40 protein-coding genes and 1 pseudogene (1 of these 41 running past the window's edge) are annotated in these 43,687 nt (G+C 56.2%); 22 read left to right on the top strand and 19 right to left on the bottom strand.

All coding sequences use genetic code 11. The features are described from left to right. Positions 1-532, bottom strand: partial view of a virulence factor SrfB gene (locus C3451_RS15510; RefSeq protein WP_045622553.1) — the 5' portion only. 2,450 nt of this gene lie to the left of the window's left edge; 532 of the gene's 2,982 nt are visible here — the first part of the coding sequence; its start codon is at positions 530-532; its stop codon lies off the left edge, out of view. A 4-nt stretch (positions 533-536) separates the two neighbouring features. Further along, positions 537-1,874, bottom strand: a complete 1,338-nt coding sequence (locus tag C3451_RS15515; protein ID WP_045622551.1) for an SrfA family protein — start codon at positions 1,872-1,874, stop codon at positions 537-539. 282 nt (positions 1,875-2,156) lie between these two features. Between C3451_RS15515 and C3451_RS15520 the strand changes: the two genes are divergently transcribed. Continuing rightward, positions 2,157-3,755 (top strand): ABC transporter substrate-binding protein, encoded by a 1,599-nt coding sequence (locus C3451_RS15520; RefSeq protein ID WP_045622550.1) that lies wholly within the window; start codon positions 2,157-2,159, stop codon positions 3,753-3,755. A 100-nt stretch (positions 3,756-3,855) separates the two neighbouring features. Then, positions 3,856-4,089 carry a YdcY family protein gene (locus tag C3451_RS15525; protein ID WP_022648243.1) on the top strand — a complete coding sequence of 78 codons (234 nt, stop codon included), beginning with the start codon at positions 3,856-3,858 and terminating at the stop codon, positions 4,087-4,089. Between the two features lie 3 nt (positions 4,090-4,092). Here C3451_RS15525 and C3451_RS15530 read toward each other — a convergent pair whose 3' ends face one another. Together C3451_RS15530 and C3451_RS15535 are read right to left on the bottom strand one after the other, a co-directional pair. Beyond that, positions 4,093-4,542 carry a DMT family transporter gene (locus C3451_RS15530; protein WP_022648242.1) on the bottom strand — a complete coding sequence of 150 codons (450 nt, stop codon included), beginning with the start codon at positions 4,540-4,542 and terminating at the stop codon, positions 4,093-4,095. After that, positions 4,539-5,057 carry a GNAT family N-acetyltransferase gene (locus C3451_RS15535; protein WP_023306282.1) on the bottom strand — a complete coding sequence of 173 codons (519 nt, stop codon included), beginning with the start codon at positions 5,055-5,057 and terminating at the stop codon, positions 4,539-4,541. Before C3451_RS15535 ends, C3451_RS15530 begins: the two co-directional genes overlap by 4 nt. Positions 5,058-5,205: 148 nt before the next feature. Here C3451_RS15535 and C3451_RS15540 point away from each other — a divergent pair, with 148 nt between their 5' ends. The 3 genes from C3451_RS15540 (at position 5,206) to C3451_RS15550 (ending at position 7,807) form a co-directional block, all read left to right on the top strand. Further along, complete coding sequence (locus C3451_RS15540) at positions 5,206-5,781, top strand: helix-turn-helix domain-containing protein (RefSeq protein WP_017382277.1); 576 nt, start codon at positions 5,206-5,208, stop codon at positions 5,779-5,781. 66 nt (positions 5,782-5,847) lie between these two features. After that, positions 5,848-6,882: an NADP-dependent oxidoreductase gene (locus tag C3451_RS15545; RefSeq protein WP_022648239.1), complete on the top strand. Its 1,035-nt coding sequence runs from the start codon at positions 5,848-5,850 to the stop codon at positions 6,880-6,882. A gap of 256 nt (positions 6,883-7,138) precedes the next feature. Continuing rightward, positions 7,139-7,807 (top strand): GntR family transcriptional regulator, encoded by a 669-nt coding sequence (locus tag C3451_RS15550; protein WP_022648238.1) that lies wholly within the window; start codon positions 7,139-7,141, stop codon positions 7,805-7,807. A gap of 132 nt (positions 7,808-7,939) precedes the next feature. On the opposite strand, the gene pqqU is transcribed toward C3451_RS15550, so the two are convergent. Beyond that, the gene (gene pqqU / locus C3451_RS15555; RefSeq protein ID WP_045622548.1) at positions 7,940-10,057 is read right to left on the bottom strand and encodes a TonB-dependent receptor PqqU; all 2,118 of its coding nucleotides are present in this window, start codon (positions 10,055-10,057) and stop codon (positions 7,940-7,942) included. A 247-nt stretch (positions 10,058-10,304) separates the two neighbouring features. On the opposite strand from pqqU, the gene C3451_RS15560 reads away from it, so the two are divergent. Next, complete coding sequence (locus tag C3451_RS15560; protein WP_023300197.1) at positions 10,305-11,366, top strand: YncE family protein; 1,062 nt, start codon at positions 10,305-10,307, stop codon at positions 11,364-11,366. Positions 11,367-11,458: 92 nt separating this feature from the next. On the opposite strand, the gene ansP is transcribed toward C3451_RS15560, so the two are convergent. Continuing rightward, the gene (ansP, locus tag C3451_RS15565; RefSeq protein WP_045622544.1) at positions 11,459-12,955 is read right to left on the bottom strand and encodes an L-asparagine permease; all 1,497 of its coding nucleotides are present in this window, start codon (positions 12,953-12,955) and stop codon (positions 11,459-11,461) included. Between the two features lie 327 nt (positions 12,956-13,282). Then, the gene (locus C3451_RS15570) at positions 13,283-14,173 is read right to left on the bottom strand and encodes a LysR family transcriptional regulator (RefSeq protein WP_022648234.1); all 891 of its coding nucleotides are present in this window, start codon (positions 14,171-14,173) and stop codon (positions 13,283-13,285) included. A gap of 112 nt (positions 14,174-14,285) precedes the next feature. Between C3451_RS15570 and C3451_RS15575 the strand changes: the two genes are divergently transcribed. The 12 genes and pseudogenes from C3451_RS15575 to C3451_RS15640 all read left to right on the top strand — a co-directional run bounded on the left by C3451_RS15575 (position 14,286) and on the right by C3451_RS15640 (position 25,266). Continuing rightward, positions 14,286-14,684 (top strand): cupin domain-containing protein, encoded by a 399-nt coding sequence (locus tag C3451_RS15575; protein ID WP_032624190.1) that lies wholly within the window; start codon positions 14,286-14,288, stop codon positions 14,682-14,684. Positions 14,685-14,792: 108 nt separating this feature from the next. Beyond that, positions 14,793-15,794, top strand: a complete 1,002-nt coding sequence (locus tag C3451_RS15580) for an MsnO8 family LLM class oxidoreductase (protein ID WP_045622543.1) — start codon at positions 14,793-14,795, stop codon at positions 15,792-15,794. Then, complete coding sequence (locus C3451_RS15585; protein WP_045622541.1) at positions 15,791-16,912, top strand: amidohydrolase; 1,122 nt, start codon at positions 15,791-15,793, stop codon at positions 16,910-16,912. Before C3451_RS15580 ends, C3451_RS15585 begins: the two co-directional genes overlap by 4 nt. Before the next feature lie 16 nt (positions 16,913-16,928). Then, positions 16,929-19,192 (top strand): annotated as a pseudogene (locus tag C3451_RS24565) (NtaA/DmoA family FMN-dependent monooxygenase). A gap of 9 nt (positions 19,193-19,201) precedes the next feature. Beyond that, complete coding sequence (locus C3451_RS15600; RefSeq protein ID WP_045622537.1) at positions 19,202-19,711, top strand: GNAT family N-acetyltransferase; 510 nt, start codon at positions 19,202-19,204, stop codon at positions 19,709-19,711. 9 nt (positions 19,712-19,720) lie between these two features. Continuing rightward, positions 19,721-20,647 carry an amino acid ABC transporter permease gene (locus tag C3451_RS15605; protein ID WP_023300190.1) on the top strand — a complete coding sequence of 309 codons (927 nt, stop codon included), beginning with the start codon at positions 19,721-19,723 and terminating at the stop codon, positions 20,645-20,647. Continuing rightward, complete coding sequence (locus C3451_RS15610) at positions 20,631-21,404, top strand: amino acid ABC transporter ATP-binding protein (RefSeq protein ID WP_022648226.1); 774 nt, start codon at positions 20,631-20,633, stop codon at positions 21,402-21,404. The genes C3451_RS15605 and C3451_RS15610 overlap by 17 nt, the downstream gene beginning before the upstream one ends. A 9-nt stretch (positions 21,405-21,413) precedes the next feature. After that, positions 21,414-22,301: a transporter substrate-binding domain-containing protein gene (locus C3451_RS15615; protein WP_022648225.1), complete on the top strand. Its 888-nt coding sequence runs from the start codon at positions 21,414-21,416 to the stop codon at positions 22,299-22,301. 166 nt (positions 22,302-22,467) lie between these two features. Continuing rightward, a complete protein-coding gene (locus C3451_RS15625; protein WP_045622535.1) occupies positions 22,468-23,085 on the top strand; it encodes a glutathione S-transferase family protein in 618 nt (205 codons plus the stop codon). A gap of 37 nt (positions 23,086-23,122) precedes the next feature. Then, positions 23,123-23,353, top strand: a complete 231-nt coding sequence (gene pptA, locus C3451_RS15630; protein ID WP_022648223.1) for a tautomerase PptA — start codon at positions 23,123-23,125, stop codon at positions 23,351-23,353. 185 nt (positions 23,354-23,538) lie between these two features. Next, on the top strand, positions 23,539-24,540 hold the full coding sequence (locus tag C3451_RS15635) for a Kdo(2)-lipid IV(A) acyltransferase (protein WP_045622533.1): 1,002 nt from the start codon (positions 23,539-23,541) through the stop codon (positions 24,538-24,540). A 90-nt stretch (positions 24,541-24,630) separates the two neighbouring features. Next, positions 24,631-25,266 (top strand): helix-turn-helix domain-containing protein, encoded by a 636-nt coding sequence (locus C3451_RS15640; RefSeq protein ID WP_022648221.1) that lies wholly within the window; start codon positions 24,631-24,633, stop codon positions 25,264-25,266. Between the two features lie 140 nt (positions 25,267-25,406). Here the strand turns inward: C3451_RS15640 and C3451_RS15645 are convergent, their stop codons facing one another. After that, positions 25,407-25,883, bottom strand: coding sequence for a GNAT family N-acetyltransferase (locus tag C3451_RS15645; protein ID WP_022648220.1), 477 nt, complete (start codon positions 25,881-25,883; stop codon positions 25,407-25,409). 85 nt (positions 25,884-25,968) lie between these two features. Here C3451_RS15645 and C3451_RS15650 point away from each other — a divergent pair, with 85 nt between their 5' ends. Beyond that, positions 25,969-26,904 carry a LysR family transcriptional regulator gene (locus C3451_RS15650; protein ID WP_045622531.1) on the top strand — a complete coding sequence of 312 codons (936 nt, stop codon included), beginning with the start codon at positions 25,969-25,971 and terminating at the stop codon, positions 26,902-26,904. Here the strand turns inward: C3451_RS15650 and C3451_RS15655 are convergent. Beyond that, positions 26,899-27,201, bottom strand: a complete 303-nt coding sequence (locus C3451_RS15655) for a helix-turn-helix domain-containing protein (RefSeq protein WP_022648218.1) — start codon at positions 27,199-27,201, stop codon at positions 26,899-26,901. The two genes, C3451_RS15650 and C3451_RS15655, sit on opposite strands and share 6 nt — an antisense overlap. A 161-nt stretch (positions 27,202-27,362) precedes the next feature. Here C3451_RS15655 and fusA point away from each other — a divergent pair, with 161 nt between their 5' ends. Next, a complete protein-coding gene (gene fusA, locus C3451_RS15660) occupies positions 27,363-29,465 on the top strand; it encodes an elongation factor G (protein WP_023300184.1) in 2,103 nt (700 codons plus the stop codon). 67 nt (positions 29,466-29,532) lie between these two features. Here the strand turns inward: fusA and C3451_RS15665 are convergent, their stop codons facing one another. From C3451_RS15665 to C3451_RS15675, 3 genes are all read right to left on the bottom strand, one after another. After that, complete coding sequence (locus C3451_RS15665; protein WP_045622529.1) at positions 29,533-29,958, bottom strand: DUF3828 domain-containing protein; 426 nt, start codon at positions 29,956-29,958, stop codon at positions 29,533-29,535. A 3-nt stretch (positions 29,959-29,961) separates the two neighbouring features. Then, on the bottom strand, positions 29,962-30,174 hold the full coding sequence (locus tag C3451_RS15670) for a hypothetical protein (protein ID WP_223862043.1): 213 nt from the start codon (positions 30,172-30,174) through the stop codon (positions 29,962-29,964). A 125-nt stretch (positions 30,175-30,299) separates the two neighbouring features. Further along, the gene (locus tag C3451_RS15675) at positions 30,300-30,872 is read right to left on the bottom strand and encodes a flavin reductase family protein (protein WP_045622528.1); all 573 of its coding nucleotides are present in this window, start codon (positions 30,870-30,872) and stop codon (positions 30,300-30,302) included. A gap of 105 nt (positions 30,873-30,977) precedes the next feature. Here C3451_RS15675 and nhoA point away from each other — a divergent pair, with 105 nt between their 5' ends. After that, positions 30,978-31,823: an N-hydroxyarylamine O-acetyltransferase gene (gene nhoA, locus C3451_RS15680; RefSeq protein ID WP_045622526.1), complete on the top strand. Its 846-nt coding sequence runs from the start codon at positions 30,978-30,980 to the stop codon at positions 31,821-31,823. 78 nt (positions 31,824-31,901) lie between these two features. Here the strand turns inward: nhoA and narI are convergent, their stop codons facing one another. From narI to C3451_RS15710, 6 genes are all read right to left on the bottom strand, one after another. Next, positions 31,902-32,582 carry a respiratory nitrate reductase subunit gamma gene (gene narI / locus C3451_RS15685; RefSeq protein ID WP_023306265.1) on the bottom strand — a complete coding sequence of 227 codons (681 nt, stop codon included), beginning with the start codon at positions 32,580-32,582 and terminating at the stop codon, positions 31,902-31,904. Further along, positions 32,579-33,274, bottom strand: coding sequence for a nitrate reductase molybdenum cofactor assembly chaperone (gene narW, locus C3451_RS15690; protein WP_022651230.1), 696 nt, complete (start codon positions 33,272-33,274; stop codon positions 32,579-32,581). Before narW ends, narI begins: the two co-directional genes overlap by 4 nt. Continuing rightward, on the bottom strand, positions 33,274-34,818 hold the full coding sequence (narH, locus tag C3451_RS15695; protein ID WP_003857031.1) for a nitrate reductase subunit beta: 1,545 nt from the start codon (positions 34,816-34,818) through the stop codon (positions 33,274-33,276). The genes narW and narH overlap by 1 nt, the downstream gene beginning before the upstream one ends. Further along, on the bottom strand, positions 34,815-38,555 hold the full coding sequence (locus C3451_RS15700; RefSeq protein ID WP_045622524.1) for a nitrate reductase subunit alpha: 3,741 nt from the start codon (positions 38,553-38,555) through the stop codon (positions 34,815-34,817). The genes narH and C3451_RS15700 overlap by 4 nt, the downstream gene beginning before the upstream one ends. A gap of 67 nt (positions 38,556-38,622) precedes the next feature. Then, on the bottom strand, positions 38,623-40,008 hold the full coding sequence (locus C3451_RS15705) for a NarK family nitrate/nitrite MFS transporter (RefSeq protein WP_023300179.1): 1,386 nt from the start codon (positions 40,006-40,008) through the stop codon (positions 38,623-38,625). A 210-nt stretch (positions 40,009-40,218) separates the two neighbouring features. Beyond that, positions 40,219-40,794, bottom strand: coding sequence for a TetR family transcriptional regulator (locus tag C3451_RS15710; protein WP_022648209.1), 576 nt, complete (start codon positions 40,792-40,794; stop codon positions 40,219-40,221). Between the two features lie 116 nt (positions 40,795-40,910). Between C3451_RS15710 and C3451_RS15715 the strand changes: the two genes are divergently transcribed. Then, entirely contained in the window at positions 40,911-42,401 is a 1,491-nt protein-coding gene (locus C3451_RS15715) for an MFS transporter (RefSeq protein WP_063139076.1), read from the top strand. Positions 42,402-42,444: 43 nt separating this feature from the next. On the opposite strand, the gene ompC is transcribed toward C3451_RS15715, so the two are convergent. Next, on the bottom strand, positions 42,445-43,518 hold the full coding sequence (gene ompC, locus C3451_RS15720) for a porin OmpC (RefSeq protein ID WP_063139077.1): 1,074 nt from the start codon (positions 43,516-43,518) through the stop codon (positions 42,445-42,447). Between the last annotated feature and the right edge of the window lie 169 nt (positions 43,519-43,687).

Raw genomic sequence — 43,687 nt, forward strand, 5'->3', positions numbered from 1 at the left:
AGGTCTGGTCGAGGAAACTCTCAACCTCACTGTCGCGCCAGGCGAGGGCGAAACGCGTGCCGTTAAGAATGTCGTTTTCAACCGGCGACAGGGCAGACGTCGCATGCTCCGCAATCTGGCTGTCGAGCGCGACGGTGACCCGGTGCGTATTGCCAGCCGCGTCGGGCGTGGACAGCTTCCGTACCTGGACGCGCGCCCAGTTATCCGGGCCATCAACAAACGTCCGCGGCGGGTTAAAGCGCAGGAAAGGGAGCGGCAGCCAGACACCGTCCAGCACGGTCAGGGAGTCATGCAGTGGAATGGTGCTTTCAGGCTTGACCACTTCCGGCTTCCCGCCATCGGTGGCAGGCAGCGTGTACCGGCCGTTGACCAGGTCAAAATCCAGGCGCAGCAGCGGGCCATTTGCCGTTTTACGCACGAAACGCCCGTTGCTGGCGGTGTCCTGCGGAGTCAGGCCAAAATCGAGAAACTGTACGCCGCTGTTAGCAATCAACGTCACGCTCTGTTTATAGTCGCAAAGATTAACCAGCATAGGATCAGACACCTGCTTTCTTGAACGTCAGAGGAACGACGGTGTTGGCATCGTAACGTGCGGTGCATTCCGCCACGTCGCTGGCACCTGCCTTACAGGTCACTTCCGGCATCGGATAGCGTGAACCGTCGGTGCAACGAGCGTTTCCGCGCGTTTTGATCAACAGCTCGCCGTTGCTGTGTAATCCGGAAAAGACGTCTACCCGGCAGACAATGTTGTCGCCATGCACGACCCGGGCGAAACCTTTATTGTTCTGGATCTGGTAGCGCAGAGACGGCGGTTTGCCGGTGAGCGGATCCTGCACATCGAGAAACGCGCGCCAGGTGCCGTTCAGGAAGCGCGTTAACCCCGCTTTGACCTGGTTTGCCTCCATCACCATCGCATCTTTCGGTATCGCGGTAATGACCACCGGTTCGGCTGCCGGGGCAGGCGTCTTCACCTTCGGCTCTACCACTTCTGCCTGGTGCAGCGGGAGTTTCAGCTCAAGCGGCTCAACCGTCTTCACGGGGGCCGGAGCAATGGCGACAGGTGCTGGCGCTGGTGAGGTAACTGGCGCTGCGGTCGGGGTCTGTTTTGGCCAGAGCAGCGGCGTGGCAATGGCTGCAATAATGACGGCGGCAACCGGCAGCAACCACAGGGGGGAGCGACGTTTTTTCTGCACCACCGCTGGTGCGGGCTCTGACGGCACGGGGTTCATGCGCACCGGCTCTGGCGTATACAGCTCATCTTCGGTGATACGGACGGTAGCTACAGGCGTGATAAGCGGCGCGTCGGCCTGCTCGAAGGTCACCACCGGGGCCGGTTCTGGCTCAGGTTCAGGTTCAGGTTCGTTAATCATCACGGGTTCAGGTTCAGGGACCAACGATTCGCGCAGGCAGTCCAGCACGTCGTCGCGCGCGTTTTCGTTAAGATTGACGAAACCCCAGAAGCAGATCACCGGTTTGCCATCCACCAGGAAAACAAAGTTTTCACCGGGAAACTGGAAAGCTTTAGAGAGCAGAGATCCAAACAGTTGCTGCGCCGTTTTCGGTGACTGAAGGCATTTTTTACTTAGCGACTCCATGCTGGCGAGCGTGTTTTCCAGATAGCGCAGGGCGCGAAAACGATCGTCTTCATCCGCCGCCTTCCAGCTGGAGACGGTTCCCTCAACCGGGGAGTACCAGTCAACGCGATCGCCGCCGTCATTGACCTGAGGAATGGCCAGGCAATCGACGATAGCCTGCTGTTTGCGCAACCGAAGCGCTTCGCGGATTTGCAGCGCTGATTCAAAAACGGCCTGTCCGCCGCCGCCAACGGCCTGAAAATCATCCAGATTACCGCTGCGTAAAAGTGTTTTTGCCACGATTTGGTCCTGTAGACTTCTTCACGCCATTACTTTAGCGAATCAGGTAAGCAAGCAAACGGCGGAGGAGACGACAAAAGGGACGATTTCTTGCGGCATTGATCGTAACGGTTGTGCTTGACGAATAATGGACCTTAAGGCAAATCGGTTTCTGCGGGCTGATGCTAAAACCAGCGAAATGTACGGCTTTAGAATAACCTGATAGTGATTCGTTATTTGTCAGGCCAAAACGTCTGTGCTGTTATTACTGTTCACTATAATAAAACCGAAAGGGTAATAACCATGTTTACAGGGAAAACCGTGCTCGCCCTCGCGCTGAGCGCGCTGCTACCGGCAAGCGCCGCATGGGCGGCAAACAAAGACACCATTATCTACTGCTCTGAGGCGTCGCCGGAGTCGTTTAACCCGCAGATCGCCAGCTCTGGCCCCTCGTTTGTTGCCAGCTCGCAAACGCTCTATAACCGTCTGATTAACTTCGACCCGGTAAAAAACACGCCGGTGCCTTCTCTTGCGGAGTCGTGGACCATTTCGCCAGACGGCAAAACATACACGTTTACCCTGCGTAAAGGGGTGAAATTCAACAGCAATAAATACTTCAAACCGACCCGTGATTTTAACGCTGATGACGTTATTTTCTCCGTTATGCGTCAGAAAGACCCTAAGCATCCCTATCACAATGTTTCCCAGGGTAATTACGAATACTTTAATGACGTGGGCCTCGACAAGCTCATTCAGGATGTGAAAAAGATCGACGATTATCACATTCAGTTCACGCTGAGCGAACCCAACGCGGCTTTCCTGGCCGACTGGGGAATGGACTTCGCCTCGATCCTCTCTGCCGAGTACGCGGACGCGATGCTGAAAAAGGGCACGCCTGAAAATGTGGACACCTGGCCAATCGGCACCGGGCCGTATGTGCTTCAGCAGTACAAGGTGGATTCGCTTATCCGCTACGTCGCCAACCCGAACTACTGGGAGGGAGAGGTGCCGACCAAACACCTGATCTTCTCCATCACGCCAAACGTTGAGACGCGTCTGGCGAAGCTGCAAACGAACGAGTGTCAGATCATTCCTGCGCCGTCGCCGGTGCAGTTTGAAGCGATCAAGAAAAACAAAGACCTGACCCTGCACTCGGTGGATGCGCTGAACGTGGGGTACCTGGCGTTCAACACGGAGAAAAAACCGTTTGATAACGTGCTGGTGCGCCAGGCTCTGAATTACGCAACGGACAAAAAGGCCATTGTGAACGCGGTCTTTATGGGGTCTGGTACGGTCGCTAAATCGCCGATCCCGCCGAACATGCTCGGCTTTAACAAAGATCTGAAGGATTACGGCTACGATCCGGAAAAAGCGAAAGCGCTGCTGAAGCAGGCGGGTCTGGAGAAAGGCGCGGAAGTGACCCTCTGGTCCATGCCGGTTCAGCGTCCGTACAACCCGAACTCCCGACGCATTGCAGAGATGATCCAGGCTGACTGGGCGAAAGTGGGCGTGAAGGCGAAAATCGTCTCATATGAGTGGGGGGAATATCTCTCCGGCATGCGCAAAGGCGAGCATGATTCCGCGCTGTTCGGCTGGATGTCTGATAACGGCGATCCGGACAACTTCGCCGATGTGCTGCTGGGTTGTAACAGCATCAAAACCGGATCTAACGCCGCGCGCTGGTGTGATAAGGGGTATGATGAGCTGGTGCAAAAGGCCAAACTGACCAGCAACCCGGACGAACGTGCGAAGCTGTATGGCCAGGCACAGGAGATTTTCTACCAGCAGGCACCTTGGATTGCGTTAGCTAACGGTAAAACGTTCTACGCGACCCGCAGCAATGTGACCGGGTACAGCGTAAGCCTGATGGGCAGCGATTTCTCGAAAGCGAAGCTGAACTGATCGTATTTTGCCGGGTGGCGGCTATGCCTTACCCGGCCTACGGGTGTCAAATGTAGGCCCGGTAAGCGTAGCGCCACCGGGCACGTGAAAAGGAGTGACAATGTCACATTTAAATGATGTTATCGCCCGCGTCGATGCCACCATCGAAGAGAGCGTAATTACTCACATGAACGAACTGCTGATCGAATTAAGCGATGATGCAGAGCTCAGCCGTGAAGATCGCTATACCCAGCAGCAGCGCCTGCGCACCGCGATTGCGCATCATGGTAAGCAGCATAAAGAAGAGGCGGAGGCACGCCATGCCCACCTCACCCAGGGCGGGACTATCCTGTAAGGGTTAAAACTGGCGCCGCGCCACCAGCCAGGCACCGACCACCAGCATCACTGCGCCGCAGACCGGGCCAACCAGCGCGCGCAGGGGAACGCCGTTGCTCTTAAGGATGTCCATCACCAGGCCGCCAATCAGCTGGCTTGCCACCAGGACGGCAATGGTCGTTGCCGCGCCCACATTCTGATAGCCGCTAATACTGGCAAAGACAAAAAAAGACCCCAGCAGGCCGGGGATCAACGTCCACCAGCGCACCGTTGACGCCAGTTCGTTAAACCCCGCCAGGCCATTTTTCACCAGCAAAATGCTGACAAACAGCACAATCCCCACCAGCGAGTTCAGCAGCATGGCGATAAGAATGGTGGAGGAAGATTGCGTAATGCGCACCATCAGGGTGTTTTGCACCACCAGCCCAATCCCGGCGGCTACCAGAAACGCTAACGTCAACGATTGATTCATGGCAGAGCATCCGGATCGCTGCGCTCATCAAGCTGGAGCTGCATAAAGGTTAAGTCCAGCCAGCGACCGAATTTGGTTCCCACCTGCGGCATATTGCCGGTGGTAATAAAGCCAAGGGTTTCGTGCAGATGAATTGACGCCTGGTTCTGCGCCTCAATACCGGCAACCATCACGTGTTTACCGATCTGGCGGGCTTCCTTGATTAACTCCGTCATCAGCAGCCGGCCAATGCCTTTGCCCTGATGTTCGGGATGAACGTACACCGAGTGCTCCACCGTGTGGCGAAATCCGTCGAACGCTCTCCAGTCGCCAAATGAGGCGTATCCCGTCACCACTCCGTCTTCTTCACTGACCAGCACTGGATAACCCGACAGAGTACGCGCCTCAAACCATGCGATACGGTTATCGGTGTCGACAGTTTTATCATTCCAGATGGCGGCGGTGTGCAGCACCGCATGGTTATAAATTTCACCGATAGCGGCACAATCTTCTTTGCAGGCATGACGAACAATCATGGGTAACCTCTGGCTGTGTTGTTCACTATAGTAGTACGATTTACTCACAATATTACACAGTTCTTGTATTGCATCGCTACGACAAAATCCCTATGTTTTTGTCACAAAACTGCCCCGAAAAACCATCCGTACACTATAGTATGACGTCATGAATACAATGACAGACAATATGAATCAACGCATTAGCGCCCGCATACGCCTTGAACGCGAGTCGCGGGGCTGGTCATTAAGCGAACTGGCCGAACGGGCAGGTATCTCACGCGCCATGATCCACAAGATTGAACGGGGAGACAGTAGCCCAACGGCGACGCTGCTTGCGCGGTTATCCGGTGCCTTCGGTATTAGCATGTCTACGCTTATTGCGCGCGCGGAAATGCAGGAGGGCAAACTGTTACGTCTGGCGAATCAGCCCGTCTGGCGCGATCCGCAAACCCACTATTTGCGTCGCCATGTGTCGCCGCGCAGCGATATGCCTATCGACCTCGTCCAGGTGGAGCTACCCGCAGGCAGCGATGTGCCGATGCCCGCCTCCTCTTATGCGCTGGCACGACAGCTGATTTGGTTGCAGGCAGGTGAACTGGTCTTTCTGGAGGGGGATACTCGCCATGAAATGAAGGCCGGAGATTGTCTGGAACTCGGGCCGCCGAACGACTGCCGGTTTATCAACGAAACGGATGAATCGTGTCTTTATCTGGTCGTGCGGCTTAATCAGTCCGGCTCATAATGCACAGGCGATCCGCAGGATAACGTGCCAGACTTGAATGACATTTTCAGCAGTAAGGAGCGATGAATGAGTCAATCTACTACGCAAAACCGACGCTGGGTACTGGCTTCCCGTCCACACGGCGCGCCGGTTGCCGATAATTTCCGCCTGGAAGAGCAGCCGATCCCCGCGCCCGCAGAGGGGCAGGTGTTATTACGCACCGTATGGCTCTCGCTTGATCCGTACATGCGAGGCCGTATGAGCGATGCGCCATCCTATTCACCTCCGGTCGAGATTGGCGCGGTGATGGTGGGCGGCACGGTAAGCCGCGTCGAGACCTCCCGTCATCCGGATTATAAAGAGGGTGAATGGGTTCTGGGTTACAGCGGCTGGCAGGAGTATGAACTATCCGACGGGCAGGGGCTGGTGAAGTTGGGTGAAAACCCGTCGCATCCTTCATGGGCACTCGGCGTGCTAGGGATGCCGGGCTTCACCGCGTATATGGGGCTGCTCGATATCGGCCAGCCTCAGGCAGGGGAAACCCTTGTCGTGGCGGCGGCCACGGGGCCGGTCGGCGCAACGGTGGGGCAGATCGGTAAAATCAAAGGATGCCGGGTCATCGGCGTGGCTGGCGGGGAGGAGAAATGCCGTCATGCGGTCGACGTGCTCGGTTTCGATGCCTGTCTGGATCACCATGCGGATGATTTTGACGAACAACTGGCTAAAGCCTGCCCGCAGGGCATTGATGTGTATTACGAAAACGTCGGCGGTAAAGTCTTTGACGCCGTGCTGCCGCTCTTGAATACCTCCGCGCGCGTGCCGGTTTGCGGACTGGTCAGCGGCTACAATGCGACCAACCTGCCGGAGGGTCCGGACCGCTTACCGCTACTGATGGGGACCATCCTGAAAAAACGCATCCGTATGCAGGGTTTTATTATCGCGCAGGACTATGGTCATCGTATTGACGAGTTCCAGCAGGAAATGGGCCGCTGGGTGCAGGAAGGCAAAATTCACTATCGCGAGCAGGTTACGGAAGGGCTGGACGCGGCGCCGGACGCCCTGATTGGCCTGCTTGAGGGGAAAAACTTCGGCAAGGTTGTGATCCGCGTGGCGGCCGACTAAACAGAGCATCGGTTATGGCGGGCAGTGTCCGCCATAATTATTTGTGAAGATACGATATATTGTCTTTAATTAATCCATAAGCTTTGCGCGCCTCGGCCCAGCTGAGCCAGAAGTGAAAAATGCAATATTATTTGAGCGATTTTAATATTACGCGCGCCCCTCATACCAGGCATGACGATACAGGATATATCTAACCGGCGATGTTTTTTTAAACAGACGCTGAAAATGGCATTTTGTTTGGCTACGGGAATTAAACATGCTTGATTTGGAACATATGGAAAAAGCACAAAGAATCAGTCTGACTTTGCAAGTAGAGAACAGTTTAAAGGGAGCATTAATTACGGGCTCATTAAAACCTGGGGCTCGACTCGTTACAAAAGAGATTGCGGATAAATTGGGCACCAGTATCACACCGGTGCGCGAAGCCCTGCTGCGCCTGGTGTCGGCGGGGGCATTACAGGCCACGCCAGCGCAGGCGTTTTTGGTGCCAGAAGTGACGCTGGAACGCTATAACGAAATTAACGCCATCAGAAAGCAGCTTGAACCGATGGCCGTTGCGGCGGCGTGCCAGAATATGACCGAGACCAAACTGGATGCGTTACGCGCGCTGTCAGATAACTTCAGTGCCGCCATGCATCAGGGCGATGTACAGAAAGCGATCCATGCCAACCGCGTGTTCCGGTTCACGCTCTATCAGTATGCCGAGATGCCGACCCTTCACTCGCTGATTGAGCAGCTCTGGGTACGGATTGGTCCGTGCATTCACTATCTGCATGAAGAGTTAAGCGAGGTTCCCGCAGCGACCTATCATTATGACGATCTGCTTTCTGCGCTTGAGCAAAGGGATGTGACGGCCAGCCGGGAAGCGATCGACAAAGCCATTGATGAAGCCAATATTCTTCTGCAACGGCAATACTACAGTTAAGGATCCCTCTGGCGCACTTATTTGTTTATTTGTATCAAACGTCCTTGATTATATTCCCGGCGCATCAGGCAACCGGGAATGATGTTATTTTGCTTATTTTTTTACCGGCAACGTGCGCTGCCGGAGAATGGTTTACTCAAAACGATAAGAGACCGACAGGCCCACGCCATAGTTACGACCAGGGGCAGGTTCGTAATAGCGGTTGTAGCCAGCGTTAACAATCTCTGAACCGGCGTACTCTTTATCGAACAGGTTATCGACGCGACCAAAGACGTCCATTCCCCATTTGCCGTAGTTGAGTTTATAGCCGGTATTCAGGCCCACAACGGTATAAGAGGGCGCTTTAGCGGTGTTGGTATCGTTGGCCATGACATCGCTCATGTAGCGGGCATCTGCCCCCGCGTACCAGCCTTCCTCAGGCTCCCAGCCAAACGACACATATCCCATGTTACGGGCGATCCCCGGCATCCGGTTGCCGCTACAGTCTGCATTGCTACAGACGTTGGTGCGGTAGGTGGCATCAAGATAGGTCCACGCCATCTTCAGCTTCCAGTTCTCGGCAAACTGCTGGTCGAGCGCAATTTCCACACCCTGACGGCGCGTTTTCCCCGCGTTTTTATAAGTCGTGCGACCATCCTTGCTTTCGTCCACCACGATCTCATTGTCGGTATCCGTGCGGAACAGCGCCGCCGTCAGGATGCCATTGCCGATGCGGGTTTTGCTGCCAATCTCATAGGTGTTGTTGGTGGACGGTTGCAGGTTCATATTGAGGCCACCTTTGCCATCAGAACGGTAGGAAAGTTCGTTGATGGTCGGCGTCTCAAATCCCCGTCCTGCCGCAGCATACAGGTTCCATGCGTCGGTCACGGCGTATTTCACCGCACCTGCCGGGAGCCATTTGTGGTAGCTGGCGTCGCCGCTGTCATCACCGTTTTGCGGGGTAATGTAACGATCGTTGGAGTCAAACCAGACGGAGCTATAACGTACGCCCGCCTCTAAGGACAGTTTTTGCGTTAGCTGCCACTGGGTTTGCAGGTAGGGATCCAGGTTCCACATCAGATTGCGTTCGTCACGGCGTTTATTACCCTTCACGCCATAATCCGGCACGCCGTTGTCCATCACGAAGTTCTCATACCCGCGACGATTTTCACTCATATTTTCGTAGTTCAGCCCGGTGGTGAATGTCACCGGAACCAGCAGCTCACCGCGGTGGGTCCAGCGCGTATCAATACCCTGATAGTGACGCTGCATATCAATCACACCGCCCGAATGCGCAGGATTCTCGCGCTGAGTGGACGCCGGAATGGACTGGTACTGAGTCATTTCACGCTCACCGGCATACATCATCACGCTGAGGTCGTCCTGTTCGCTCAGCTGACGGTCGTAGCGGATCCCGGCCTGGGTCTGCTTAATGGTCTTACGCGTGTTGTACTGATCGCCACGTGGTGACTGGCGCGGGTTGTTCTGCCACTCCTGATAGCTCAGTCCGCCCGGATCGTTGGCTTTCATGTCCACGCTGTTAAAAATCAGCGTCAGCTTGCTGACATCATCAATACGCACGCCCAGTTTCGCGTTGGCGAGGTTTTTGCGCGCGCCGCTGTGGTCGCGATAGCCATGGGTGGTGAAACGGGTAGTGGATACGGCGTAATCCACATCGCCCGCCTGAGTACCATCACCCACCGCCCCGGTGGCCTTCATACCGTAACGCCAGGTGCCGTAGCTGCCGTAATAGCTGCTGGCTTCAATGGTGGCTGGCTGTTGTCCGGTCTGGGTGTTGATGTTGATCACGCCGCCGGAGGCATTACCGTACAGGGCAGAGAAGGGGCCGCGCAGCACGTCGACGCTCTCTATGCTGTTGAGGTCAATGTTTGATGTCTGCCCCTGGCCGTCGGGCATGGTTGCCGGAATGCCGTCCACGTACATACGGATCCCGCGTACGCCGAAGGTTGAGCGCGCGCCGAATCCGCGAACGGAAAGTTGCAGATCCTGAGCATAGTTCTGGCGGTTCTGGATTTGCAGGCCAGGTACGCTCCCAAGGGATTCAGAAAGGTTGATGCGCGGTGTGGCATGTCGCATATCCTCGCCGCTCACCACGCTGACTGCGGCCGGGGTGTCCAGTTCTGAGACGGTTTGCGGCGTGGCGCTGACGATCAGGGTCTGTTCATCCGCGGCCATCGCACTCAGCGGGCCAAAAATGACGGGAACGAACAACAGGGGTAGTGAGGCCTTATGGGCAGTAATAATTTTCATGGAGTAAGCCGGTTAAGAAAAAATTCGAACCAAATCAACTGGAACCTGTGTATATATGTTAAATCCTTTGTAAATGTTATGAAAACTATAACCGCACATTTCGTGAATGTAAGGTTTTGCAGGAAAGAAATACTCCACATTCAACTCATTAATGATTACTATTCTCATTAAAATAACGGCAAAGCGATGACTTTGCCCGCCGGAAGCGATGTCAGCGGTAAATCTCCTCATTTAAAAAGGAATTGTTATGTCTTTACGTCATCTGTGCTCGCCGCGCCTGCGTGGGTCTCTGCTGTTGGGCTCTTTACTGTTTGCCGGTACGTTCCAGGTTCATGCCGCTGAAGAGATGCTGCGCAAAGCGGTCGGCAAGGGCGCGTATGAAATGGCCGTCAGCCAGCAGGAAAACGCGCTGTGGGTTGCGACGTCACAAAGCCGCAAAACCGATAAGGGCGGCGTGGTCTATCGTCTGGATCCGGTCACGCTGGAAGTGACGCAGGCGATTCATAACGATCTCAAGCCGTTTGGCGCCACGATCGATAACGCCACCCAGACGCTGTGGTTCGGTAACACCGTCAACAGTGCCGTGACGGCGATTGACGCCAAAACGAGCGAGGTGAAAGGGCGCCTGGTGCTGGACGATCGCAAACGTAGCGACACGGTGAAGCCGCTTCAGCCGCGCCAGCTGGTGGCCGATGACGCGACCAATACGGTATACATTACCGGCATCGGCAAGGAGAGCGTGATCTGGGTTGTTGATGGCGCAACGCTGAAGCTGAAGGACACCATCACGAACACCGGCACGTTCAGCACCGGACTGGCGCTGGATGCGAAGGCAAAACGCCTGTATACCACCAATGCGGACGGTGAGCTGGTGACCATTGATACCGCGACCAACAAAATCCTCAGCCGTAAGAAAGTACAGGAAGACGGAAAAGAGCACTTCTACCTGAACCTGAGCCTGGACACTGCCGGCCAGCGTGCGTTTGTGACGGATTCAAAACAGCCTGAAGTGCTGGTGGTGAATTTGAAAGATGGCAGCGTAATGCAGAAAATCGCCGCGCCAGAATCGCTGGCCGTACTGTTTAACCCGGCGCGTAACGAAGCCTATGTGACGCACCGCGAGGCGGGCAAGGTGAGCGTGATTGACGCCAAAACTTACAAAGTGACCAAAACCTTCGATACGCCGGTTTACCCGAACAGCCTGGCGCTGTCTGCGGACGGTAAAACGCTGTACGTGACGGTGAAACAGAAGTCTACCCGTCAGCAGGAAGCCACTCAGCCTGACGATGTGATTCGTATCGCGCTTTAAGGTGAGAATTGCCCGGTGGCGCTGCGCTTACCGGGCCTGGAAAACAATGAAATGCAGGCCGGGTAAGGCGTAGCCGCCACCCGGCTTTTTTATTAACGCGACGTCTCTTCCACCAGCGGACCATCCTGTTTGTCATCTCCAGGATGAACCGGGGCGGTACTGTGGATTTCATTCACGCGTTTACGCACGCCAAACCAGCCAGCAATCAACAGCACCGCCAGCAGCGGGATTGTGGCGATGGTGTAAGTACCGTTCGGGTAGTCGAAGGCCATCAGCACCAGCACACTCAACAAGAACAGCAGGGTAAGCCAGGAGGTCACCGGCGCGCCCGGCAGCTTGAAGCTGACGTCAGCCGCTTTCCCTTCTTTAATTGCTTTGCGCAGACGCATCTGACACACCACGATAAAGGCCCAGGAGGCGATGATGCCCAGCGCAGCGACGTTCAGCACGATCTCAAACACCTGAGACGGCACGAGATAGTTCAGGAACACGCCAAAGATATACACCACCAGCGTAGCCAGAATACCCGCGTAAGGCACCTGCTGCTTGCTCATCTTCGACATAAACTTCGGCGCAGAGCCCCCCATCGACATGGAGCGCAGGATACGGCCCGTCGAATAGAGCCCGGAGTTCAGGCTGGAGAGCGCGGCAGTCAGTACCACGATGTTCATGATGCTGCCCACGTACGGCACGCCCAACTTAGAGAAGAAGGTCACAAACGGGCTTTGCCCCGCCTGGTATGCATTCCACGGCAGCAGCAGTACCAGCAATACCACGGAGCCCACATAGAACAGACCGATACGCCAGATCACGCTGTTGATGGCTTTAGGCACCATCGTCTGCGGATTTTTACATTCACCTGCCGCCGTACCGACCAGTTCGATGGAGGCAAAGGCGAACACCACACCCTGCACTAGAACCAGCGCTGGCAGCAGGCCGTGCGGGAAGAAACCACCGTTATCGGTAATCAGGTGGAAGCCGGTGGCGTTGCCGTCCAGCGGTTTACCGGTGCCGAGGAATACGGTCCCGACCACCAGGAAGATCACAATGGCCAGCACCTTCACCAGCGCGAACCAGAACTCCATCTCGGCGAACCATTTCACGCCAATCATGTTCATGGTCCCGACGATTGCCAGCGCCCCGAGGGCGAACACCCACTGCGGCACATCGCCAAACGCGCCCCAGTAGTGCATGTACAGCGCAACGGCGGTGATATCGACGATACCGGTCATTGCCCAGTTAACGAAGTACATCCAGCCCGCGACATACGCGGCTTTTTCACCGAGAAATTCACGGGCGTAAGAGACAAAGCTGCCGCTGGAAGGGCGGTGGAGCACCAGCTCGCCGAGGGCGCGAAGAATGAAGAAAGAGAAGATCCCGCACACCAGATAGACCAGGGCGAGCGCGGGGCCAGCCATTTGCAGACGTGCGCCTGCACCTAAAAAAAGACCTGTACCGATAGCGCCGCCGATGGCGATCATCTGCACCTGACGGTTGCCCATCGCCTTGTGATAGCCCTCTTCATGAGAGTTCAACCAGCGACGTTTAGCAGCATGATGATCGGCTGCGCTTTTATTGCTTGTTTTCATTGAGTTACCTGTTTGCCTGTCTGAACCATTAACGTGATAGTCCTGCCTGGCAGAAGCCGAAACAAACGATTGCTTCTGCGCAGACACATGCTGCCTTTCCAGTCATTCTGTGTATGGATAAGGCAAAACATGGCGAGGCATCCTACCCGCAATTGATAAGCGACGCAAAATATAACCGTGCCGAAAGTGATGCTCGTCGAAGGAAATCGTGTTGTCAGAGCAGACTGCGATCACAACGCGCTGAATCGTGACGTTTTTTTAGGCAAAAAGGTCGGCGAATGCTGATTTAATCATCAGGTTTACTTAATAGTTACCTATAGGTAGAACTTATGGATGCCGCAGAGCTGCGATAAGTAATGAAAACGCGGAAGTGTGCTGGCGGCGGCTCGGATAATAGAGATGATAACCGGCAAAAGCCGGACACCAGGCTTCAAGCACACGCACTAACCGGCCCTCAGCAAGGGCGTCCTGAACCGCATCTTCCGGGACGTACGCCAGCCCCAGACCGTTTTCGGCGGCATCAATGCGTTGCGGCAGGCTGTTGAGGATCAACTGGCCGTCAACCCGCACGCGCAGCTCACGTCCGTCCCGTTCAAATTCCCAGGCATATAATCCGCCGCGTGTGGGCAGGCGCATATTAATGCAGCGGTGCTGATCAAGCTGCTCCGGCGTTTCCGGTACCCCGAAACGATGCAAATAGTCTGCCGACCCGACGACCGCCATGCGCATGTCCGGGGCAATACGTATCGCAATCATATCTTTCGCCACCTGCTCACCCAGACGCACCCCCGCGTCAAAGCGGCCATCGACAATATCTGTCAGCCCATCGTCCACCGTGACTTCAACGTTGATGTCAGGATACTGCGCCATAAAGGGTTTAAGCACAGGCCACAGCACGGCAGACATGGCGTGCTCCCCGGCGGTTAGGCGAATATTCCCGGCAGGTCTGTCGCGGGTATCACGCAGCGCGGTAAGTTCCTGCTCGATCTCCAGCAGATGGGGGCTTAAGCGCATGAAGAGTTGCTCGCCGGCCTCGGTAGGGGCCACGCTGCGGGTGGTGCGGGTTAACAGACGGACTTCCAGCCTCGCTTCCAGATTGCGCATTGCGTGACTGAGCGCCGACTGAGATACCCCAAGCTGCGCCGCGGCGCGGGTAAAGCTGCGCTCCCGGGCGACAACCATAAAGGAGAGCAGATCGTTGAAGTTGTCTTTTAACATGGCGGCTTATCCTATTTATGAATTGAACTCATAGTTCCTTTCTGATTATGCACTCTAATGCTCCCCATGGCTTTACGCTACTGTTAACGCAATAGCAAACGAGGAGTAGATCATGAAAATTATCCGTAGCGGTTCGCTACCTTCCGTTCATGGGCCAGAGGCCTGGTTTACCGGCAGCGTGCGCATTGACGCACCTTTCCAGGCGACTGAACCGGCAAAAGTCGGCGGCGCGACCGTCACCTTTGAACCCGGCGCACGTACCGCCTGGCATACGCATCCTCTTGGACAAACGCTGATCGTGACGCAGGGGCGCGGCTGGTTACAGGAGTGGGGGAAAGAGGCGGAACCGCTGAATCAGGGTGATATCGCCTGGATCCCACCCGGCGTGAAGCACTGGCACGGTGCAAGCGTGCAGACGGCCATGACCCATATCGCCATCGCAGAAGCGGTCGACGGGAGTCCGGTGGCATGGCTGGAGAAGGTCACCGACGAGCAGTATCCGAACGAGTAGCGGTAAGCTATAGCTGATTTCCGGCAATCCAAATGTAAATTAATTGTTTCTCAGAGGTGAAATCCGCCTTTAATAATGACGACATGTTAAGTCAAACGAGAACCCAACATGTCATGGCGAATCAGCATTCTGGATAAAAGCCCCGTCGCAGAACACGAAACAGCCGCCGATGCGCTGGCGCGAACCTTAGCACTGGCGCAACAGGCAGAAACGCTGGGTTATCACCGCTTCTGGATTGCCGAACACCACAATACCCCGCAGCTTGCCAGCCCCTCGCCGGAGCTGCTGATTGCCTGGATCCTCGGGCAAACAAAACGTATTCGCGTGGGCTCAGGCGGCGTCATGCTGCAACATTACAGCCCCTATAAAGTCGCCGAAAATTTTAACGTACTGGCCGCCATTGCGCCGGGCCGGGTTGATCTGGGCGTTGGCAAAGCGCCCGGCGGTCTGCCGCTCTCTACCCGCGCCTTGCAGTACGGCCTAAATCCGCAGGAAAAAGGCAGCTTTACTGAACAACTGACGCAGCTTGATCGCTGGATCCGCCCTGAAAATCAGTCAGCGGAGGAGGACGTTCGCGCCACGCCGCTGCCGCCGGTGCCTGCCCGGGGATTTCTGCTGGGCGCCAGTACCGAAAGCGCGCTACTGGCGGCCTCCCTCGACTGGCATTTTGTCTTTGCCGCCCATCTGAACGGTGATCCTGAGCTGCTGCGCGAGGTCGTCACAGCGTGGCGTCAACACAGCGTCCGGGAGGTGATTGTGGCCGTGCAGGTCATTGTCGCCCCAACCCAGGCTGAGGCCGATGCGCTGGCGCAGAAGGTTGAAGTGTGGGGCGTGGAGCTGGTAAACGGACAGCGCGTCACCGTGGCCAGCGAAGAACAGGCCTACGCCTTTGCGCGGCAGGCGGGGAGTGACCCGGTGCGCATCGCGCGTCGGGCGCAGTCTCTGCTGGCCGGAACGGCGGATTCGGTGCTTGAACAGCTCAACGCGCTGCATCAGCTGTGGGGAATTGACGAATTTATCATCGACACGCCGGTCGCTGATGGCGCAACGCGCGTGCAGTCACTGCGACTGCTGGCCGAGGCGCGATTTAACAGGGAGGTGACCGTATGAGCTTTAGGGAACAACTGATTGCCTGGCGCCGTGAGCTGCACCAGAACCCTGAACTCTCTGGTCAGGAGGTCGAAACAACGGCGCGCCTGCGCGAGTGGCTGACGGCAGCCGGGATTGCCCCGCTGCCTTACGATCTCCAGACCGGGCTGGTTGCGGAGATCGGCACGGGCAACGCACTGGTTGCGCTGCGCGCCGATATCGACGCGTTACCCATCGACGAGCGCAGCGGGGTGCCGTTTAGCTCCCGGCGCGCCGGGGTGATGCATGCCTGCGGACACGACATTCACACCAGCGTGATCCTCGGCGCCGCGCTAAAGCTGAAAGAGCGGGAAGCCTCGCTCAACGGTCGCGTGCGGATCCTGTTCCAGCCAGCGGAAGAGAATTTCGGCGGAGCGAAAAGCATGGTGCGGGCCGGGGCGTTACGCGACGTACGCGCGATTTTCGGGATGCATAACGAGCCGTCACTGCCGGTCGGCGAGTTTGCCACGCGCGGCGGCCCGTTCTATGCCAACGTTGATCGCTTCGTTATTCACGTGACCGGCAAAGGCGCGCATGCCGCACGTCCCCATGAAGGCAACGACGCCATCGTGCTGGCAAGCCAGCTGGTAACCGCGCTGCAAAGCGTAGCCAGCCGTAACGTCAACACGCTGGATTCGGTTGTTCTGAGCGTGACGCGCATCGCCGGGGGGAATACCTGGAACGTGCTGCCGGAAAGCGTTGAGCTGGAGGGCACGCTGCGCACGCACCGCACGGAAGTGCAGCAGAACGTGAAAGCGCGCGTCGGTGAAATCGCCGCCGGATTTGCCAGCGCCTTTAGCGCGCAAATCAACATCACCTGGTACGCCGGGCCCACCGCGCTGGTGAACGATGAGCACTGGGCCGGGTTTGCCACCTCGGTCGCGCGCGAAGCGGGATATGAAACCCGGCATGCGGAACTGCACATGGGCGGGGAGGATTTCGCGGTCTATCTGCAAAACATACCCGGCGCGTTTGTCAGCATTGGCAGCAACAGTCCGTTTGGGTTACATCACCCGGCATTTAACCCGGACGAAGCATTAATCGAACCCGCTGCCCGCTATTTTGCTCAGCTCGCGGAAAAAGCCCTGCAACACGTTTAATTAATTTGAGGTGAATATGTCTGCACATCGTCAATTGCGGCTGGGGACCATTTTGCATGGTGCATCCGGAAATATGTCTGCCTGGCGCCATCCGGCGGCGGTCGCGGATGCCAGCATTAATTTTGATTTCGTTAAAGAAACGGCTTTAAAAGCAGAAGAGGGCAAGCTCGACTTTATATTTGTGGCCGACGGCCTTTATATTAACGAGAAATCCATTCCGCATTTTTTAAACCGCTTTGAGCCGCTGACGCTGTTGTCCGCGCTGGCGAGTATCACCTCGCGCCTGGGGCTGGTCGGCACGTTATCCACCTCGTACAGCGAGCCTTTCACTGTTGCACGCCAGTTCGCCAGCCTTGATCACCTGAGCAACGGACGCGCGGGCTGGAACGTGGTGACGTCGCCGCTGGAAGGGTCAGCGAAGAACTTCTCCCGCGAAAAACACCCGGAGCATGCGCTGCGCTACCGCATTGCCGATGAGTATCTCGACGTGGTGAAAGGGCTGTGGGACTCCTGGGAAGGGGATGCCTTTATCCGCAATAAAGAGAGCGGACAGTTCTTTGATGCGTCGAAACTGCATACTCTGGATCACCACGGTGATTTCTTCCGGGTTTCTGGCCCGCTGAATATTGGCCGCACCCCGCAGGGACGTCCGATTGTCTTTCAGGCTGGTGCGTCCGACGACGGTAAAAAGCTGGCGGCAAAACATGCTGACGCGATTTTTACCCACCATGACACGCTGGAAGAAGCCCAGGCTTTTTACCGCGATGTTAAACAGCAGCTGGAAAGTCACGGCCGCCGCGCAGGGGATTTACATATATTCCAGGGCGTCAGCGTGATTGTTGGAAACGACGCCGATGACGTAGAAAACCAGTATCAAACCACGGCGGCACTGGTCTCCATTAATGATGCGCTGAATTACCTTGGACGTTATTTCGAGCATCACGACTTCAGCCAGTATTCTCTCGACGCGCCGTTCCCGGATATTGGCGATTTGGGCAAAAACAGCTTCCGCAGCACCACCGATGAAATCAAGCGTAACGCCCGTGAGCGCAACTTAACTCTGCGTCAGGTCGCGCTGGAAGCCGCATCGCCGCGCCCGCGTTTTTCCGGCACACCGGAGCAGGTGGCCGATGGTTTACAGGCCTGGTTCGAGGAGAAGGCGGCGGATGGCTTCATCATTCAGGGCGGTACGCCGGACACCTTCCCGCGCTTTGTCGACCAGGTGGTGCCCGTTTTACAGGCGCGCGGCCTGTTCCGCACCGACTATCCCGGCACCACGCTGCGCGAAAGTCTGGGCTTAGACGAGCCCAAAAATCAGTTCACACAACAATAAAAGAGAAAAACGCTATGCAGAAATCATCGCTTATTCTGGCGCTTGCGCTGGCTTTTACCCCTGCCGTCTGGGCAGAGAACGTCAATATTAACGGCACCGGCGTGAGCATTGAGGCCAATAAAACGCCGATCAATACCGCCAAAAACAGCGATGCGATCGCGCAACTGCCGAAAGACTATCGCTTTGCCGTGCCGGGGAAATTTACCGTGGCGGTGGCGGGACTGAATCAACCGCCGCTGACGGTCTTTTCCGACGACAACAAGACCCTGCTGGGAAGTGAGGTCGACATTGCGCGTCTGGTGGCGGACAGCCTTGGGCTGGAGCTGAACGTGGTTCCCACCTCCTGGGAGGACTGGCCGCTGGGGGTGGCCTCCGGGAAATACGATGCGGCTATCAGCAACATCACCGTCACCAAAGCGCGCAAAGAGAAGTTCGACTTCGCCACCTATCGCAAGGATTCACTTGGCTTCTACGTGAAATCCACCAGTCCCATCAACTCGCTTGTGAAGGCAGAGGATATCGCCGGGCTGCGTATCATCGTGGGTTCCGGCACCAACCAGGAAGCCATTCTGCTGGCATGGAACGAAGAGAACCTCAAAAAAGGGCTTAAACCCTTTACGCCGATCTACACCAAAGACGACGCGGCCCAAACGCTGGCGCTTCAGTCCGGACGCGCGGACGCCTACTTTGGCCCGAACGTGATCGGCGCCTGGAAAGCGGCGCTCAACGGTAAAACCAAACTTGTCGGCAGCGTCGACGGCGGCTGGCCGAAGGCGGCGCATATCGCGGTGACGCTGAAAAAAGGCAGCGGCCTGGTCGAACCGGTACAAACCGCGCTGAACGGCGCGATCAAGAACGGAGATTACGAAAAGGTGCTGAACCGCTGGGGGGAAGGCGTGGAGCGTATCTCCAGTTCCGAAGTTAACCCGGCGGGTCTGGGCGATTAAGGAGGCGCTATGCGCGAACAATTTCGTGACGTTTCGCCGGAAGATGCCGATCTTCAGCCCATTATCGAGGGGCTTTTCGGTGAGTACGCCGCTCGTTACGGCGACTACTTTTCAAAGGATGCGGAAGTCGAGCTGACAGAGTGGTACCTGGCGCCGCAGGGGCTGTTTATCGTCCTGGAGCGCGAGGGTGAGATCGTCGCCACCGGGGCGTACAAGCCCTTCGACGAACATACCGCAGAGATCAAACGTATCTGGACGAATAAAACGCTGCGCCAGCAGGGACTGGCCGCGCGCGTGGTACAGGAGCTGGAGCGCCGGGCGGTGCTGGCGGGCTACAGCCACATCTACCTGACTACGGGGTTTCGTCAGCCGGAGGCGGTGCGGCTCTATCTCAGTCAGGGGTATCAGCCGCAGTTCGATCTCAACCGCGACCCGGAAGAGTATAGCCAGCCGCCGTTCGACGGTCGGCTGCGTTTCACCAAGACGCTGATCCGCGAAGCGCTCAGCAAAACCGCATAAGGAGCGACGATGAGCAACGTTGAAACCATAAAAGTGGTCCCGGCACGTTATCCGCTGCGCGCTGCTGGCGCCGTGGTGGCGCTGTTTGTGCTGGCGGTCGTGATCCAGTCCGTGGCCTTTAATCCGCGCTGGGAATGGGCGGTATTTGCCCGCTGGTTCTTTGACCCGGTGATCCTCGAAGGCGTCGGACAGACGCTGCTGCTGACGTTGATAAGCACCGTATTGAGCGTGGTGATTGGCGGCATGCTGGCGCTGGCTCGGCTCTCGTCATCATGGCTGTTGAACAGCCTGGCGTGGGGTTACATCTGGCTGTTCCGATCGCTGCCGCTGATCGTGGTACTGATTATCCTCTATAACTTCTCCTATCTCTACGACACGCTCTCTCTCGGCGTGCCTTTTACCGGCATTACCTGGGGCAGCTTTGAAACCATCAACGTTCTCGGGCAGTTTTCTACCGCCATCGTGGGGCTGACGCTGGTGCAGAGCGCCTATACTGCGGAGATCATTCGCGGGGGCTTCCTTGGGGTCGACCACGGTCAGTATGAGGCGGCCGCTGCGCTGGGTCTGCCGGCGTGGCGTCGCACCGTGCGCATAATTCTCCCCCAGGCGCTGCGCACCATCCTGCCGTCCGGGTTTAACGAAATCATCAGCCTCGCCAAAGGGACGGCGATGGTTTACGTGCTGGCGATGCCGGAACTGTTCTACACGATCCAGATGATCTACAACCGCACCCAGGAGGTGATCCCGCTGTTGATGGTGGGGGCCGTCTGGTATCTGGTGATCACCACCGTACTGTCTGCCATCCAGCATGTTATTGAGCGTGGACTCGCCCGCAGCGAGCGCCGCTCCGCCGTAAACCAGAGCCGGGCGACCAGCCGCGCGCGTTCCGTCACCACTTCGTCAGCACAGGAGCCCGTTCATGCAAGCCTCTCCTGAAGGACACATTTCCATAACCGGCGTCAGTAAGTTTTTTGGCCGACATAAAGCGCTCGATAACGTCACGCTTGAGATCCCACCGGGCTCCGTGACGGTGATCCTCGGACCCTCTGGATCGGGAAAATCGACGCTGCTGCGCACTATTAACCATCTGGAGCGCGTAGACGAAGGCTTTATCCAGATTGACGGGGATTACATCGGCTATCGCCGTCAGGGTGACAAACTCTACGAGCTCAAAGAGAAAGAGATCCTCAAACAGCGCGTCAACGTTGGGTATGTGTTTCAGAACTTCAATCTTTTTCCGCATCTTACGGTGCTGGAAAACCTGGTTGAAGCACCCATCGCGCATAAAAAGTTCAGTAAAAAAGAGGCTATTGAAAACGCCTACAGCCTTCTGGATGTGGTAGGTCTGCGCGATAAAGCCGATGCCTGGTCGCGTCACCTCTCCGGCGGCCAACAGCAGCGCATCGCCATTGCCCGCGCGCTGGCGCTGCGCCCGCGCGTGATGCTGTTTGATGAGCCAACTTCGGCGCTGGATCCGGAACTGGTTGGCGAAGTGCTGGACGTGATTAAAAAGCTCGCCCGCTCCGGCACTACGCTGGTGGTGGTCACCCATGAGATCGGCTTTGCCCGGGAAGTGGCGGACCAGGTGGTATTTATGGTCGACGGTAAAATTGTGGAGCAGGGCAGCAGCGACGACGTGTTAAACCGACCGTCGCATCCGCGAACGCGCCAGTTCCTCTCAAAAGTGCTGTAAGGAGCGCAGATGAAATATGGACTCCTGGCGGGGCTGGTCTTCACGACAGCGAGCCACGCCAGCATTGATTTAAAGGCCAACGAACAGCCGCTGCCAGTGACGGTTGATCAACAGGCAGTGGCGAAAATCCCGGCGAACTATAAATTTGTTGAGCCGGGTACCCTCACGGTGGCGATTTCAGCCCTGAATTCTCCGCCGCTGGCGCTGCTGGCCAGTGATAACCGCACCCGTATTGGCAGCGACCCGGATATCGCCCGGTTGCTGGCGGGCAGTCTGGGGCTGAAGCTGAAGCTGGTGCCAACGGCGTGGGAAGACTGGCCGCTGGGGATCACTTCCGGGCGCTATGACGTGGCGTTGGTGAATATCGCCGTCACCGAGCAACGTAAGGAGAAGTTCGATTTTGCAACCTATCGCGTCGATTCCCTGGCCTTCTCGGTGAAATCCACCAGCAACGTACAGTCGATCACCAGTGCGAAAGATCTGGCCGGTAAAAAGGTGATTGTCGGGTCAGGCACCAATCAGGAACGTATTCTGCTGGGCTGGAACGAAGAGAATAAAAAGGCCGGGCGCGAGCCTGCGTTGCCGGTTTATCTGACCGACGACGCCTCAGGCAATCTCTATATTCAGTCCGGCAGGGCGGATGTCTTCTTTGGACCGCAGTCCGTTTCGGCCTACAAAGCCGCGTTAACCGGCAAAACCCGCGTCGTGGGATTAGGCCCGAAGAAAGCCTATGTCGCCACCACAACCAAAAAAGGCAATGGGCTGGTGTATGCGTTGCAGGCTGCGCTGGACGGTGCGATTAAGCGCGGGGATTATCAAAAGGTGCTGGCGCGCTGGGGGGAAGCGGGCGAAGCGGTGACGTCTTCAGACGTTAATCCACCCGGGATAACCTACTAATGGTGCTCTATACCCTAAATAATTCGAGTTGCAGGAAGGCGGCAAGGGAACGAATCCCCGGGAGCGTACATAAGTACGTGACTGGGGTGAGTGAATGCAGCCAACGCACCTGCAACTTGAAGTATGACGGGTATACACTTAGGGTTTTCATCCCTGAGGAGGCAACATGATCAAACTCTATGGCGTACCCGGCTGGGGATCGGCAATCAGTGAGGTGATGCTGACTCTGGCAGACATCCCGTATCAGTTCGTCAACGTGGATGGGTTTGACCAGCCCGGCCCGCAGCGCGAATTGCTGTTGAAACTGAACCCGCTGTGCCAGGTGCCGACGCTGGAGCTGGAAAATGGGGCGATCGTGACGGAAACCGCGGCGATCGCCCTGATGGTGTTCGACAGTCGACCCGACCTCGCGCCGCCCGTTGGGCAGGCCGAGCGCCAGCAGTTTCAGCGCCTGCTCATCTGGTTTGTGGCGAACGTCTATCCCACCTTTACGTATGCAGATTACCCGGAACGCTGGGTGCCTGATGCCCCGGAACAGCTGAAGAAAAACTGTATTGAGTACCGGAAATCCCTCTATCTGTGGTTTGACAGCCAGCTCAGCGCCTCGCCTTATGCCTTTGGCCAACAGCTAACGCTGCTTGACGTCTATATTGCCGTCGTGCGTACCTGGGGGCCAGGTCATGAGTGGTTTACCACCAACGCACCTAATATCACCGCCATCGCGGATGCCGTCTGCGCGTTGCCAGAACTGCACAAGGTGCTAAAAGCTAACGACATAATCTGATAACGTGGAACGCTAACCTATAAAAGGAGCCCTGCCCATGCCTCACGTTGATATCAAATGTTTTCCACGCGATCTGACTGACGAACAAAAAACGGCCCTGGCGGCGGATATCGCCGAAACGATAGTCCGTCATCTGAACAGCAAAGACCGCTCAATCTCCGTGGCGCTTCACGAAGTCCAGGAAGCTGACTGGAAGGCGCAGGTCTGGGATACCGAGATTGGACCTAAACTGGATGAGCTGATTAAGAAGCCCGGCTATTCGATGTAACTCGCCTGCCGGGTGGTGCAGTATCACCCGGCGATCCCCGCCTTTCATTCCTTTCGCAAAAATCGATAATAAACAGCACAACGTTTCCGCTACAATTCACTCCTCCGAACAATATTCGTTAAATCAGCAGGTAAGCACTACAACTGCACCAGATTAAGTACAGATAGTAAAAGGATAATTTTTTCATGACAAAATTACCTCGGTTTTCACTCGCCTTTATTCATCCTCGTTACTGGTTCAGTTGGGCAGGCATCGCCGCACTCTGGTGTACGGTCCAGCTCCCATATTCGCTTCTGTTAAAAGCAGGGCACGGACTCGGGCGTCTGGCTATGCGCATGCTTCCACGCCGCGTGGAAATCGCCAGACGAAATCTTGAGCTTTGCTTTCCGGAGATGAAAGAGGGTGAGCGCGAGCGTTTGCTTGAGCGTAATTTTGAATCGGTTGGAATGGGCGTCATCGAAACGGGCATCGCGTGGTTCTGGCCTGACTGGCGCGTGCGCAAACACTTCAGCGTGACCGGCTACGAACATATGGAACAGGCAAGGGCGCAAGGAAGGGGCGTGGTGCTCATTGGCATGCATTTTCTCACGCTGGAATTAGGCGCACGCATCTTTGGCATGCTCAACGCGGGTATTGGCGTCTATCGTCCCAACAACAATGCGTTGCTCGACTGGCTACAGACGCGCGGTCGTCTGCGTTCCAATAAAACCATGCTCGACCGTTACGATTTGAAGGGCATGATCCGCGTGCTTAAGCAAAATGAGATCCTTTGGTATGCCCCGGATCACGACTATGGAAAAACGAATAGCGTGTTTGTGCCGTTTTTTGCCGTCCTGGACGCCGCGACAACTGCCGGGAGCTATATGCTGGTGAAAAGTGCCAGACCGGCCGTGATCCCGTTTGTACCACGCAGAAAAGCAGACGGCACAGGGTATGAGCTGATTATCCTGGACGATATTAGCGATACCTTGCAGGGAGGCGATAAAGTGGCCGTGGCTACGCAGATGAACAGGGCGATTGAGCGTGCGGTGATGATGGCACCCGAGCAATATATGTGGCTGCATCGTCGCTTCAAAACGCGTCCTGAAGGGCAACCGGACTGGTATGCGCGAAAAAAACAGGTCCAGTCCTCAGTCAGAACTTTCTCTGCCAGCGATATGTCGGATCGGTCGAGTATCCAGCAGTAACACAGGGGGCGGATGCCGTTGCGCTCCGCCCTTTATAAAATCTGCGCCGCTGGATAGAATTACCGCATCCACCTTGTCGGGATGCAAAATATGACTGGAAGAGTCGACTATCACCTTGAAAAATATCTCCTCACCGAAGTCGCCGAGCCAGAACGTCTGACCCGCCAGTGGGCAGAAGTGATGCGCGAGTGTCGCGAGCAAAAATCCGGTGCGGAAGAGCGTTTGCGTCTCGCGCTGCTGAATGTGGATTATGTGACCAGCTTTGAGCTTCCCTTCCGGTTACTCCTCACCCGCGCCCCGCAGTTGATTGATGGGATCAGAAATGAGTTCCAGCTCAGTCAAAAAAATGTCCTGTTCAACGGCAAGCGGTTTGGCTGCGTTTACAGCCTTAAACAGGACCTGGAAGGCGTTCCTGACGAATTTACCTATCACCTGAAAACGCGGATCCAGCGAAGCGACAGCACTGGCGGAAGTGAAGTACCTTACCGGCAAATTGCACAGCAGGTGAAAGCGCCCAGGGAACGACTCAAACTGGCACTCGAAAATGGACTATCTGTAACGGCGCTCGACGGGCTTTTCTGGTTTGGCATTCAGCGCATCGCGGCCGATGTGCAGAGGCTAAGAAAAACGGGCACGAGGATTGTGACGTCAGAGACTGAGGTGTTTGATACGCTAACGATGACAACCCGGCGGATCCCTGTCTACAGCCTGACGCAGCCGGAATGAGCCTCGGTCGCTGAATCGTCGAGCGTCTCAGAGAAAACAAAAAAAGACGGTAATCTCTTTCTCAGATATACCGTGCTTCAGCAACGCTTTCATTGACATTATGCCCCTTAGAAAGAGGGGCGTTTCACGCGATGGCATTGCTACTCAGCAAATGCCCGCAATGCCTCGCCATCAAGACGATAGCGTACCCATTCGGACTGCGGTACCGCGCCGATGCTCAGATAAAAATCAATTGCAGACTGGTTCCAGTCAAGCACGCTCCATTCCAGCCGGCCGCAGTGACGTTCCACTGCGCATTGCGCGATATTTTTAAGCAGTGCTTTTCCCGCACCCTTGCTGCGGTATTCCGGGGAGACATACAAATCTTCCATATAGATGCCGTTGCGACCAAGCCAGGTGGAATAGCTGGTGAAAAAAACGGCATACCCCACAGCATGGCCTGCATATTCGGCAACCAGCGCTTCGGTTTTACTGTCTGCACCAAACAGCGTTTTACGGATTTCGTCCGGCGTGGTGACCACTTCTTCTGGCGCTTTTTCATAGACTGCGAGTTCGTAAATCATATCGTATATTGCCGCTGCATCTTCAGGTCGCGCCTGACGAATCGTAATGCTCATTCCTTTCCCTTTATCTTTGTTTGTAGTTGATGGGGATAAGCATAAAGGCTAATGTCAGAAGAATTAAGTGCAATGAAATCAATAAATGATGAATATTATGCATCCAGCCTTAAGGCGCCTTGATTTAAACCTTCTGCCGGTTTTTGACGCGATTTATCGCCACAGTTCCGTTCGACTTGCGGCAGATGAGCTGGCGATGAGCACCTCGGCGCTCAGCCATGCCCTGTCACGGCTGCGTATTTCGCTCAACGACCCGCTGTTCTACCGGGAAGGACATCGAATGTGTCCCAGCGTCTATGCCACCCAGCTTGCGCCAGTTATTGCATCGGCCCTGAAATATCTCGACCAGGAGCTGTCGCCGCAGCCGGAATTTGATCCTGCTGTCAGTACAGCGTGTTTGCAGATCGCGATAACGGACTTTACCGCGTTCTGCATATTCCCTGCGCTCATGAATACGCTTCAACATGCGGCGCCTGGCTTGCGTCTGGAATTACGATATTTGCCGCACAGCCCGGCATTGACGGAATTACTGGCAGGAGAGGTGGATCTGGCCCTGGGATTCAGCACCATTGAGGATCGCCGGTACCCGGAGCTGGAAGAGATCAGCTGGTTCGAAGATGAATATGTGGTGATTAGCAATGCGAGCCGGAGCGCGCTCACGCTGGAGGATTATCTCGCCGCCCGGCATCTTGTGGTTACGCCGTGGAATGAGAAGCAGGGGGTGCTGGATTTGCAGCTGGAACGCATGGGTTATACCCGACACATTGCGATCAAAACCCCGTCTATGCTCAGCGCCCCGTTTGTTATTGCAGAAAGCGATCTGCTGATGGCGTTACCTCGATTCGCCGCTGAAAAGCTGCTGCCAGCTACCCGTATTAAAATTTTTGATTTACCGTTCCACATCAGTCCGTTTGAAGTAAAAATTTATTCGCACAAGCGCAGCGGGAAACGAGGCGTCACGAACTGGCTCAAAGCTACGCTGCGCGCGCTGGCCGAAGGGCAACAGTCAGAGCGCTTATGATTTCGACTGTAACAGGATCGCCATCAGCCCCGGAAAGCGGGCGTCCAGATCTTCTCTTCTCAGTGAAATCATATTCTCGCGCCCCTGCGGGCGCTGCCAGATCACGCCGCTGTCGCGCAGTACACGCCAGTGGTGAGTCATGGTTGATTTCACCACCTCGTCCGGGCGCAGCGCGTTGCAGCTCAGCTCACTGCCGTCGGCCAGCCGTCGAATAATCGCCAGCCGCAGCGGATTGCCGAGGGCGAACAGCACATTTTCCAGCAGTATTTGTTCAGGTTCCGGGTGGTTTGGGATCATCGTTTTCCTGCGTCTCGCGTGAGATTGAGCTATATCAACAATAGGTCAACCGTTAAAAAATAGTTCGATAATACTCGTACAATAGGACTATTATAACAAACGAACAAACACGCGACTATCCTGGTCGTCACAAACCCGTCATGAAGACGTAAGGAAATATCATGCCCCGACCCATTCCACTCGAACGTTATCGCAACATCGGTATCTCCGCGCATATCGATGCCGGCAAAACAACCACCACTGAGCGTATCCTGTTTTACACCGGGATGAGCCACAAGCTGGGTGAAGTACACGATGGCGCGGCAACCACCGACTGGATGGCGCAGGAGCAGGAGCGCGGGATCACCATTACGTCGGCGGCGGTGAGCTGTTTTTGGCCCGGTATGGACAGAGGCTTTGAACCGCACCGCATCAATATTATCGACACCCCCGGGCATGTGGATTTCACCATTGAGGTGGAACGTTCCATGCGTGTGCTCGACGGCGCGGTGATGGTTTATGACTCCGTCGGCGGCGTGCAGCCGCAGTCGGAAACCGTCTGGCGTCAGGCGAATAAATATCACGTCCCGCGTCTGGCATTCGTCAACAAAATGGACCGCCCGGGTGCGGATTTCTTCCGCGTGGTGCGGATGATGCAGGAGCGGCTGAAAGCTAATCCGGTCCCGATTGTGATCCCCGTGGGCGCAGAGGAACACTTCACCGGCGTGGTTGATCTCATCAAGATGCGCACCATTCTTTGGGATGATGCGACCCAGGGCATGGCGTTCACCTACGCGCCGGTGCCCGACGATCTGCTGAGCACCGCGCAGACGTGGCGAGAAAAAATGGTCTCGTCTGCGGCAGAAGCCAGCGATGAGCTTATGGATAAGTACCTTGAGACGGGTGAACTGGATGAAGCGGAAATCATCAAAGGGTTACGGATCCGGACGATCTCCGGTGAAATACAGCCCATGCTGTGCGGCAGCGCTTTCAAGAACAAGGGGGTGCAGCGCATGCTCGACGCGGTGATTGAATTGATGCCGTCTCCACTTGACGTGCCCGCTATTGATGGGGTAGACGAAGATGGACAGCACGCCGAGCGCCACCCAAGCGATGATGAACCATTCTCTGCGCTGGCCTTCAAGCTGATGAGCGATCCGTACGTCGGACAGTTGACCTTTATTCGCGTCTATTCCGGCATACTGCGCAAAGGCGACGCGGTTTATAACCCGGTAAAGGGCAAAAAAGAGCGAATCGGGCGCATCGTGCTGATGCATGCCAACGACCGCCATGAGGTGGACGAGCTGCGCACAGGGGATATTGCAGCCTGTGTCGGGCTGAAAGACGTCACCACCGGTGACACGCTGACCGACCCGAATGCGGTGATCACCCTTGAACGGATGGAGTTCCCGGACCCGGTTATTTCGCTGGCGATTGAGCCGAAAACCAAGGCCGATCAGGAGAAAATGGGGATCGCCCTACAGCGCCTGGCGGCGGAGGATCCGTCTTTCCGCCTGCACACGGACGAAGAGTCCGGTCAGACCATTATCTCCGGGATGGGCGAACTGCATCTCGAAATCATCGTTGACCGCATGAAACGTGAGTTTGGCGTTGAGGCAAACATTGGTCGTCCACAGGTCACCTACCGTGAAACCCTGCGTAAAGCGGTGAAGGATATTGAAGGTAAATTTGTCCGACAGTCCGGCGGGAAAGGGCAGTACGGTCATGTGGTCCTGAGTCTGGAGCCGTTAGCAGCCGGAAGTGGTTTTGTGTTTGAAGATGCCACCAAAGGCGGGGTAGTGCCGCGGGAGTATATCCCGTCGGTGGAAAAAGGCTTGCGAGAAGCCATGAATACGGGTGTGCTGGCGGGCTATCCGGTTGTCGATGTGAAAGCGACCCTGACGTTTGGTTCCTACCATGACGTTGACTCCTCGGAGATGGCCTTCCGCATGGCGGCGATCCTCGGTTTCAAAGAGGGCGCGCGGCGGGCGGATCCGGTTATTCTTGAGCCGGTGATGCACGTTGAAGTGGAAACGCCGGAAGAGTATGCCGGGAACATTATGGGCGATCTCTCCTCCCGCCGCGGCATGGTGCAGGGGATGGCAGAGCAGTACGGCAGCCAGATTATTCGCGCTGACGTCCCGCTGGCTGAAATGTTTGGCTACGCCACCACGCTGCGCTCGATGTCCCAGGGGCGCGCGACGTATACGATGGAGTTCCATCATTTTGCGGAAGCTCCGCGGAATGTGGCGGATGAGATTATTGCGAAGCGCGTGAAGAGCTAATTAATTACACATGGTAGTCATTTGGCTACCATGTGCCTTTATTATTACGACAGGGAGTTTATGCCTGTTACTTAATTAGCGTCGCCGATCGCACTTTCCATTTTCCTTGCTCTTCAACGAGACAATCTGCAATAACATGATCTTGCTTCTTACCAAATGCGACATAGACGTTTGTGCAAACGGCGTCAAAATCAGAATGTAAGACGGTTATCTGATTCCAGTCATCATCCCAGTCCTGCGCTTTGATAAACATATCCGCATCGGGCATATCTTTGTCGTTACTGTCGCCAGAGTACATTTCTTTAATTGCTGCAATGGTCCCTGAGGCTACGTACTCGTTCATAATGTCTGGATTGAGTACGGGCGGTTTGTTCTGATCTAACTGCGCTATATACCATTGAATGAATTTAAGCGCCGCCTGACCCGGTGCATAAATGTTTTCTGCGGCCGCGAGCGGAGAAAGGGCGAAAAGTAAAAAGTAGAGTGGTTTCATTAATCATGCCTGAACAGTTCGTAATGAGGTTGTATGTTGCGGTAAGCCTGCATTGACTAATGTGCGCCCCATATCTTTTGCCAGACGCGTGTTGGGGATTTTTAATCGACCACCCGCTCTGATCGCTTCTGTTACGTAACGAGCACAATAACCCGTGCTGCTGGGTTGCGCGTGTGATTTCGCATATGATATTGCGCCATCTTTGTTCCATGACATGGATAGTTCCTTTACGAAAGATTGTTTATGCAACAGCTTCTGAAATATCCTCCGTTTAACATCGTTATGATAAACATAAAATGCCATAGAAATTTTATATAATTCAGATGGGTATAATTAAAAAATCAATCCAGCGCCTTCACCATCTTCCCACTCGTCACAAACGTCCCGGCCCCCAGATGATGCAGCGTATTCAGCTTATCCCCGTCAAACTGCCAGCGTCCGGAGACAAATGCGCGTTCATCTGCCGCGGCGGAAACCACTTCGCCAAACAGGGTGTCATATTTCTCGGCCGCAGAAGTGACAGGTAATAACCGACACTCCATCCACGCCAGACATTTCTCTTCTATAACCGGCAGACCAAGCTCAGGGCCATGAATAACCGGGATCCCGTAGCAGTTAAATTTATCCTCGTCGCGCCCGCTGACGCTGCCGACCGCCCAGGTCCAGTTGGCTGCCGCCACGCCGGGGATCACAATGCCGAATTTCCCGCTGCGTTCGATCAACTCCCGTGACCACGCGCTTTTATCTACCACAATCGCGATACGCGGGGGTTCAAATTCCACCGGCATAGACCATGCGGCGGCCATGACGTTGCGACGATCGATGGTCTCATCCCGGCTGGTGATGAGCACGGTAGGACCGTGATTCAGAAGACGGCTGGCATGACGTAATTCAACAGGACGAAAGTGGCTCATAGGATCTCCTCATGTACACGATGAGTATGCCGAAAAAGCACTTTTGCGCATATGCATAAGGGAAAATAGTTTATAAACAGGGGATATCACATCATGGAGCAAATCATGTCCCCATTTCTGAGTGCTTATTTTGCCCGCACGGACTGGCAGCAGCCCGTACAGGTTAATATCGATACCCTGCGGGGGCTCCATTTACACCATAACTGCGCGATCCCTTTTGAAAATATTGACGTCGTTTTGCCGCGGGAAATTCATCTGGACGACGGGTGTCTGGTGGATAAACTGGTCACCGCGCGTCGGGGGGGATATTGCTTCGAGCAAAATGGCCTGTTTGAACGGGTGTTGCGCGAAGTTGGGTTTACGGTACGCAGCGTGCTGGGGCGGGTTGTGCTGGCGAATCCGTCGCAGATGCCGCCGCGCACGCACCGGTTGCTGCTGGTTGAGCTGAACGGCGAGCGCTGGATCGCTGATGTAGGATTTGGCGGACAAACGCTGACGGCGCCGATTCGTTTGATCGCCAACGAGGAGCAGAAAACCCCGCACGGGTGCTATCGTTTGCTGAGTGAGGGTAACGACTGGGTACTGCAATTCCGCCATCACGAGCACTGGCAGTCAATGTACCAATTTGACCTGGGGACCCAGTACTTCAACGATTACGTGATGGGTAACTTCTGGTCGGCGCACTGGCCTCAGTCCCATTTTCGTCATCACCTGCTGATGTGTCGCCACCTGTCGGACGGGGGCAAGCTGACGCTGACCAACTTTAATTTTACCCACTGGCAGAACGGTCATGTGGAGGAGCAGATCCATTTGCCGGATGCGGAGGCGCTATATAAGCTGATGCAGGACCGGTTTGGCCTGGGCGTTGATGACCCGAAGCACGGCTTTACGCTGGCAGAGCTGACGGCAGTAATGGCAGGGTTTGATACGCATCCGCAGGCGGGGAAATAGCCCGGTGGCGACTACGCCTTACCGGGCCTACGGGCGTGTGAACATAGGTCGGGTAAGGCGTAGCCGCCACCCGACAAATCAACGGCGCGATCTCACCACCTGATACCGACGCGTGAAGTACTCAAACGGCGCGCTCCACACGTGCACCAGGCGGGTGAACGGGAAGATGAGGAAGATCGTCATCCCCAGCACCAGATGCACGCGGAAGATCGGCGCGACGCCGCTCAGCATTTCCGACGAGCCGCCCCTAAACGTGACGATCCCCTGCGCCCAGCCGACCAGCTTCATCATCTCGCTTCCGTCAGGGTACTGAGCGGAGAAAGGAATGGTCGACAGCCCAAGGATGCACTGAAGCAGCAGGATACTCATGATGATAATATCCGGCGTGGTGGACGTGGCGCGCACCCGCTGGTTGAACAGGCGTCGGATCAAAAGCATCGACCCACCGATCAGCGTCAGCACCCCGCAAATACCTCCCGCAATCATGGCTAACTGCTGTTTAACCGCGACGGGTAAAAACCAGGCGTACATCCAGTGCGGGGTTAACATGCCGAACAGGTGCCCGAAGAAGATCCCCAGAATCCCAATATGAAACAGGTTCGAAGCCCAGTTCATCCCGCGCTTGCTGAGCATCTGGCTTGATGACGCCCGCCAGGTGTACTGCCCATAGTCGTAGCGCAACCAACTGCCGAGGAAGAAGACGGTGGCGCAGATGTACGGATAAATGTCATAGAAAAACACGTTCAGGTAATGAGTCATTTTGGGCCTCCGGCGCTGACGTCCACGTACTGCGGCGCGACGTCCTGGCTAAAGCGTCGTTGATATTGCTGCATCGGCGAACTGTCGCACGATGTGGCGTTGTCTTCGATAAACTTGACCTGTTCCTCTTCCCACACGGCGTCCAGCGCCTGACGGGTATCATCACGTTTTTCACCGGATACCTGTTTCGCCACGCTGTCGCTGGAAAGCCGTGTTTCCGCCAGCGACAGCAGGGCGTCAAACAGCTGGTAATGCGCTACCTCGCGCTGTTTCAGGCGGCCTCCAATCAGCGCCAGTATAGGCGCGACGTTTTGCAGCCCTTCACGCGCCTCGTCGTCGCTGACGATACTGAGATATTCCAGATAGAGCGGCAGATAGTCCGGCAGCTCGCGGCAGTCCAGCTCAAGACCCGCTTTTTCATACTGGCTCATCAGGTCGACCATCGCCTGACCGCGATCGCGCGACTCGGCGTGAACGTGCTCGAACAGCAGCAGCGACGTTGCGCGTCCCCGCTCGAAGACTTCACACCATTCGGCTTGCTTATCCAGCAGCGGGGCGCTCAGGTGCTGCTGCGCAAACGGCAGCAGCATGGGCGCATCCTGTTCCACCAGGGAAAGCGCTTCGTCACGGTTTTCCCACAGCAGCTCATCGGGATACTCAATGAGCAGCGCGATGATTTTGAGGATTTGCATTACTCTCCCTCCCCGTGATCGCGCACTTCGGTGATGTTGATCGCGTCGATGCGGCTGCTGTTGAAGAGGTTGAATTTGGTGTCGGAGCCGTGACAGCCGTCGCCGAAGGTGAAGCCGCAGCCGTTTTTCTCCGGGAAAGCGTCGCGTGCCATTTCGCGGTGGCTGGTCGGGATCACGAAGCGGTCTTCGTAGTTGGCGATAGCCAGATAGCGGTACATCTCCTCAACCTGTGCTTCGGTCAGGCCCACTTCTTCGATGGCGCGAGTGTCGGTCACGCCTTCCACGGTCTGGGAACGCTTGTAGTGGCGCATCGCCATCATGCGCTTCAGGGCGCGCAGCACCGGACCGGTATCGCCCGCGCTGAGCATGTTTGCCAGGTACTGCACCGGAATGCGCAGGCTTTCGACCGCAGGCAGCACGCCGTCGCTCTGCGGCAGACCACCCGCGTCGGCGTAGGACTGAATCGGTGACAGCGGCGGCACATACCAGACCATTGGCAGGGTGCGGTATTCCGGGTGTAGCGGCAGGGCGAGCTTCCAGTCCATCGCCATTTTGTAAACCGGGGAACGCTGTGCCGCGTCAATGACGTTCTGCGGAATACCCTGTTTCAGCGCTTCCTCAATCACCGCCGGATCGTTCGGGTTAAGGAACACGTCGCACTGGCGCTCGTACAGATCGGTTTCATGCTCGGTGCTGGCCGCCTCTTCAATGCGGTCTGCGTCATACAGCAGCACCCCGAGATAGCGGATGCGCCCGACGCAGGTTTCCGAGCAGACAGTCGGCTGGCCGGACTCGATGCGCGGATAGCAGAAGATGCACTTTTCTGACTTGCCGCTTTTCCAGTTGAAGTAGATTTTCTTGTACGGACAGCCGCTGATGCACAGTCGCCAGCCGCGGCATTTGTCCTGGTCGATCAGCACAATGCCGTCCTCTTCGCGTTTGTAAATCGCACCGCTCGGGCAGGTGGCGACGCAGCTCGGGTTCAGGCAGTGCTCGCACAGGCGCGGCAGGTACATCATGAAGGTGTTTTCGAACTGGCCGTACATCTCTTTCTGGATCTTCTGAAAGTTTCGATCGCGGGCGCGTTTTTCGAACTCGCCGCCCAGCAGTTCCTCCCAGTTTGGTCCCCAGACGATCTTATCCATCCGCTTACCGTCGATCAGCGAACGTGGGCGGGCGGTAGGGAGGTGATCCCCCTCCGGGGCGCGGTGCAGATCCTGGTAATCGAAGGTGAAAGGTTCATAGTAATCGTCAATCTGCGGCAACACGGGGTTGGCGAAAATTTTCGACAGGACGCCCATTTTTCCGCCGAGGCGTGGGGTCAGCTTGCCGTGAATACCGCGGATCCAGCCGCCTTGCCACTCATCCTGATCTTCCCAGTTTTTCGGATAGCCAATACCCGGTTTGGTTTCGACGTTATTGAACCACGCGTACTCCATCCCTTCGCGCCCGGTCCAGACGTTCTTACAGGTGACCGAGCAGGTGTGGCAGCCAATGCATTTATCGAGATTCAGTACCATGCCAACCTGTGAGCGTATTTTCATTTTTTCGCCTCCTGTACCTGATCCCGACCTTCGCCGTCCAGCCAGTTAATGTTTTTCATTTTGCGGATCATAATAAACTCGTCGCGGTTCGAGCCGACGGTGCCGTAATAGTTAAAGCTGTACGCCAGCTGCGCGTAGCCGCCAATCATGTGGGTCGGTTTCGGACAGACGCGGGTGACCGAGTTGTGGATCCCGCCGCGCCGTCCGGTCACTTCTGACCCCGGAATGTTCAGAATGCGCTCCTGAGCGTGGTACATCATGGTCATGCCCGGCGGCACGCGCTGGCTGACCACCGCGCGGGCGGTGAGGGCGCCGTTGGCGTTGAAGGCTTCGATCCAGTCGTTGTCCTCAATCCCCAGCTCGCGCGCGTCGGTTTCGCTGATCCAGACGATTGGCCCCCCGCGTGACAGGGTCTGCATCAGCAGGTTTTCGCTGTAGGTGGAGTGAATGCCCCATTTCTGGTGCGGCGTCAGGAAGTTAAGCGCTTTTTCCGGGAAGCCATTCGGCGGGATCTCGCGCATATGGGTGACGCTGCGGGTATCAATCGGTGGACGATAGGCCACCAGACTTTCACCGAAGGCGCGCATCCAGGCGTGATCCTGATACAGCTGCTGGCGGCCGGAAATCGTGCGCCACGGGATCAGCTCGTGAACGTTGGTATAGCCTGCGTTATACGACACGTGCTCGCTCTCAAGGCCGGACCACGTTGGGCTGGAGATAATTTTGCGCGGCTGCGCCTGAATATCGCGGAAGCGGATTTTCTCGTCTTCTTTGTTCAGCGCCAGATGGGTGTGATCGCGCCCGGTCAGTTCGCCGAGGGCCTCCCAGGCTTTGACCGCGACCTGACCGTTGGTTTCCGGCGCAAGAGCGAGGATCACCTCTGAAGCATCAATGGCCGTTTCAATGCGCGGTCGGCCTTTGGCCGGGCCGTCGAGCTTGACGTAATTGAGCTTGCCGAGGAAATCGACTTCGTTTTGCGTGTTCCACGATATGCCTTTTCCGCCGTTGCCGAGCTTGTCCAGTAGCGGACCGAGAGAAGTGAAGCGCTCGTAGGTTTCCGGATAGTTGCGCTCGACGACCGCAATGTTTGGCGCGGTTTTACCGGGGATGAGATCGCACTCGCCTTTGCGCCAGTCCAGAATATCAAAAGGCTGCGACAGTTCCCCCGGGGAGTCATGCTGTAGCGGCTGTAGCACCACGTCAGTTTCGGTGCCGAGATGCCCGACGCACACTTCAGAGAAGACTTTGGCGATGCCTTTGTAGATCTCCCAGTCGCTGCGGGACTCCCACGCGGGGTCAACGGCGGCAGAGAGCGGGTGAATAAACGGATGCATGTCCGAGGTATTCATATCGTCTTTTTCATACCAGGTGGCGGTCGGCAGGACGATATCCGAGAACAGGCAGGTGCTGGACATACGGAAATCGAGCGTCACCAGCAGATCCAGCTTGCCCTCAATGGCGGCGGTTTGCCATTCCACCTCTTCAGGTTTGACATCATCCGTTGAGCCTAAATCCTCGCCCTGAATCCCGCTCTCGGTGCCAAGCAGGTATTTGAGCATGTACTCATGGCCTTTTCCGGACGAGCCAAGCAGGTTAGAACGCCAGACAAACAGGTTGCGCGGGTGGTTCTTGCCGTTGTCCGGCTGTTCGCAGGCAAAGCGAATATCGCCCGATTTTAACGCCTGCACGGTGTAATCCTGCGGCGACATCCCGGCGGCGTCGGCGCGGGCCTTAACGTGCAGCGGGTTGAGGTTGAGCTGCGGCGCGGAAGGGAGCCAGCCCATGCGCTCGGCGCGGACGTTGAAATCAATCAGGTGACCGGTGAATTTCGACGCGTCTGCAAGAGGAGAAAGCAGCTCCTGTGCGGTGAGCTTCTCATAGCGCCACTGGCTGGCGTGGTTGTAGAAGTAAGAGGTGCTGTTCATCTGGCGCGGCGGACGGTTCCAGTCCAGTGCGAAGGCCAGCGGCAGCCAGCCGGTTTGCGGGCGCAGTTTCTCCTGGCCGACATAGTGCGACCAGCCGCCGCCGCTTTGCCCGACGCAGCCGCAGAAGACCAGCATGTTGATCATCCCGCGGTAGTTCATGTCCATGTGGTACCAGTGGTTCACACCGGCCCCGAGGATGATCATCGAACGACCATGGGTTTTGTGCGCCGTGTCGGCAAATTCACGGGCGATTTTTTCTATCAGGTAAGCGGGTACGCCGGTAATTTGTTCGCCCCAGGCCGGGGTGTAGGCTTTGATCTCGGCGTAGTTTGCCGCCGCGTTACTGTCTTCCAGACCGCGATCGAGGCCGTAGTTTGCGAGCACCAGATCGTACACGCTGACCACGCGTCTCGGGCTGCCGTCGGCCAGCGTCAGGGTTTTACTCGGTACGCGGCGCGTCAGCACCGGCTCCTGCTTCACGCTGCGGAAATGCGGGTTCTCGTTGCCCCCGAAGTAAGGGAAGGCCACGTCTGCCACACTGTCGTGGGTGATGAGCAGGGAAAGCGTCAGCTCGGTCTCCTGTCCCGCGGCCAGCGACTCCAGGTTCCATTTGCCTTTTTCGCCCCAGCGGAAACCGATAGAGCCGTTCGGCGCCACCAGATTTCCGGCGACGTCAAAGGCGATGGTTTTCCACTCCGGATTATTGGTTTCACCCAGCCCGTCGGCCAGATCCGACGCGCGCAGCATGCGGCCCGGCACCACGCGACCATCAGCCTGTTCATCCAGCAGGACCAGCATCGGCATGTCGGTGTAGCGGCGGCAATAGTTGAGGAAGTAATCGCTCGGGTTATCAAGGTGGAACTCTTTGAGGATCACATGCCCCATCGCCATGGCGAGGGCGCTGTCGGTACCCTGTTTGGGGGCCAGCCACTGGTCGCTGAGCTTCGCCACCTCCGAGAAGTCCGGCGTAATGGCGACGGTCTTGGTGCCTTTGTAACGCACTTCGGTAAAGAAGTGGGCGTCCGGGGTACGCGTCTGCGGCACGTTCGAGCCCCAGGCAATGATATAGCTGGAGTTGTACCAGTCCGCCGATTCCGGCACGTCGGTCTGCTCGCCCCAGGTCATCGGCGATGCCGGAGGCAGATCGCAGTACCAGTCATAGAAGCTCAGGCAGGTGCCGCCGAGCAGGGAGAGATAGCGCGTACCGGCGGCATAAGAGACCATCGACATGGCCGGGATGGGGGAAAAACCGGCTACCCGATCCGGGCCGTAGTTTTTGATGGTCCAGACGTTGGCGGCAGCAATCAGCTGGTTAAGCTCTTTCCAGTTTGAGCGGATAAACCCGCCTTTACCGCGCGCCTTTCTGTAGCTTTGCGCTTTCTGTGGATCGTTCTGAATGGCATCCCAGGCCAGCACCGGATCGGTATGCTGCGCCAGCGCCTCGCGCCAGAGCTCGATCAGCCTGCGGCGTACCAGCGGGTACTTGAGACGGTTGGCGCTGTAGAGATACCAGGAGTAGCTTGCGCCACGCGGGCAGCCGCGCGGTTCGTGGTTAGGCAGGTCGGGGCGGGTACGCGGGTAGTCGGTCTGCTGGGTTTCCCATGTCACCAGGCCATTTTTGACATAAATCTTCCAGCTACAGGAGCCGGTGCAGTTAACGCCGTGGGTGGATCGCACAATCTTGTCGAACTGCCAGCGCTGACGGTAACTGTCCTCCCAGTCACGGTTGGTGTGGTACACCTGGCCGTGCCCATCGGCGAAACTGTCGCCTTTTGTTTTGAAGTAACGGAAGCGGTCCAACAGTTTGCTCATGACATTTCTCCTGCTTCGATAACATGGCCGGAGGGTGAGGCATCACGCTCCGGCGAAGAGGTAGTTATTATTTTTGTGAGGATTTGCGGCCGTACACCAGCCAGGTGACGAGCACGCAGACGATGTAAAACACGAGGAAGACTTTCATGGCGCCCACCGGGGAACCGGTCATCGCCAGGGAGGTGCCAAAGGCTTTGGGAATAAAGAACCCGCCCACCGCACCGATGGCAGAGATAAAGCCCAGCGCCGCAGCCGTTTCGGTCACCGCTTCATGCTGTGCCTGTTCATCGCTCCCGCCCTGTTTTTTCACGCGGTCGAGGGTGATTTGGCGAAAGATAATCGCGATCATCTGGAAGGTCGAGCCGCTACCCAGGCCTGCGGTCAGAAACAGGCCCATAAAGACCAGATAGAAGGCGATAAAGCTGCCTGAACCAGACCCGGGGAGCGTCAGGAAAATCAGGGCGCTAAAGATGGCCATAAAGACGAAGTTGATCAGCGTCACCCTTACGCCGCCCAGCCTGTCTGAAATCATCCCGCCAGCCGAACGCGCCAGGGCGCCGATCAGTGGGCCAAAGAAGGCGAGGTGGAGGATATTAACGTCCGGAAACTGGGTTTTCGACAGCATGGCAAAGCCTGCCGAGAAACCGATAAACGAGCCGAAGGTTGCCAGATAAAGCAGGCTCAGCAGCCAGAGATGAAAGCGCTTAAGCACCGGAAGCTGGCTGGCAATGGACGCTTTCGAGCTGGCGATGTCGTTCATGCCAAAAAACGCCGCAATGGTGGCCAGAATCAGCAGCGGCGCCCAGATCCACGCCGCGTTCGCCAGCCACATCGTCGAGCCATCCTCCTGCGGTACGCCGTGCACGCCGAGGAAGGTAAACATCGGCAGGAAAATCACCAGCGGCGCAACCAGCTGCATCACACTCACGCCCAGGTTACCCAGCCCGCCGTTAATGCCCAGTGCGCTACCCTGTCTGGCTTTCGGGAAGAAGAAGCTGATGTTTCCCATACTGGAAGCGAAGTTGGCACCGGCAAAACCGCAAAGCAGCGCGATGATGATGAAGATCCAATAGGGCGTGGCGGTATTCTGAATGGCGATCCCAAGCCAGACACAGGGTACGACCAGGATAACGGTGCTTAACACGGTCCAGTAACGCCCGCCAAATATCGGCACCATAAAAGAGTAGGGGACTCGCAATATCGCGCCGGAGAGAGAAGGTAATGCCGTTAGCATAAAAAGCTGATCGGTGCTGAAATTAAATCCGACCTTATTAAGATTTACCGCAATAGCGCTAAACAACATCCAGACGCAAAACGCGAGCAGCAAACACCCCACGGAAATCCACAGGTTTCTTCGTGCGATATGTTTCCCTTTATTCTCCCAAAATTGCGCGTTTTCCGGTTTCCAGTTACTCAACAGATGCTGATTACTCTTCTCGCTTTGATGTGACATATCACCCTCTTGCTTACCGAAGTGGAGAGAAAAAAGAAGGAAAAACAGAAAGATACCTGTCAGTGGCGTATGAAATTTATAGGATGTTATGGGATACATCTGAAAGGATAGATAAAAAAGCGAATCCCTGAGTTTGGAATGGGAATCAGGGTTCGCTTTATGTGTTACTAATTGTAACTCTTTGCGGAAATTAATACTCCGATGGGAGTATTAAAACAATTCGAGGGAGATAAGTTTATCCAGATGCTTATTAAATGCCGCGTCGTCCATTTCAGGCATATTTAAGACGTATATGCCATCCAGGCCACATACCAGACCAATTAAACGCCAGGCGATATTTTCCGGCTGATCAGCAAGCGTAAAGGCGTTGGCCTCCGCACCGGCGCGGATAATTGCGACCGTTTCCTGGTGCCACATCTCCATGGTCAAAACGTAGGCGCTTTTGATATCGCTATCCCGGCTGGCGAGAATTTGCGCCTCCCGCCACAGCCGAATGTAGGGCTCAAACCCGCCGTCATCGCTGCCGAGCATGGCATGCAGGCGCTCGCGCCAGCCTGCGTTTTCGCCAACGATTTCAGCATCCAGCAAATCGCGGATCAGCCTGACAAACGCCAGCGATTTAAGCTCGCCCGCCGACGCAAAGTGGTGATGCACCTGCCCGGTGGCGACGCCCGCTTCGGTAGCGATTCGGCGCACGGTCATCGCAGCGAATCCTTCGGTCAGCGCCACGCGCATTGCGGCCTGTAGGATCTCTTCCCGCCGCTCGTCCTTGCTCAGATAACGCATAATTTCTCACTCTCAATGGCAACGAAACGAGTGTAACAAATAGCTGGACAAGTGTTCAACTTTACGTAGGATCGCAATCTGGACATGTGTCCAGTTTTTAACTGAAAAGGAAATTTATGTTTCGTCAGTGGTTAGCGTTAGTGATTATCGTGCTGGTGTATATCCCGGTGGCGATTGACGCGACGGTGCTGCACGTGGCGGCGCCAACATTGAGCATGACGCTGGGTGCCAGCGGCAACGAATTGCTGTGGATTATTGATATTTACTCGCTGGTGATGGCGGGGATGGTGCTGCCGATGGGCGCGCTGGGCGATCGCATAGGTTTTAAGCGCCTGCTGATGATCGGCAGCGTGCTGTTTGGCCTGTCATCGTTAGCGGCGGCTTTTGCGCCGTCCGCGGGCTGGCTGATTGCCGCCCGCGCGTCGCTGGCGATTGGCGCGGCGATGATCATTCCGGCTACGCTTGCAGGGATCCGCACGCTGTTTATTGACGTGCGGCACCGTAACATCGCCCTTGGCGTCTGGGCTGCCGTTGGGTCGGGCGGCGCGGCGTTTGGCCCGCTGATTGGCGGCATCCTGCTGGAGCACTTTTACTGGGGTTCGGTCTTCCTGATTAACGTGCCGATCGTGCTGATCGTGGTTTCGCTTGCTGCGCGCTTTGTGCCTGCTCAGCAGGGTCGGCCCGAGCAGCCGCTCAATATCAGCCATGCCATTATGCTGATTGTCGCCATTTTACTGCTGGTCTACAGCGCCAAAACCGCCCTGAAAGGGGTGCTGTCGCCGTGGATGGTGGCCTCTACGCTGCTTACCGGGGCGGTGATGCTGTTTATTTTCGTCCGTATCCAGTTGCGCGCGCGCGTGCCAATGATCGACATGCGTCTGTTTTGCCATCGCATTATTTTAAGCGGCGTGGTCATGGCGATGACCGCCATGATTGCGCTGGTGGGCTTTGAACTGCTGATGGCGCAGGAGTTGCAGTTCGTGCATGGTTTTACGCCGTTTGAAGCAGGGATATTTATGCTGCCGGTGATGGTGGCGAGCGGATTTAGCGGGCCGATCGCGGGTGTGCTGGTCGGGCGTCTGGGGCTGCGCATTGTCGCGGCCGGAGGCATGGGGCTAAGCGCGATCAGTTTTATCGGCCTGTCGACGCTCGATTTCAGCACCCAACAGTGGCAGGCGTGGAGCCTGATGGTGCTGCTGGGCTTCAGTGCCGCCAGCGCACTGCTGGCATCGACGTCAGCGATCATGGCTGCCGCGCCGAAAGAGAAAGCGGCCGCCGCAGGCGCGATCGAAACCATGTCCTACGAGCTGGGCGCTGGTCTCGGGATCGCCATTTTCGGTCTGTTGTTAACCCGCAGCTTTTCGGCGTCAATTGTACTGCCGCAGGGGCTGAGCGCGTCGCTGACCGATAAAGCCTCGTCGTCCATCGGTGAAGCGATGAAGGTCGCGCAGGAGCTGACGCCGTCACTGGCCGAGCCGGTGATGACGGCGGCGAAAACCGCGTTCATCACCTCGCACAGCGTGGCCCTGGGCAGTGCGGGAGCCATGCTGATGATTCTGGCGATCGGGATCTGGTTTAGTCTGGCGAAGGTCGGAGGGCAGCAGTAAAAAAAGGCCAGCCGCGAGGGCTGGCCTTTTGAACTAACACCTCTTAGAACTGGTAGGTCAGACCTACAGCCACGATGTTGTCGGTAGCCACTTTGGCATCTTTGGTGAACTGGCTGTCATCCACGAGGTTGATTTTGTAATCAACGTAGGTGGACATGTTTTTGTTGAAGTAGTAGCTCGCGCCAACGTCAACGTATTCAACCAGGTCCTGGTCGCCATAAGAACCGATGTCTTTACCTTTGGATTTCAGGTAAGCGATGGATGGACGCAGACCGAAGTCAAACTGGTACTGAGCCACAACTTCGAAGTTCTGTGCTTTGTTGGCAACGTGACCGCTACCGAACGCCGTCATGTTGCGGGTTTCAGAGTAGGTGGTTGCCAGGTAGATGTTGTTCGCATCGTACTTCAGGCCAGCAGCCCAGACTTCTGCGTTTTCGCCACCGGCGTTCATGTTGCTTGCAGCACGAACCTGACGGTCAGTACGGTCAGATTTCGCGTAGGTCGCACCCACACCGAAGCCGTCGAATTCATAGGTAGAAGACAGACCCCAGCCGTCACCGTTGGATTCGGTGATCTCTGAACGGTCGTTTTTACCCTGGTACTGGGCAGCCACGTTCAGGCCGTCAACCAGACCAAAGAAGTCGGTGTTACGGTAGGTGGCAACGCCAGTGGTACGACCGGTCATGAAGCCGTCAGTCTGCGTCCAGGTATCGCCACCGAACTCTGGCAGAACGTCAGTCCATGCGCCGATGTCATAAGCAACACCGTAGTTACGACCGTAGTCGAAGGAACCGAATTCATCGAATTTCAGACCAGCGAAGGCCAGACGGGTTTTGTTGCCGTCGGAACCCTGAGCTTCAGAGCGGTTGCCCTTGAACTCATATTCCCACTGGCCGTATCCGGTCAGCTGATCGTTGATCTGAGTTTCACCTTTGAAGCCCAGACGAACGTATGTTTTGTCGCCGTCGCTACCAGCATCATCAGAAAAATAGTGCAGACCAGTAACTTTGCCGTACAGATCCAGTTTGTTACCGTCTTTGTTAAAAACTTCAGCCGCGTTAACAACGCCAGCCGCCAACATGGAAGTCACTGCCACTGCAACTAATTTAAGTTTCATCTTAACTAACCCTTATAATTTTATTTAGGTATTTCCTAAGCCTGACCTGCTCCCCGTTGATTAGTACACCCCGATGTTAGTAATGTCTTCATAAGCCACATGAGGACATCCCCATGAAGAAGCGTTTTTCCGATGAACAGATCATCAGTATTCTCCGCGAAGCCGAAGC

The sequence above is a fragment of the Enterobacter sp. 301B genome (assembly GCF_003850715.1).
Taxonomy (GTDB): domain Bacteria; phylum Pseudomonadota; class Gammaproteobacteria; order Enterobacterales; family Enterobacteriaceae; genus Enterobacter; species Enterobacter intestinihominis.

Bases quoted from the DNA above. Each gene is read 5' to 3' on its own strand.
- C3451_RS15650 (WP_045622531.1), top strand. From the start codon at position 25,969: ATGATGAATATTATGCATCCAGCCTTAAGGCGCCTTGATTTAAACCTT.
- C3451_RS15600 (WP_045622537.1), top strand. From the start codon at position 19,202: ATGCGCGAACAATTTCGTGACGTTTCGCCGGAAGATGCCGATCTTCAG.
- C3451_RS15710 (WP_022648209.1), bottom strand. From the start codon at position 40,794: ATGCGTTATCTGAGCAAGGACGAGCGGCGGGAAGAGATCCTACAGGCC.
- C3451_RS15615 (WP_022648225.1), top strand. From the start codon at position 21,414: ATGAAATATGGACTCCTGGCGGGGCTGGTCTTCACGACAGCGAGCCAC.
- ompC (WP_063139077.1), bottom strand. From the start codon at position 43,518: ATGAAACTTAAATTAGTTGCAGTGGCAGTGACTTCCATGTTGGCGGCT.
- C3451_RS15535 (WP_023306282.1), bottom strand. From the start codon at position 5,057: ATGATTGTTCGTCATGCCTGCAAAGAAGATTGTGCCGCTATCGGTGAA.
- narH (WP_003857031.1), bottom strand. From the start codon at position 34,818: ATGAAAATACGCTCACAGGTTGGCATGGTACTGAATCTCGATAAATGC.
- C3451_RS15560 (WP_023300197.1), top strand. From the start codon at position 10,305: ATGTCTTTACGTCATCTGTGCTCGCCGCGCCTGCGTGGGTCTCTGCTG.
- C3451_RS15705 (WP_023300179.1), bottom strand. From the start codon at position 40,008: ATGTCACATCAAAGCGAGAAGAGTAATCAGCATCTGTTGAGTAACTGG.
- pptA (WP_022648223.1), top strand. From the start codon at position 23,123: ATGCCTCACGTTGATATCAAATGTTTTCCACGCGATCTGACTGACGAA.
- nhoA (WP_045622526.1), top strand. From the start codon at position 30,978: ATGTCCCCATTTCTGAGTGCTTATTTTGCCCGCACGGACTGGCAGCAG.
- C3451_RS15575 (WP_032624190.1), top strand. From the start codon at position 14,286: ATGAAAATTATCCGTAGCGGTTCGCTACCTTCCGTTCATGGGCCAGAG.
- narW (WP_022651230.1), bottom strand. From the start codon at position 33,274: ATGCAAATCCTCAAAATCATCGCGCTGCTCATTGAGTATCCCGATGAG.
- C3451_RS15550 (WP_022648238.1), top strand. From the start codon at position 7,139: ATGCTTGATTTGGAACATATGGAAAAAGCACAAAGAATCAGTCTGACT.
- C3451_RS15605 (WP_023300190.1), top strand. From the start codon at position 19,721: ATGAGCAACGTTGAAACCATAAAAGTGGTCCCGGCACGTTATCCGCTG.
- C3451_RS15655 (WP_022648218.1), bottom strand. From the start codon at position 27,201: ATGATCCCAAACCACCCGGAACCTGAACAAATACTGCTGGAAAATGTG.
- C3451_RS15610 (WP_022648226.1), top strand. From the start codon at position 20,631: ATGCAAGCCTCTCCTGAAGGACACATTTCCATAACCGGCGTCAGTAAG.
- ansP (WP_045622544.1), bottom strand. From the start codon at position 12,955: ATGAAAACAAGCAATAAAAGCGCAGCCGATCATCATGCTGCTAAACGT.
- C3451_RS15525 (WP_022648243.1), top strand. From the start codon at position 3,856: ATGTCACATTTAAATGATGTTATCGCCCGCGTCGATGCCACCATCGAA.
- C3451_RS15580 (WP_045622543.1), top strand. From the start codon at position 14,793: ATGTCATGGCGAATCAGCATTCTGGATAAAAGCCCCGTCGCAGAACAC.
- C3451_RS15585 (WP_045622541.1), top strand. From the start codon at position 15,791: ATGAGCTTTAGGGAACAACTGATTGCCTGGCGCCGTGAGCTGCACCAG.
- fusA (WP_023300184.1), top strand. From the start codon at position 27,363: ATGCCCCGACCCATTCCACTCGAACGTTATCGCAACATCGGTATCTCC.
- C3451_RS15640 (WP_022648221.1), top strand. From the start codon at position 24,631: ATGACTGGAAGAGTCGACTATCACCTTGAAAAATATCTCCTCACCGAA.
- C3451_RS15675 (WP_045622528.1), bottom strand. From the start codon at position 30,872: ATGAGCCACTTTCGTCCTGTTGAATTACGTCATGCCAGCCGTCTTCTG.
- C3451_RS15545 (WP_022648239.1), top strand. From the start codon at position 5,848: ATGAGTCAATCTACTACGCAAAACCGACGCTGGGTACTGGCTTCCCGT.
- C3451_RS15665 (WP_045622529.1), bottom strand. From the start codon at position 29,958: ATGAAACCACTCTACTTTTTACTTTTCGCCCTTTCTCCGCTCGCGGCC.
- C3451_RS15520 (WP_045622550.1), top strand. From the start codon at position 2,157: ATGTTTACAGGGAAAACCGTGCTCGCCCTCGCGCTGAGCGCGCTGCTA.
- C3451_RS15530 (WP_022648242.1), bottom strand. From the start codon at position 4,542: ATGAATCAATCGTTGACGTTAGCGTTTCTGGTAGCCGCCGGGATTGGG.
- C3451_RS15670 (WP_223862043.1), bottom strand. From the start codon at position 30,174: ATGTCATGGAACAAAGATGGCGCAATATCATATGCGAAATCACACGCG.
- C3451_RS15570 (WP_022648234.1), bottom strand. From the start codon at position 14,173: ATGTTAAAAGACAACTTCAACGATCTGCTCTCCTTTATGGTTGTCGCC.
- C3451_RS15700 (WP_045622524.1), bottom strand. From the start codon at position 38,555: ATGAGCAAACTGTTGGACCGCTTCCGTTACTTCAAAACAAAAGGCGAC.
- C3451_RS15635 (WP_045622533.1), top strand. From the start codon at position 23,539: ATGACAAAATTACCTCGGTTTTCACTCGCCTTTATTCATCCTCGTTAC.
- C3451_RS15645 (WP_022648220.1), bottom strand. From the start codon at position 25,883: ATGAGCATTACGATTCGTCAGGCGCGACCTGAAGATGCAGCGGCAATA.
- C3451_RS15540 (WP_017382277.1), top strand. From the start codon at position 5,206: ATGAATACAATGACAGACAATATGAATCAACGCATTAGCGCCCGCATA.
- pqqU (WP_045622548.1), bottom strand. From the start codon at position 10,057: ATGAAAATTATTACTGCCCATAAGGCCTCACTACCCCTGTTGTTCGTT.
- narI (WP_023306265.1), bottom strand. From the start codon at position 32,582: ATGACTCATTACCTGAACGTGTTTTTCTATGACATTTATCCGTACATC.
- C3451_RS15625 (WP_045622535.1), top strand. From the start codon at position 22,468: ATGATCAAACTCTATGGCGTACCCGGCTGGGGATCGGCAATCAGTGAG.
- C3451_RS15715 (WP_063139076.1), top strand. From the start codon at position 40,911: ATGTTTCGTCAGTGGTTAGCGTTAGTGATTATCGTGCTGGTGTATATC.